The 57,671-nt window shown below is 71.9% G+C and carries 48 protein-coding genes (1 of these 48 only partly in view); 25 read left to right on the top strand and 23 right to left on the bottom strand.

Annotated features, from left to right (window positions below; translation table 11 throughout):
* The 3 genes from ACZ38L_RS00635 to ACZ38L_RS00625 form a co-directional block, all read left to right on the top strand.
* Positions 1-328: the 3' portion of a M56 family metallopeptidase gene (locus ACZ38L_RS00635; protein WP_465687816.1), read on the top strand. The gene continues 659 nt to the left of window position 1, outside the view; only the last 328 of its 987 coding nucleotides appear in the window; the start codon falls outside the window, past its left edge; the stop codon is at positions 326-328.
* 27 nt (positions 329-355) lie between these two features.
* On the top strand, positions 356-1,303 hold the full coding sequence (locus tag ACZ38L_RS00630) for a carbohydrate kinase family protein (RefSeq protein WP_465687815.1): 948 nt from the start codon (positions 356-358) through the stop codon (positions 1,301-1,303).
* A 163-nt stretch (positions 1,304-1,466) separates the two neighbouring features.
* Entirely contained in the window at positions 1,467-2,921 is a 1,455-nt protein-coding gene (locus tag ACZ38L_RS00625) for a helix-turn-helix domain-containing protein (protein ID WP_465687813.1), read from the top strand.
* A 26-nt stretch (positions 2,922-2,947) separates the two neighbouring features.
* On the opposite strand, the gene ACZ38L_RS00620 is transcribed toward ACZ38L_RS00625, so the two are convergent.
* A complete protein-coding gene (locus ACZ38L_RS00620) occupies positions 2,948-3,484 on the bottom strand; it encodes an SsgA family sporulation/cell division regulator (RefSeq protein ID WP_465687811.1) in 537 nt (178 codons plus the stop codon).
* A gap of 561 nt (positions 3,485-4,045) precedes the next feature.
* Here ACZ38L_RS00620 and ACZ38L_RS00615 point away from each other — a divergent pair.
* The 3 genes from ACZ38L_RS00615 to ACZ38L_RS00605 all read left to right on the top strand — a co-directional run bounded on the left by ACZ38L_RS00615 (position 4,046) and on the right by ACZ38L_RS00605 (position 8,118).
* On the top strand, positions 4,046-5,113 hold the full coding sequence (locus ACZ38L_RS00615) for a hypothetical protein (RefSeq protein ID WP_465687809.1): 1,068 nt from the start codon (positions 4,046-4,048) through the stop codon (positions 5,111-5,113).
* A 120-nt stretch (positions 5,114-5,233) separates the two neighbouring features.
* Positions 5,234-6,349, top strand: coding sequence for a TerD family protein (locus ACZ38L_RS00610; protein ID WP_465688017.1), 1,116 nt, complete (start codon positions 5,234-5,236; stop codon positions 6,347-6,349).
* Positions 6,350-6,504: 155 nt separating this feature from the next.
* Entirely contained in the window at positions 6,505-8,118 is a 1,614-nt protein-coding gene (locus ACZ38L_RS00605; protein WP_465687807.1) for a peptide chain release factor 3, read from the top strand.
* A gap of 13 nt (positions 8,119-8,131) precedes the next feature.
* Here the strand turns inward: ACZ38L_RS00605 and ACZ38L_RS00600 are convergent, their stop codons facing one another.
* The 4 genes from ACZ38L_RS00600 to pruA all read right to left on the bottom strand — a co-directional run bounded on the left by ACZ38L_RS00600 (position 8,132) and on the right by pruA (position 14,115).
* A complete protein-coding gene (locus ACZ38L_RS00600; protein ID WP_465687805.1) occupies positions 8,132-9,475 on the bottom strand; it encodes an ABC transporter ATP-binding protein in 1,344 nt (447 codons plus the stop codon).
* Between the two features lie 27 nt (positions 9,476-9,502).
* Positions 9,503-11,242 carry an ABC transporter permease gene (locus ACZ38L_RS00595; RefSeq protein WP_465687803.1) on the bottom strand — a complete coding sequence of 580 codons (1,740 nt, stop codon included), beginning with the start codon at positions 11,240-11,242 and terminating at the stop codon, positions 9,503-9,505.
* Positions 11,243-11,417: 175 nt separating this feature from the next.
* On the bottom strand, positions 11,418-12,347 hold the full coding sequence (locus ACZ38L_RS00590; protein WP_396560175.1) for a proline dehydrogenase family protein: 930 nt from the start codon (positions 12,345-12,347) through the stop codon (positions 11,418-11,420).
* Positions 12,348-12,486: 139 nt separating this feature from the next.
* Positions 12,487-14,115 (bottom strand): L-glutamate gamma-semialdehyde dehydrogenase, encoded by a 1,629-nt coding sequence (gene pruA / locus ACZ38L_RS00585; protein WP_465687800.1) that lies wholly within the window; start codon positions 14,113-14,115, stop codon positions 12,487-12,489.
* 180 nt (positions 14,116-14,295) lie between these two features.
* Here pruA and ACZ38L_RS00580 point away from each other — a divergent pair, with 180 nt between their 5' ends.
* Positions 14,296-15,909: a PucR family transcriptional regulator gene (locus tag ACZ38L_RS00580; RefSeq protein ID WP_465687798.1), complete on the top strand. Its 1,614-nt coding sequence runs from the start codon at positions 14,296-14,298 to the stop codon at positions 15,907-15,909.
* A gap of 15 nt (positions 15,910-15,924) precedes the next feature.
* Here the strand turns inward: ACZ38L_RS00580 and ACZ38L_RS00575 are convergent, their stop codons facing one another.
* The gene (locus tag ACZ38L_RS00575) at positions 15,925-17,118 is read right to left on the bottom strand and encodes a hypothetical protein (RefSeq protein ID WP_465687796.1); all 1,194 of its coding nucleotides are present in this window, start codon (positions 17,116-17,118) and stop codon (positions 15,925-15,927) included.
* A gap of 175 nt (positions 17,119-17,293) precedes the next feature.
* On the opposite strand from ACZ38L_RS00575, the gene ACZ38L_RS00570 reads away from it, so the two are divergent.
* Positions 17,294-17,737, top strand: a complete 444-nt coding sequence (locus tag ACZ38L_RS00570; RefSeq protein ID WP_396560167.1) for a VOC family protein — start codon at positions 17,294-17,296, stop codon at positions 17,735-17,737.
* 31 nt (positions 17,738-17,768) lie between these two features.
* Here ACZ38L_RS00570 and ACZ38L_RS00565 read toward each other — a convergent pair whose 3' ends face one another.
* A complete protein-coding gene (locus ACZ38L_RS00565; RefSeq protein ID WP_465687794.1) occupies positions 17,769-19,400 on the bottom strand; it encodes a hypothetical protein in 1,632 nt (543 codons plus the stop codon).
* Between the two features lie 310 nt (positions 19,401-19,710).
* Between ACZ38L_RS00565 and ACZ38L_RS00560 the strand changes: the two genes are divergently transcribed.
* The gene (locus tag ACZ38L_RS00560) at positions 19,711-21,033 is read left to right on the top strand and encodes an MFS transporter (RefSeq protein WP_465687792.1); all 1,323 of its coding nucleotides are present in this window, start codon (positions 19,711-19,713) and stop codon (positions 21,031-21,033) included.
* Between the two features lie 6 nt (positions 21,034-21,039).
* On the opposite strand, the gene ACZ38L_RS00555 is transcribed toward ACZ38L_RS00560, so the two are convergent.
* From ACZ38L_RS00555 to ACZ38L_RS00540, 4 genes are all read right to left on the bottom strand, one after another.
* Positions 21,040-21,699, bottom strand: a complete 660-nt coding sequence (locus ACZ38L_RS00555) for a Uma2 family endonuclease (protein WP_465687790.1) — start codon at positions 21,697-21,699, stop codon at positions 21,040-21,042.
* A 182-nt stretch (positions 21,700-21,881) separates the two neighbouring features.
* Positions 21,882-22,541 (bottom strand): Uma2 family endonuclease, encoded by a 660-nt coding sequence (locus ACZ38L_RS00550; RefSeq protein WP_465687788.1) that lies wholly within the window; start codon positions 22,539-22,541, stop codon positions 21,882-21,884.
* A 140-nt stretch (positions 22,542-22,681) separates the two neighbouring features.
* Positions 22,682-22,978, bottom strand: a complete 297-nt coding sequence (locus tag ACZ38L_RS00545) for a hypothetical protein (RefSeq protein WP_465687786.1) — start codon at positions 22,976-22,978, stop codon at positions 22,682-22,684.
* The gene (locus tag ACZ38L_RS00540) at positions 22,975-23,427 is read right to left on the bottom strand and encodes an ATP-binding protein (protein ID WP_465687784.1); all 453 of its coding nucleotides are present in this window, start codon (positions 23,425-23,427) and stop codon (positions 22,975-22,977) included. Before ACZ38L_RS00540 ends, ACZ38L_RS00545 begins: the two co-directional genes overlap by 4 nt.
* Positions 23,428-23,621: 194 nt before the next feature.
* Between ACZ38L_RS00540 and ACZ38L_RS00535 the strand changes: the two genes are divergently transcribed.
* The gene (locus ACZ38L_RS00535) at positions 23,622-24,482 is read left to right on the top strand and encodes a helix-turn-helix domain-containing protein (protein WP_465687782.1); all 861 of its coding nucleotides are present in this window, start codon (positions 23,622-23,624) and stop codon (positions 24,480-24,482) included.
* A gap of 3 nt (positions 24,483-24,485) precedes the next feature.
* Positions 24,486-24,713, top strand: a complete 228-nt coding sequence (locus ACZ38L_RS00530) for a DUF397 domain-containing protein (RefSeq protein WP_465687780.1) — start codon at positions 24,486-24,488, stop codon at positions 24,711-24,713.
* Between the two features lie 210 nt (positions 24,714-24,923).
* On the opposite strand, the gene ACZ38L_RS00525 is transcribed toward ACZ38L_RS00530, so the two are convergent.
* Positions 24,924-25,469, bottom strand: coding sequence for a hypothetical protein (locus ACZ38L_RS00525; RefSeq protein WP_465687778.1), 546 nt, complete (start codon positions 25,467-25,469; stop codon positions 24,924-24,926).
* 358 nt (positions 25,470-25,827) lie between these two features.
* On the opposite strand from ACZ38L_RS00525, the gene ACZ38L_RS00520 reads away from it, so the two are divergent.
* The 6 genes from ACZ38L_RS00520 (at position 25,828) to ACZ38L_RS00495 (ending at position 37,773) form a co-directional block, all read left to right on the top strand.
* Positions 25,828-35,598: a LamG-like jellyroll fold domain-containing protein gene (locus ACZ38L_RS00520; RefSeq protein WP_465687776.1), complete on the top strand. Its 9,771-nt coding sequence runs from the start codon at positions 25,828-25,830 to the stop codon at positions 35,596-35,598.
* Between the two features lie 9 nt (positions 35,599-35,607).
* Positions 35,608-35,961, top strand: coding sequence for a hypothetical protein (locus tag ACZ38L_RS00515; RefSeq protein WP_465687774.1), 354 nt, complete (start codon positions 35,608-35,610; stop codon positions 35,959-35,961).
* Positions 35,962-36,551: 590 nt separating this feature from the next.
* Positions 36,552-36,680, top strand: a complete 129-nt coding sequence (locus ACZ38L_RS00510; RefSeq protein ID WP_465687772.1) for a hypothetical protein — start codon at positions 36,552-36,554, stop codon at positions 36,678-36,680.
* Positions 36,681-36,839: 159 nt separating this feature from the next.
* Entirely contained in the window at positions 36,840-37,100 is a 261-nt protein-coding gene (locus tag ACZ38L_RS00505; RefSeq protein WP_465687770.1) for a hypothetical protein, read from the top strand.
* Positions 37,100-37,369 (top strand): MafI family immunity protein, encoded by a 270-nt coding sequence (locus ACZ38L_RS00500; RefSeq protein ID WP_465687768.1) that lies wholly within the window; start codon positions 37,100-37,102, stop codon positions 37,367-37,369. Before ACZ38L_RS00505 ends, ACZ38L_RS00500 begins: the two co-directional genes overlap by 1 nt.
* Positions 37,370-37,515: 146 nt before the next feature.
* Positions 37,516-37,773 carry a hypothetical protein gene (locus tag ACZ38L_RS00495; protein WP_465687766.1) on the top strand — a complete coding sequence of 86 codons (258 nt, stop codon included), beginning with the start codon at positions 37,516-37,518 and terminating at the stop codon, positions 37,771-37,773.
* Between the two features lie 97 nt (positions 37,774-37,870).
* Here ACZ38L_RS00495 and ACZ38L_RS00490 read toward each other — a convergent pair whose 3' ends face one another.
* From ACZ38L_RS00490 to ACZ38L_RS00455, 8 genes are read right to left on the bottom strand one after another with little or no spacing between them, the layout of a single operon-like run.
* Positions 37,871-38,260 carry a metal-sulfur cluster assembly factor gene (locus tag ACZ38L_RS00490; RefSeq protein ID WP_465687764.1) on the bottom strand — a complete coding sequence of 130 codons (390 nt, stop codon included), beginning with the start codon at positions 38,258-38,260 and terminating at the stop codon, positions 37,871-37,873.
* A gap of 37 nt (positions 38,261-38,297) precedes the next feature.
* Complete coding sequence (sufU, locus tag ACZ38L_RS00485) at positions 38,298-38,750, bottom strand: Fe-S cluster assembly sulfur transfer protein SufU (protein WP_465687762.1); 453 nt, start codon at positions 38,748-38,750, stop codon at positions 38,298-38,300.
* Between the two features lie 14 nt (positions 38,751-38,764).
* Positions 38,765-40,018 (bottom strand): cysteine desulfurase, encoded by a 1,254-nt coding sequence (locus ACZ38L_RS00480; protein ID WP_465688015.1) that lies wholly within the window; start codon positions 40,016-40,018, stop codon positions 38,765-38,767.
* Positions 40,019-40,056: 38 nt separating this feature from the next.
* On the bottom strand, positions 40,057-40,821 hold the full coding sequence (sufC, locus tag ACZ38L_RS00475; protein ID WP_396560141.1) for a Fe-S cluster assembly ATPase SufC: 765 nt from the start codon (positions 40,819-40,821) through the stop codon (positions 40,057-40,059).
* A 5-nt stretch (positions 40,822-40,826) separates the two neighbouring features.
* Positions 40,827-41,144 carry a non-heme iron oxygenase ferredoxin subunit gene (locus ACZ38L_RS00470; RefSeq protein ID WP_396560139.1) on the bottom strand — a complete coding sequence of 106 codons (318 nt, stop codon included), beginning with the start codon at positions 41,142-41,144 and terminating at the stop codon, positions 40,827-40,829.
* The gene (sufD, locus tag ACZ38L_RS00465) at positions 41,141-42,391 is read right to left on the bottom strand and encodes a Fe-S cluster assembly protein SufD (RefSeq protein ID WP_465687759.1); all 1,251 of its coding nucleotides are present in this window, start codon (positions 42,389-42,391) and stop codon (positions 41,141-41,143) included. Before sufD ends, ACZ38L_RS00470 begins: the two co-directional genes overlap by 4 nt.
* Positions 42,392-42,448: 57 nt before the next feature.
* Positions 42,449-43,864, bottom strand: coding sequence for a Fe-S cluster assembly protein SufB (gene sufB / locus ACZ38L_RS00460; protein ID WP_396560135.1), 1,416 nt, complete (start codon positions 43,862-43,864; stop codon positions 42,449-42,451).
* A complete protein-coding gene (locus tag ACZ38L_RS00455) occupies positions 43,857-44,720 on the bottom strand; it encodes a helix-turn-helix transcriptional regulator (RefSeq protein ID WP_465687757.1) in 864 nt (287 codons plus the stop codon). Before ACZ38L_RS00455 ends, sufB begins: the two co-directional genes overlap by 8 nt.
* 164 nt (positions 44,721-44,884) lie before the next feature.
* Between ACZ38L_RS00455 and ACZ38L_RS00450 the strand changes: the two genes are divergently transcribed.
* A complete protein-coding gene (locus tag ACZ38L_RS00450; protein WP_465687755.1) occupies positions 44,885-45,814 on the top strand; it encodes an ABC transporter ATP-binding protein in 930 nt (309 codons plus the stop codon).
* A complete protein-coding gene (locus ACZ38L_RS00445) occupies positions 45,811-46,584 on the top strand; it encodes an ABC transporter permease (RefSeq protein ID WP_465687753.1) in 774 nt (257 codons plus the stop codon). The genes ACZ38L_RS00450 and ACZ38L_RS00445 overlap by 4 nt, the downstream gene beginning before the upstream one ends.
* 98 nt (positions 46,585-46,682) lie before the next feature.
* Here ACZ38L_RS00445 and ACZ38L_RS00440 read toward each other — a convergent pair whose 3' ends face one another.
* Complete coding sequence (locus tag ACZ38L_RS00440; protein WP_465687751.1) at positions 46,683-47,369, bottom strand: hypothetical protein; 687 nt, start codon at positions 47,367-47,369, stop codon at positions 46,683-46,685.
* A 356-nt stretch (positions 47,370-47,725) separates the two neighbouring features.
* Between ACZ38L_RS00440 and ACZ38L_RS00435 the strand changes: the two genes are divergently transcribed.
* A complete protein-coding gene (locus tag ACZ38L_RS00435; RefSeq protein ID WP_465687749.1) occupies positions 47,726-48,697 on the top strand; it encodes a COX15/CtaA family protein in 972 nt (323 codons plus the stop codon).
* A 108-nt stretch (positions 48,698-48,805) separates the two neighbouring features.
* On the opposite strand, the gene ACZ38L_RS00430 is transcribed toward ACZ38L_RS00435, so the two are convergent.
* Entirely contained in the window at positions 48,806-49,144 is a 339-nt protein-coding gene (locus tag ACZ38L_RS00430) for a hypothetical protein (RefSeq protein WP_465687747.1), read from the bottom strand.
* A 188-nt stretch (positions 49,145-49,332) separates the two neighbouring features.
* Complete coding sequence (locus tag ACZ38L_RS00425; protein ID WP_396560121.1) at positions 49,333-50,280, bottom strand: heme o synthase; 948 nt, start codon at positions 50,278-50,280, stop codon at positions 49,333-49,335.
* Positions 50,281-50,732: 452 nt separating this feature from the next.
* Between ACZ38L_RS00425 and tkt the strand changes: the two genes are divergently transcribed.
* The 5 genes from tkt (at position 50,733) to pgl (ending at position 57,573) form a co-directional block, all read left to right on the top strand.
* Positions 50,733-52,832 (top strand): transketolase, encoded by a 2,100-nt coding sequence (tkt, locus tag ACZ38L_RS00420; RefSeq protein WP_465687744.1) that lies wholly within the window; start codon positions 50,733-50,735, stop codon positions 52,830-52,832.
* Positions 52,833-52,926: 94 nt separating this feature from the next.
* Positions 52,927-54,072 carry a transaldolase gene (tal, locus tag ACZ38L_RS00415; RefSeq protein WP_465687742.1) on the top strand — a complete coding sequence of 382 codons (1,146 nt, stop codon included), beginning with the start codon at positions 52,927-52,929 and terminating at the stop codon, positions 54,070-54,072.
* Between the two features lie 95 nt (positions 54,073-54,167).
* A complete protein-coding gene (gene zwf, locus ACZ38L_RS00410; RefSeq protein ID WP_396560699.1) occupies positions 54,168-55,691 on the top strand; it encodes a glucose-6-phosphate dehydrogenase in 1,524 nt (507 codons plus the stop codon).
* Positions 55,688-56,797 (top strand): glucose-6-phosphate dehydrogenase assembly protein OpcA, encoded by a 1,110-nt coding sequence (gene opcA / locus ACZ38L_RS00405; protein ID WP_465687740.1) that lies wholly within the window; start codon positions 55,688-55,690, stop codon positions 56,795-56,797. Before zwf ends, opcA begins: the two co-directional genes overlap by 4 nt.
* Entirely contained in the window at positions 56,794-57,573 is a 780-nt protein-coding gene (gene pgl / locus ACZ38L_RS00400; RefSeq protein ID WP_396560114.1) for a 6-phosphogluconolactonase, read from the top strand. The genes opcA and pgl overlap by 4 nt, the downstream gene beginning before the upstream one ends.
* The last annotated feature ends 98 nt before the right edge of the window (positions 57,574-57,671 follow it).

Genomic DNA, 57,671 nt, shown 5'->3' with positions numbered 1-57,671 from the left:
GTACCACCTGGAGCGCTGGGCCGACGAGGTCGCCGCCCACGCGGTCGGCGACCGGGCGGTGACCGCGCGCGCGGTCGGCCGGGCCGCCCTCGCCGCCGCTCGCACCCCGCGCCCGGCCCGGCCGCTGCTGACCCCGGCGGTGGCCGCCGGTCCGGTGCCGCGCCGGGTCGCCGCGCTGCTCGCCCCGCGCCCGCGGGGCCGGTGGCGGACGGCGGCCGCGCTGGCCCTGGCCGGCTGCCTGGCGATCAGCACGGCCGCTACCGTGGAGGCCACCAGCGACCTGCACCAGACCGTGGAGACCGCGCAGGCCGGCGTCGAGCACCGCTAGCCGCGCGCGACCGAGGGGGCCAGCGAGATGAGCGTCACCGTCCTCGGCGAGTGCGTCGCCGACGCCTTCGTCCTGCCACGGACCCAGCGCGCCCCCGGCGGCGCGCTCGCGCTGGAGGTGCACCCCGGCGGCGGCCCGGCCAACACGGCCACCGCGCTGGCCCGGCTCGGCACCCCGACCCGGTTCCTCGGCCGGCTGGCCGCCGACCCCTTCGGCGCGCTCTTCCGTGACCGGCTCGCCGAGGCCGGCGTCGACCTCACCGACTGCGTGGCCGCCGCCGAGCCCAGCACCCTGGCGATCGCCGCGCTGGACGAGCGGGGCCAGGCCGGCTACTCCTTCCACGCCGAGGGCACCGCCGACTGGCAGTGGCGCCCCGAGGAGCTCGCCACCGTCGATCTCACCGGCACGCAGGCCGTGCACACCGGCTCACTCGCCCTGGTACGCGCCCCCGGCGGTCAGGTGATCGAGGACTTCCTGGCCCGCGCCGGAGCGCGGGCCACCATCTCGATCGACCCCAACCTCCGCCCGCTGCTGGTCGCGCCGGAGCACTACCGGCAGCGCATCGCGCGCTGGTGCGCGCTCGCCGACCTGCTGCGCCTCTCCTCGGACGACCTCGCTCTGCTGAGCCCCGAGCACACCCCCGAGCAGGCCTGCGACCACTGGCACGAGCTGGGCGTCCCGGTGGTCGTGCTGACCCTCGGCGACCGGGGCGCCCTGGTCTCGCTCAACGGCACCCGCCTGAGCGTACCGGCCGTTCGCACCCGAGTCGTCGACACCGTGGGCGCCGGCGACGCCTTCACCGGCGGGCTGCTGCACGCGCTGGCCGGCCGGCGGCTGCTCGGCGGCCGGCTGTCCACCCTGACCCTCGAACAACTCGCCGACGGCTGCCGGTTCGCGGCCGAAGTCGCCGCCCTGACCTGCGCCGTCGCCGGCGCCAACCCGCCCCGCGCCGAACAGCTGCGGCACCCGGCCTGATCCACCGTCCGCTGCCGCCGCGTCAGTCCACGGGCCCCGGCTCCTTCCCTCGTACGAGGATCTCTCGACCGCCGCGCCGGAAGCCCCCGTACGCTGTGGGCGACAGGGCCGCGCGGCCCTGCCCCGGCCGAGCGGGACCGGACTGCGGGCGAGGGGAGCCATCATGCGGGACACCGCACACCTGGACCGGACCGGTGAGGTCTCCAACCGGGCCAGGGCCGAACTGGCCAGGACCCACGAGCAGGCCGTCACCGGGGAGATCCCCCGGCAGGCGCCGCGGCCCGAGATCGGTGACTCCTGGGAACGGGTGCGCAGACTCGGTCTCGACCCCGAGCGCGGCCGCACCCCCGAACACCTGAGCGCCGCCGAGGTCGAGCACCGGCGCCGGGCCAGCGGGCTGGACGCCGTGCTGCCCACCCTGCGCGGCACCCTGCTCGACCCCACCAACGACCTGCCGCTGATCCTCGCCGTCGCCGACTCCCAGGGCGACGTGCTCTGGCACGAGGGCCCGCGCCAACTGCGCCGCAGCGCGGACCTGATCGGCTTCATGACCGGCGGCCACTGGGGCGAGGAGTCGGTCGGCACCAACGGCATCGGTACCGCCCTGCGCACCGGCAAGCCGCTGCGGGTGCACTCCGCCGAGCACTACCTGCGCAACCAGCACAACTGGACCTGCGTCTCGGCACCGGTCCGCGATCCGCGCACCGGCCGGGTGACCGGCGTGGTGGACCTCAGCGGCCCGGCTCGCGGCGTCCATCCGCAGCTGCTGGCGCTCGCCATGACCGCCGCCAGGCTGGCCGAGACCGAGCTGCGGGCCGCCCAGCTGGAGGCGCTGCACCGGCTGCGCACGGTCGCCGCGCCGCTGCTCGCCCAGACCTCCACCCCCGCGCTGGTGGTCGACCGGGACGGCTGGACGGCCGCCACCTCCGGTCTGCCCCCGGTCAGCCGGCTGCGGCTGCCCGCCGACGGCTGGGGCTCGGCGGCGGTGCACTGGCTGCCCTCGCTCGGCGAGTGCGCGGTCGAGCCGCTGGCCGACGGCTGGCTGGTCCGGCCGCTCACCGGGTCCCCGCAGGCGGTGAGCGAGCAGTCCGAGGGCGCCCGGGTGGTGCTCGACCTCAGCCGGGCCGACCGACCCGAGGTCCTCGTCACGGGCGGGGTGGGCAGCTGGTCGCACGCGCTGAGCCCGCGCCACGCCGAGCTGCTCCTGCTGCTGGCCACCCACCGGCCCGGGCGGACCGCCGCCGAGCTGGCCGACGGGCTCTTCGGCGACCCCGCGCGGACCGTGACGGTCCGGGCCGAACTCTCCCGGCTGCGCCGCTACCTGGGCGGGCTGCTGGAGCACCGGCCGTACCGCTTCGCGGAGACCGTGCAGGTCGAGGTGGTCGGGCCGGACGATCCGTACCAGCTACTGCCGTCCTCCTCGGCCCCGGGCGTGCGGCGGCTGCGCGCGCTGCTGGACGGCGGCGCCCAGTTGCTGCCCGGTTGCCGGGTGATGGGGGCGGCCACCGGCCGGTCGAGAGGCGCGGCGGACCAGCACATCCCGAGCCCGAGACAGCGCGGCGGCGAGCAACCGACCGCCGGGGTGGCGGCGCCGGCGGCGGCCTCCCGACGGTCCTAGGTCCCGCCCCGGCCGCTCCAGCCGGCTCAGCCGTCGCCGAGCAGGAACTCCGAGAGCTGGGCGTCGGTCGGCCCGCAGTCCGGCTCGGCCCCCTCGGGCACCTCGGCGTAGGTGCGATCCAGCCAGTCCCGGACCCGCGGCGCCGAGGCCTCCAGCAGCGCGCTGCCGTACGGCGACTCCAGCGCGAGGTGCAGGGTGGCGCCGTGGCACGGGCAGTGCGCCGGCCAGAGCCGGACGTCGCCGTGGCCGGTCAGGCCGCGCAGGCCGTCCCGGAGCAGCTCACGGGAGAAGACCCAGTCCACCTCGTCCGGACGGCCGAGGTGGAAGGTGACCAGGACCTCGTAGGGACGCTCGGGCTCGTAGCGGAACCGGGTCGGCACGGTGCCGACCTTGTCGCGGCCGAGGGCGATGCGCAGGGTCAGCACCTCCTCCACCGGCAGGGCCGGCGGGAACGGCAGCTGGGGCCGGGTGGCGGGCACGGCCGGGAGCGAGGTGGCGGCGCTGCCGGCCGGGACGGTGGAGCTGATCGACGTGGCGGTACTGAACAGTGGATCGCGCGGCATGGCTGTTTCTCCGGGGCGAGACGGGACCAGGCTTGGGTCCTGTCCGGTCGACCTGGGTGGCCGCGACACCAGTGGCCGCCACCGTAGGGCGCGCGGCGTCGAGTCCCCCGAGCCCTGGTCGGGCAGACGTCGCGGCGCCCGGCAAGATCGGCCGGACTGGGCCCAGCCTGCTCTGTTGCCGCCACGGGCCGCAAAGGTTGCAGGGGGTTGCAACTGCTCGGCGCAGCTGCGTTGCCCCTCCGGGCAACCCTCGCGGGCAACCGCGCGCCCGCGCACGGGTCGCGTGCCACGCCGGCGCGACGCCCCGCCCGCGCAGTCGATCGCTTCCTCCGACGGTACGTCAATTACGGCCCGGAGGTGGCCGGTCGGCGTTATTGATCTGCCGCCACCGGGCCGGTCACTTCCCGTCGTCGCGCTGGTACTCTCGTGCCTCTGCCGCTGCGGGTGAGCGCGGTGGGAGTGCGCCGGCTCATCGGAGCGGCGCACGCGTGGGAGCAGCGCGCGGGCGCGTCCGGCGGGGAGGAGAGGAGTCCGGTGGTCCACCGGGAAGGCACCCCTGGGGTGGCGCGACGCACGGACGGGCCGGCGTCCGCGGCGCACGGTCGGCACGGGCGGCCCAAGCCGTTCGGCGGGCACTTCCGGCTGCCCGCGATCAAGGTCTCCGGTGCCGCGATGGCGATGTCGACGGTGGTCGGGATCAGCATCGCCACCACCTGGCTGGTCAGCGCCCAGCAGCGGATCGGCATCGGGACGCGGATGTCCACGGTCGGTGCCACGCCGCCGATGCCCACCCCGACACCGCTCGCCGCCTCGTCACCCACCGCCCGGCCGCTCACCGTCACACCGATGCCCGACGCCGGCGGACCGGTCGGGCCGGCGGCGGTCGCGGCGCCCGCCGACCGGGCACGGTCCGACCGGGCGCCCGCCGGGCCGGCGCCCGCCTCCCCCGCGTCCCCTGCGCCGACCGCGCAGGCGTCCGGGCCGAGTGTGCCCGCCACCACGGCCGCGCCCACTCCCGCGGCGTCGACCGGTCCGACGTCCAGCGCCGAGCAGCCGGCCGCGTCCGCCCCGACCGCGTCCACCCCGACCAGCGCCGCGCAGACCCCGCCCCAGCCGCACCCGAGCGTCACACCGGGCGTGCTGCCCGGCACTCCCGGCGGCCCGCCCGTCCAGAGCGCTCCGCCGAGCCCCGGCGACACCTCCGACAACGCCCCCGACTCGGCCCTCAGCGGCACGGGCAGCAGCAGCTCACCGCTCGGCGCCGGCCGGCTGCGGACCCTCACCCTCACGGTCGGCGAACCGCTCGCCGCCGTCGAGGTCGAGCTGCGCCTGGACCGCGCCGACGCCGCCGGCGCGATGGCCTGGAGCTCCCTGCCCGACGCCGGGGTGACCGTCCACCAGGACGGCCCCGCGGTGGTCTACCGCTTCGCTCCGGTCCCCGGCGAGGACGTCGCACCGGGCCGCTACACCTTCACCGTCCAGGCCGCCGCCGACCTCACCGGCGCCCCCGCCCGCTGCCGCGGCACCTGGTCCGCCTCCGGCTTCGCCCTCCGGCACCCCCGCGCGGTCGCCACCCACGGCACCTTCCGGCGCCACCGCGCGGTCCCGCTCCCCTCGCTCCTCGGCTGACCCTCCCCGGGGGCGGTCCCGGGCACGATCGGGGGCGGGAAACCGTCTCACCGTCAGGGCCTATGGTTGGCCTCGCACATCTGTGCCATCCCAGCCGAGGAGGACACCGTGAGCACGGCCCTGACCCAGGGTGGCAACGCCCCGCTGACCGCTTCCCGGGTGACCGTGGAGGTGACCGCGCCCAAGCGGCTGGACGTCTCCGCCCTGCTGCTCGGCGCCAACGGCAAGGTGCGCTCGGACGCCGACCTCGTCTTCTTCAACGCCCCGCAGGGCCCCGGCGTCAGCCACCGCCCCGCCACCGGCGCGCTGCCCGACGCGATCACCGTCGACACCTGGGCGGTCCCCGCGGACGTCGCCCGGGTGGTGATCACCGCCAGCCTGGCCGACCCGGCCGGAACCTTCGCGGGCACCGAGCCCACCGCCACCGTCCGGGACGCCGCCACCGGCGACGTCCTGATCACCTTCACCCCGCAGCGGCTCGGCCGGGAGACCGCCCTGGTGGTGGTCGAGGTGTACCGGCGCGGCACGGAGTGGAAGCTGCGCGCGGTCGGCCAGGGCTACGCCGACGGGCTGGCCGGCGTCGCCGGCGACTTCGGCGTGACGATCGACCGCCCCGCCCCGCAGACCCCGTCCGTCCCGCCGGCACCCGCCACCCCGCCCCGGGTCACCCTGGACAAGGGCCGGGTCAGCCTGGTCAAGGGCGGCTCGGTCTCGCTGGTCAAGGACGGCCGACCGCTGCTCACCTCGGTCCGGATGGCCCTCGGCTGGGAGCCCGCCCGGCGCGGGCGCAACATCGACCTGGACGCCTCCTGCATCGCCTTCGACGCCCGGCGCGAGCGCCTGGAGACCGTCTGGTTCATGAAGCTCAACGTCTTCAACGGCGCCATCCAGCACACCGGCGACAACCTCACCGGCGCGGGCAGCGGCGACGACGAGGCGATCGACGTCCACCTGGACGGCCTGCCGCCCGAGGTCTGCGGCCTGGTCTTCGTGGTCAACTCCTTCTCCGGCCAGAAGTTCACCGAGATCGCCAACGCCTACTGCCGCCTGGTCGACTCCCGCACCGGCGACGAGCTGGTCCGCTTCGACCTGACCAACGCCGAGCCGCACACCGGCGTGGTGATGTGCAAGCTGGTCCGCCAGTACGCCGGCGAGTGGGTGATGACCGCGCTCGGCGAGTACGTGGACGCCAAGACCGCCCGCGGCATGGTCCAGCCCTCCGCCGCCCTGCTCTGACCGGAGCGGAGGCCCGTTCCGCGCGCCGGGCACGTACAATTCCTCCTTGTGCCTGCGGCGAACGCGCGTGGGTCTGGCGGGCGCGTGGCGGCATCGTCGGCCTGGTGCCGACCGGCAGTCGCAGCCGCAGTCGCCCGAGGGAACAAGGGATCCACGTGAGCAACGAACTGTCCGCCAGCACCGTCCAGGTCCTCGACGAGGCGGGTCGCCGCCGGACCTTCGCCGTGATCAGCCACCCGGACGCCGGCAAGTCCACGCTGACCGAGGCGCTCGCCCTGCACGCCCGGGCGATCACCTCGGCCGGCGCGGTGCACGGCAAGGGCGGCCGCCGCGGTGTCACCAGTGACTGGATGGAGCTGGAGCGCGACCGCGGCATCTCGGTCACCTCCGCGGCCCTCCAGTTCGGCCACCGCGACCACGTGATGAACCTGGTCGACACCCCCGGCCACGCCGACTTCTCCGAGGACACCTACCGCGTCCTGGCCGCCGTCGACTGCGCGATCATGCTGGTGGACGCCGCCAAGGGCCTGGAGGAGCAGACCCGCAAGCTCTTCGCGGTCTGCCGGCACCGCGGCGTCCCGGTGATCACCTTCATCAACAAGTGGGACCGCCGCGGTCGCGAGGCGCTCGCCCTGCTCGACGACATCGAGACCCACCTGGGCATCACCCCGGTGCCGGTGGTCTGGCCGGTCGGCAACGCCGGCAACCTGCGCGGCCTGGTCCAGGCCGCGGACACCGACCACATGCTCCGCTTCACCAAGGTGCCGGCCGGCACGCACGCCGCCCTCGAGGAGACGCTGACCTCCGAGCAGGCCACCGAGCAGGAGGGCGAGGCCTGGCTGAACGCGCTGGAGGAGCTGGAGCTGGTGCTCTCCTCCGGCCCCGGCTACGACCAGCAGGCGTTCGAGGAGGGCAAGATCAGCCCGGTCTTCTTCGGCGCCGCGCTGACCAACATCGGCGTGAAGCTGCTGCTGGACGCGGTGGTCGACCTGGCCCCCGCGCCGAGCCCGCGCCCGCTGGCCAAGGGCGGCGCCCGCGAGGTCGGCGAGGACTTCTCCGGCCTGGTGTTCAAGATCCAGGCCAACATGGACCCGGCGCACCGCGACCGGATCGCCTTCGTCCGGGTCTGCTCCGGCGTCTTCGAGCGCGGCATGAACGTCACCCGCGCGGCCAGCGGCCGCTCCTTCGCCACCAAGTACGCGCACACCGTCTTCGGCGCCGAGCGCACCGTGGTCGACACCGCCTACCCGGGCGACGTGGTCGGCCTGATCAACGCGAGCGCGCTGCGGGTCGGCGACACCCTCTACGCCGGCAAGAAGGCCGAGTTCCCGCCGCTGCCCGCGTTCGCGCCCGAGTACTTCGCGGTCGCCCGGCCGAAGGACATCAGCCGGTCCAAGCAGTTCCGCAAGGGTGTCTCGCAGCTGGACGAGGAGGGCGTGGTCCAGGTGCTGGTCTCCGACCGGCGCGGCGACCAGGCGCCGGTGATGGCCGCGGTCGGCCCGATGCAGTTCGACGTCGTGCTGCACCGGATGGAGCACGAGTTCTCCTCCCCGATCACCCTGGACCACCTCTCCTACCGGCTGGCCCGGGTCACCGACGCGGACGGCGCCACCGAGATCGGCAAGGCCCGGCTCACCGACGCCGAGGTGCTGACCCGCCGCTCGGACGAGGTGCTGCTGGCCCTGTTCGCCGACAAGTGGCACCTCAACGCCTTCCAGCGGGCCAAGCCGGACATCCGGCTGGAGCCGCTGATCGCCACCGCGGACTGACGGTGGCCGGGCGTCAGAGGTTCTTCTGCGCGCCCGGTTCGAGGGTGAGCACGCCGTCGTCGGCGTCGTAGTCGAACAGCTCGGCGTACCGTCCCCAGTCAATCGCGGTGTCCAGTTGCCGGCGCGCCTCCACCGCGTCGAAGCCCCGGCGCAGCACGTCCAGGAAGAAGCCCTCGCGCAGCCGCTGGTCGTCGGTGCTGCTCAGGGCCTGGACGATGGCCCGGACCAGCGGCGCGCGGGTGGCGGCGTGGCGGGCGAAGAGCTGCTTGCTGGTGAGGATGTCGGCGGCGGCGAACTCCCGTCCCGCTGCGGTGAGGCGGATCCGCGGGCCGTCGGTGGCGGCGAGCCCGAGCAGCACGGCGGCGTCGACCAGCGGCAGCAGGTCGTCCACCTCGAAGTTGAGCTCGTCGGCGAGCTCGGCCAGGCCGTCCTCGCCGCCCCGGGCGACCAGGATCTCCAGCAGACCGGCCAGCCCGCCCACGCTGACCTCCGGCAGCGGCGCGCTGACCGGGGTCGGCGCCGGCCGGGTGGGTGCGCCGGGAGCGGTCACCGCGGCCGCCACCGCCGCCTCCCGGCCGGTGAGGATGCCGTAGACGGTGTCGACCAGCGCCTCGAAGCGCGGGTCCTGGCGGTTGCGCGGCCGGGGCAGGGCGACCCGCAGTTCGGCCTGGATCCGGCCCGGGTTGGCGGAGAGCACCAGGATCCGGTCGGCCAGCAGCACCGCCTCCTCGATGTTGTGGGTAACGATCAGGATCGACTTCACCGGGGCCTCGTGCCCCTCCCAGAGGCCCACCAGCTCGGTGCGCAGGTTCTCGGCGGTCAGCACGTCGAGCGCCGAGAACGGCTCGTCCATCAGCAGCGCGTCCGGCTCGACCACGATCGCCCGGGCGAAGCCGACCCGCTGGCGCATGCCGCCGGACAGCTCCTTGGGGTAGGCGGACTCGAAGCCGTCCAGACCGATCAGGTCGATCGCCTTGAGCGCCCGCTCCCGCCGCTCGTCCTCCGGCACGCCGCGCGCGGTCAGGCCCAGTTCGACGTTCTGCTGGACGGTCAGCCAGGGCAGCAGCGCGAAGGACTGGAACACCATCGACACGCCGGGGCTGGCGCCGGTCAGCGGGGTGCCGCGGTAGTCGACGGTGCCGGCCGAGGGGGCGATCAGGCCGGCCAGGCAGCGCAGCAGGGTGGACTTGCCCGAGCCGGACTTGCCGAGCAGTGCGACGATCTCGCCCTCGACCAGTTGGCAACCGATGTCCTCCAGCACCGGCAGCGCCCGGCCGTCCGGTGTGGTGAAGGTCTTGGTCACCTGGTCGGCACGGATGATCACCGCACTGGTCGGCCTGGGGTCGCTCCTGGTCACGGTCCTGCCTCCACGGGATTGCGGTGCTCACAGGGCATAGCGGGTCTCGGCCAGCGCGTACAGCCGGCGCCAGAAGAGCCGGTTGGCGGCGACCACGTAGATCGCCATCACCACGATGCCGACCAGGATCTCCGGGAAGTCCCCGACCGCCGTCGCCTTGGTGATGTACGCGCCCAGGCCGGTGGCCGTCAGGTGGTGCGGGCCGTAGCCGACCACCTCGGCGACGATCGCGGCGTTCCACGCCCCGCCCGCCGCGGTGATGCCGCCGGTGACGTACGAGGGGAAGACGGCGGGCAGGATGAACGCCCGCCACCGGAGCCGTCCGCCCACCCGCATCGAGGTCATCGCCTCACGCAGGTCGGTGGGGATCGCGGAGGCCCCGGCGATCACGTTGAACAGGATGTACCACTGGGCGCCCAGCGCCATCAGCAGGATCGAGCCGTAGTCCAGCGAGATGCCGAGCGCGACGAAGGCGGCGGTGGCGAAGGGGAAGAGGAAGTTCGCCGGGAAGCTGGCCAGCACCTGGACGACCGGCTGGGCGTACCGGGTGACCTTCGGGTTCATCCCGATCCACACCCCGATCGGCACCCACACCACGGTGGCCGCCACCAGCAGCACCACCACCCGCGCGAAGGTCGCCGCCCCGAGCGCGAAGGCGTACCCGAACTCGCCGAGCCCGACCGTGGCCCTGACGTAGTCGATCGCCTTCCAGGCGCCCCAGATCACCAGCACGCTCACCGCGCCGGCGAAGAACACGTCCCCGGTCCGCTCCCGGATCACCGGGCGGCCGATCGCGTGCTCGGCCAGCCCGAACGGCCGGGTGAGCCGGTCCAGCGCGCCGCCCACCGGGCGCAGCGGGCGGCCCAGCAGCTCGGGCACGCTGGAGCGGCGCAGCAGGTCGAGCACCACGCTGCGCGGGCGCTCGGCCGCCCCCGACTCCTCCACCCGGAACCGCTCCGACCAGGCCACCATCGGCCGCCAGAACAGCACGTTCACGCCGACCACCAGCACGATCATCACGGCGATCGCGATGCCGACCCCGCCCAGGTCGCCCTTGGCGATCGCCGCGGCGGCGTACGAGCCCATGCCGGGCAGCGCGTACTGGTGGCCGAGCACGCTGATCGACTCGGAGGCGGCCAGGAAGAACCAGGCGCCGCCGAAGCTCATCATCCCGTTCCAGACCAGCGGGATCATCCCGCTGGGGACGTCCAGCCGCCAGAACCGCTGCCACTTGGTCAGCCGCATCACCCGGGCCGCCTCGTCCAGCTCGCGCGGCTGGGAGACCAGCGAGTAGTAGAAGGCGAAGGTCATGTTCCAGGCCATCGCGGTGAAGATGGCGAAGATCGACGCGCACTCCAGGCCCAGCAGCGAGCCCGGGAAGAGGTTGATGAACGCGGTGACGGTGACCGAGAGGAAGCCCAGCACCGGGACGGACTGCAGGATGTCGAGCACCGGCAGCAGGACCTTGTCCAGCCGTCGCACCCGGGCCGCCGCGGTCGCGTAGCCGAAGGTGAAGACCACCGAGGCGACCAGCGCGACGAACATCCGCAGCAGCGAGCGCACCGCGTAGTACGGCAGGTTCGACGGGTCGGTGGACACGCTCGTGGGCGCGGTCCTCGGCAGGAACGGCGCGTTCAGCGCCGGCGCCAGCCGCAGCAGCCCGTAGAGCAGCCCGACCAGCGCCGCCACCACCAGGACGTCCACCCAGCGCAACGCCGGCCGCCGCCACACCCCCCGTGCGGGGAAACCGCCCTGCCCACCCGCCATCCCGCCGCCTCCGCACGCTCCCGGCCTGCCGCCTGGGCCAGGAAACCACGCGCGGGAATCCCAGCACCCCCGCAACCTGGGCCGACACGCGAACACTCACCGGACGGGGAGTGGAAGCGGACCGGCCCGCACCCCCTCCGCAGGGGTGCGGGCCGGTGGCCGTGGTGGCGGACCGTCAGTCGCGGGTCGCCATCGCGCGCAGGAAGAAGGTCAGGTTGGCCGGGCGCTCCGCCAGGCGGCGCATGAAGTAGCCGTACCACTCCTGGCCGTACGGCAGGTAGACGCGCATGGTGTTGCCCTCGTCGACCAGGCGCAGCTGCTCCTCGGGCCGGATGCCGTAGAGCATCTGGTACTCGAAGCTGTCCCGGGCCCGGCCGTTCCACTCGGCCAGCTGGCCGGCGATCTTGATCATGTTGGGGTCGTGCGAGGCGATCATCGGGTAGCCCTCGCCGCCCATCAGGACCTTGAGGCAGCGCACGTAGGAGAGGTCCACCTCGTGCTTGCCCTGGAAGGCCACCGACTCGGGCTCCTTATAGGCGCCCTTGCAGAGCCGGACCCGCGAGCCCGGGCCGGCGAACTCCTTGCAGTCCGCCTCGGTGCGCCGCAGGTAGGCCTGCAGCACGACGCCCAGCCAGGGGAAGTCGGTGCGCAGCTCACGGGCGATCGACAGGGTGGAGTCGGTGGTGGTGTGGTCCTCCATGTCCAGGGTGACCGTGGTGCCGGCGTCCGCCGCCGCCTCGCAGATCCGCCGGGCGTTCTCCAGCGCGATCTTCTCGCCGTCCACCGGGAGGAACTGGCCGACCGCGGAGAGCTTGACCGAGACCTCCGCGTTGGCGGCCAGGCCGGTCTCCTTGAGCGCGGTGAGCAGGTGCTCGTAGGCCTCGGCGGTGCCGGCGGCCTGGGCGGCGTCCTTGGTGTCCTCGCCGAGGTGGTCGAGGGTGACCCGGCGGCCGGAGGCGACCAGGTCGTCGCAGGTCGTCACGGCGTCATCGAGCAGCTCGCCGGCGACGAAGCGCTCGACTATCGCGTGGGTCGGCGGGAACTTCTCGACGACGGTGCGCACCTGCGGGGAGCGCGAGGCGGCGAGGAGGGCGGAACGGAGCATCGGTACTCCTGGAGCGGGTCATGTGTGGGGGAAGGTGCGGGGCAGGAAGAGGGGGAGGCGGCTGAGGGTTTGGCCGCCTCCCCCGGGAAGGGCGGCCGTCGACCCGGGCAGGGGGTCGGCGGCCACCGGTGAGCCGTGATCAGCCCATGTGCGGGTAGCGGTAGTCGGTCGGCGGGACGAAGGTCTCCTTGATCGACCGGGTCGAGGTCCAGCGGGCCAGGTTCTGCTTGGCGCCGGCCTTGTCGTTGGTCCCCGAGGCCCGGCCGCCGCCGAACGGCTGCTGGCCGACCACCGCACCGGTGGGCTTGTCGTTGATGTAGAAGTTGCCGGCCGCGAAGCGCAGCTTGTGCATCGCGTCCTGCGCGGCGGCCCGGTCCTGGGCGATGATCGAGCCGGTCAGGCCGTACGGGGAGACCGACTCCATCTGCGCGAGCGTCTCCTCGTACTGGTCGTCCTGGTAGACGTACACGGCGAGGATCGGGCCGAAGTACTCGTCGCGGAAGTACTCGCTGGCCGGGTCGGAGCAGACCAGCACGGTCGGGCGGACGAAGTAGCCGACCGAGTCGTCGTACGTGCCGCCGGCCAGCACCTCGACGGTCGGGTCGGCCTGGGCGCGGTCGATCGCGGCCTTGTTCTTGGCGAAGGCGCGGTCGTCGATCACGGCGCTCATGAAGTTGGCCAGGTCGGTGACGTCGCCCATGGTCAGGCCCTCGACCTCGGCCCGGAACTCGTCCTTGAGGCCGGCCCAGAGCGAGGCCGGGACGTAGGCGCGGGAGAGCGCCGAGCACTTCTGGCCCTGGAACTCGAAGGCGCCGCGGGTCAGCGCGGTCTTCAGCACGGCCGGGTCGGCGGACGGGTGGGCGACCAGGAAGTCCTTGCCGCCGGTCTCGCCGACGATCCGCGGGTAGCTGCGGTAGCCGGCGATGTTGTTGCCGACCTCGCGCCACAGGTGCTGGAAGGTCGCGGTGGAGCCGGTGAAGTGGATGCCGGCCAGCGCCGGGTGCTTGAGCGCCACCTCGGAGACCGCCTTGCCGTCACCGGTCACCATGTTGATGACGCCCTTGGGCAGGCCGGCCTCCTCCAGCAGCCGCATCAGCAGGTGCGCGGAGAACTGCTGGGTCGGCGACGGCTTCCAGAGCACCACGTTGCCCATCAGCGCCGGGGCGGTGGGCAGGTTGCCCGCGATGGCGGTGAAGTTGAACGGGGTGATCGCGTAGACGAAGCCCTCCAGCGGGCGGTGGTCGCTGCGGTTCCACACGCCGTCCGAGGAGATCGGCTGTTCGGCGATGATCTGCCGGGCGAAGTGGACGTTGAAGCGCAGGAAGTCGACCAGCTCGCAGGGGGTGTCGATCTCGGCCTGCTGCGCGGTCTTCGACTGGCCGAGCATGGTGGCGGCGGCCAGCGTCTCACGCCAGGGGCCGGCCAGCAGGTCGGCGGCCTTGAGGAAGATCGCGGCGCGCGAGTCGAAGGAGAGCGCCTGCCAGGCCGGGGCAGCGGCCAGCGCGGCGTCGATGGCGTCGCGGGCGTCGTCCTGGGTGGCGTTGCGCAGGGTGCCGAGCCGGGCCGCGTGGTTGTGCGGCTGGACGACGTGGATCTCCTCGCCGCCACCCATCCGGCGCTCGCCGTTGATCGTCATGGTGAGCTGGACCGGCTCCTGGCCTCCCAGCTCCTTCAGCTTCGCCTCCAGCCGGGCCCGTTCCGGGCTGCCGGGGGCGTAGCTGTGGACCGGCTCGTTGACCGGCGCGGGGACCTGGGTCACAGCGTCCATGGGCGCGCACTCCTTCGTGGGGGTGGGGGACGGCCTGGGGTCCCCCCGGCCGAAAGCTGGGGAGGCGGGTCACACGCAGGCCATGGGGACAAACTAAGCCGTGCACCGGGCCCGCGGGCTTGGCCGAGCGGCTAAAGTCATCCCAACGGAGTTGTCCATGTGCACGAAGCAGGTTTCCCAGTGCCCGAGCCGTCTCCCACGGGTCTCTCGCTGCGACAGTTGTTGATGTCGCTCGGCGAACCGCTGGTCGAGTTGCAGGCCGCCCCGGCCGGGCTGGACGTCCCGGTCCTGGACGTCGCCATCCTCGACCCCGAGGACCCGGCCACCGCGGCCCCCGGCGAGCTGGTGCTGGCCATCGGTGCGCGCGGCCGGGCCGCGCTGCCCGCCCTGCGGGCCGCCGGACGGGCCGGCGCGGCGGCCGTCGCCGTCAAGCTGGACGGCCCCGGCCAGGCGGACGCGCTGCGCGAGGCGGCCACCGAGGCGGGTGTGGCGCTGCTGTCGGTGCGCCGGGAGACCCGCTGGGAGCAGCTGGACGGGCTGGCCAGGGCCGTCCTCGGCGGTCCGGACGCTCCGGACACCGCCGACCACAACGTCGGCGACCTCTTCTCGCTGGCCCAGACCACCGCCGTGCTGACCGGCGGGATCGTCTCCATCGAGGACACCTCCAGCCGGGTGCTGGCCTACTCCCGCTCCTCGGACACCGACGAGGTGGACGACCTGCGGCGGCTCTCCATCCTCGGCTGGCAGGGCCCCGAGCCCTACCTCTCCAAGCTCCGCGAGTGGGGCATCTTCCAGCACCTGCGCAGCTCGGACCGGGTGATCGCGGTCGAGCCGCACCCCGAGCTGGGCCTGCGCCGACGGCTGGCGATCGGGATCCGGGCGGGCGCGCAGCCGCTCGGCACGATCTGGGTGCAGGAGGGCGCGCAGCCGCTCACCGAACGGGCCGAGCAGGCACTGGTCGGCGCGGCCCGGGTGGCCGCCGGCCAGCTGGTGCGCCGGCGGCGGGAGCTGTCGGCGGACGTCCGGCTCACCCGCACCCTGCTGACCGGGTTGCTGGAGGGCAGCACGGGGCCGCAGTCGCTGGCCACCCATCTCGGCCTCGACCCGCACCGGGCGGCCACCGTGCTGGCGTACTCGGCCGAGGGGCCGGACGCCACCCGGGCCGACGTGACCGGCCTGGTCTCGGTGCACGCCGCCGCCCGGCACCGCGGCGCGCTGCTCGCCCCGATCGAGTCGCGGATCTACGTGCTGCTGCCCGAACTGCCCGCCGCCCTGCCGCTGGCCACCGTGCGCGGCTGGGCGCAGGAGGCGGTGGACGCTGCCCGGGACCACCTGGGCGTGCCGCTGCGCGCGGCGATCGGCAGCACGGTCGGCGGGCTCGCGGCGGTGCCGGCCTCGCGGGCGCAGGCCGACCGGATCCTGGACGCGATGGGGCGCGGCGGGGTGGCCACCGAGGTCGCCGCGCTGATCGACGTGCAGGCGGAGGTGCTGGTCAGCGAGGTGCTGGCGCTGCTGCAGGAGCGGCCGGCGCTGCGCGACCCGCGGCTGTCCGCGCTGACCTCCTACGACGCGCGGCACGGAACCCGGCTCGCCGAGTCGGTGCTGGCCTGGTTGGACGCGCTGGGCGAGGTACGGGTGGCCGCGCAGGCGCTGCACATCCACCCCAACACGCTGCGCTACCGGGTACGGCGGGCCGAGCAGCTCACCGGTGTCGACCTGGCGCAGCCGCAGCAGCGCCTGCTGGCGATGCTGCAACTGCGGCTGCCGGCCGAGGAGCCGGAGCTCCACCCGTAGTCGCCCACGGAGGGCTCAGCCGCGGGCGCGCTCCCGGCGCCACTGCTCCCAGGCGGCGAGCCAGGCCTGCTCGGCGGTCCACCGCCGCTCCTCCGCGTCCGCCACGCTCCGCGGGCCCGCGGTCAGCAGCTCCCAGGCCTGCTGCGCGGGCAGGCTCGGCACGTGGCTGGCGAAGGCGGTGTAGCGGACCACCTCCTCCAGCGCCGCCCGGCCGTCCGCGGTGTCCTGCGCCCAGTCGGTCTGCTCGGCCAGCCTGGTCAGGTGGTCGACCATCGCCGCCACCGCCGCGTCCGCCTCCTCCCGGCTCTCCGAGGCGAGCCGCATCTGCTGGCGGACCGCCGCCTCCCAGCGCTCCGCCTGGTCCGCGCCGCGCAGCCGGCGCGGCAGCCGGGACGGCCGGCAGCCGCTCTGCTGGGTCTGCAGGGCCAGCGCGTGCGCCACGGTGTACTCGATGATCGCCCGGTGCGCGTCCAGACCGGTGACGTTGACCGGCTGCCGCTCGGCGGCCAGCGCGGCCCGGGCCCTCCGGGCGGCCAGTGTCTGGAGCAGCGCGGTGCGGCCGCGGACGAAGCGGTCGGTGTCGAGCACCCGGGCCAGCTCGACCCGGCCCGGGGCGATGCCACGGCCGCAGATCGTGACGGTGCTGCCGGCCACCCGCAGCCGGCCGGCCCAGACCGCCCGCGGGTCCTCGCCCGGATAGGCGTCGGCGCGGCGCTCCTCGTGCAGCTGCACCGCGGTCGGCTCACCCTCCACGGTGATCCACTCGCGCAGCGCGCGGACCCGGGCCGGGACCTCCTCCTCATCCACGCCGAGCTGGTGGTAGACCCGGTCGCGCTCGTCCTCGACCACGTCCTCCAGCTCGGGCAGCGGGTGGCTGCGCTCGGCGCCGGGCCGGTAGGTGCGCACCGTGACGTACGGACCGTCCAGCGAGCTCCAGTCGCCGGAGCGCAGTTCGACCCAGCTGAGCTCGCCGTTGTGGGTCTCGAAGGCACTCAGCGCGTCGCTGTCCACCGGGTCGTGGCCCGCGCTCTCCAGGGGGCGCGAGTACTCCTCGTCGCGCGCCGGGGCGATGCCTCGGACGCCGTGTCCCGAACGGTCGACCCCGAAGATCGGGAAGTCCGCCTCGCCGATCACCTGACGACAGCGGCTCTCCTGGTCGTCGAAGAACTCCTCCGGCTGCGCGGGCCGGCCCCCGCTGCTGAATCCCATCGCCTGCCGCACCCCCGGGTCTCGCCGTACCGTTCCGTGACCGGCGGGTCGGGCGGGGTCGCCCGAGCCGATCCGCGTGGCCATACGATACGTCGGCCGCCCGGACCGGGCCATCGGCTTCCCCCTCTCCGGCGGGGCGGCCTGCGGTGTCGGTGGCACTGCCTACCCTGACGCCATGACCACGAGCAACGCCGTACCCGCCCGGATCAGCATCGTCACCCTCGGGGTGGCCGACCTCGACCGCAGCAGCGCCTTCTACTCCGCCCTCGGCTGGGAGCGGTCGAGCGCCTCCAGCCCGGAGATCGTCTGGTTCCGCACCGCCGACTCGGCGCTCGGCCTCTTCCCCGTCGACGAGCTGGCGGCCGACGCGGGCGTGCCGGCGGGCGGCGAGCCGGCCTTCCGCGGGGTGACCCTGGCGATCAACCTGGAGTCACCGCAGGCCGTGGACGCCGCGCTGGCCGTCGCGGTGGCGGCCGGCGCGACGGTGGTCAAGCCGCCGGCCGCCACCGACTGGGGCGGCTACTCGGGCTACTTCGAGGACCCGGACGGCCATCTGTGGGAGCTGGCGCACAACCCGGGCTTCCCCTTCACCCCCTCGGGCCAGCTCGACCTGCCGTAGCCGGCCTCCGCCCGCCGGCGCCGGTCCCCGGTCAGCCCCGGGAGCGGGCCTTGAAGGCCGCCTTGCGGGCCTCCTTCGCCACCCCACGGTCGACGTGCAGCTCTCCCACGGCCTCCAGCACCTCCGCCGTGAACGGGTGCTCGACCCGCCACAGCTCGCCGAAGAAGCTCGCCGGGTTGTCGGTCACCGGCAGCCCCGCGATCAGCTCGCGCAACACCGCCGCGTCGCCCTCGTTCTCCAGCAACTGGCCGGCGAAGGTGTCCACCATCGTCCAGAGCACCATCGCGCGCTCCGGTGCGGGCACATCCGTGACACCGCGCGACACCAGCCAGGCCCGCGCGCCGCCGCCCAACTCCGGATCCTCCAGCACCTCACGGGCGGCCGGCTCGGCCGCCCCGCCCAGCTCGTTCAGCGCCAGCTGGCAGAGCATCCGGCGCAGCGGGGCGATCCGGTCAGCCCCCCGGGACGCCGCCAGCAGCTCCCGGGCGGCGGGCAGCGGCTCGCGCTCGGCCAGCCAGGCCCGGATCTCCTGCTCGGGCAGCACGTTCCCGGCCTCGGCCACGCCCTGCAACAGGGCCGCCGCGTCACCGGTCGCGTACTCGCCGACCAGCGGGGCGTCGAAGCCGTCCTCCAGCAGCCACTGCCGGATCCCGTACTGGCCGAGCGGGGTGAGCCGGACCAGGCCGAACCGCGCCGCCTCCGCCTCGTCCAGCGGCGCGCCCGCCTCGGCGGGCTCCCGGACAGCGCCCTCCCCTTCCTCCTCCTCGTCGAAGAGCTCCGGGTCGATCGGCTGGTACTCGACCAGGCCGATCTCGGCCAGATCGGCGAGCATCGGATCCAGTGCGACCATCACATCGGTGATGTCGCCGAGCATCTCCTCGTCCGGCTCCTCGCCCTCGGGCACCACCAGCAGCGCGGCCAGCACGCCCAGCGGCATGGTCTCCTGCCCGGGCTCGGTGAAGGCGGTGGCCTCGTAGAGCACCTGCAGCGCCTCGTCCAGCAGCTCGGAGGCCTCCTCCTGGACCTCCTCGAACCGCGCGACCAGCTCCTCGGCGCGCTCCTCGTCGGCGTCCCCGCCGGTCTCCGGCTCGTCGTCCAGCGGCTCGATCTCCACCGCCACCTCGGCGACGATGTCGGCGGCGGTCAGCCAGAGCTCCAGCACCGCCTCCGGGTCGCCCTTCTCGACCGGGGCCAGCTCGTCGCTCGGCGCGGCCACCCGGCGGCCGTCCTCGGCGGTCAGCAGCAGCACCAGCTCCAGGTCACCGGCGAGCGACCAGGCCCGCATGGCCTCCAGCACGGCCTCCTCGGCGACCTCGCCCTCGGCCGGGGCCAGCCCGAGGAACCGGGCCGCCGCCTCCCGGTCCGGCTCCAGCAGGTCGCCGAGCTCGTCGACCGGACGCTCCGGGGTGGCCCAGCGGGCCAGCCGGACCGCCCGCGCCAGCAGTGGCACCTCCAGCGCGGCGGCGGCCAGCTCGGCCTCCGGCAGCAGCCTGACCGGGGGCACCAGGACGGCCGCGTCGTCGAGGTCCTCGTCGTCCTCCGAGCCGTGGGCGCCGTAGAGGTCGGCCAGGTCGAAGTCGGCAGGCAGCAGACCCTCGGCCGGCGACCCGGCCGGCCCGGTCGCCGACGGGTTGTCAGTGGTCTTGCGGCGTCGTCCGGCCATGGTCGCGCGATCTCCTCAGGGGGGTCAGGCTGCACTGCGATCAGCGTATCGGCCAGGGGCCCGGCTGCGCCCGTCCTGTGGGGGGCGCGCGCCACCCTGGCACGCCCTTTGCACACCACCCCTTATCCTTCCCTCTGACCTCGTGCACACCCCGCGCGTGGTCAACCCCGGGCAACGATGTCCGGCTCACCTCGCACACCTGCCCCACCACGGAAATCCCCGCACCCCGGCCACCCCACGGCAGACCCGGGCGGGTGGCTCGGCCGATCCCGCCGACCGAGGTGGTGCCCAGCCACAGGAGACCCCTGCCATGGCGGACCTCTCCCCCGCCGGCTCCGGCCTGCCCACCGCGCAGCTGCCCGGTAGCCGACTCTCGGAGGCCCTGCACACCCTGGAGCTCGCTCCGCGGACCCAGCTCCAGCTCGCCGCCGTCAGCCGTTGGAACGCGCTGCGCGGCATACGCGTCGGTCTCTGTGCCGCCGCACTGCTCCTGCTCCTGATCGGGGCCAACCTCGCCACCCCGGTCTACGCCCTGCTCCAGCAGCGGCTCGGGCTGACCGCCTTCGACACCACGCTGCTCTTCACGGTCTACGTCTTCGCGCTGGTCCCGGTGCTGGCCGCGGTCGGGCACTGGTCGGACCTGGTCGGCCGGCGGGCGCTGATCCTGCCCGCGGTCTGCCTCGCGGCCGGCGGGGACGCGCTCTTCGCCACCGCCAACAGCTTCGGCCAGCTCGCCGCCGGACGGGCCGTCCAGGGCGTCGCGGTCGCCCTGGCCACCGGCGCGGCCGGCGCCGCCCTGGGCGACCTGCTGCCGGACCGGCCCACCCTGGCCGCCAAGCTCACCCTGGCCTGCTCGGCCGGCGGGGTCGCGCTCGGCCCGGTGGTCGGCGCCTCGCTGGCCGGCGGCAGCCACCCGCTGCTCACCCCGTTCCTGGTGCACGCGGTGGCCCTGCTGGTGCTCTGCGTCCCGCTCGCCCTGGTGCACCCGCGGATGCCCGGCGCCACCCGCCCGGCCAGCGCGGCGCCGCGCGTCACCAGCCCGACCCACCTGCGGCCGCGCCGGCTGGCGCTGCCGGTCCAGGGCCGGCGCACCTTCCTGCTCGCCGCCGGGGCCGGTTTCGTCTCGTACGCGGTCTTCGGCGTCTACCTGAGCCTCGCCCCGGCCTTCTCGGCCGGCCTGCTGCACACCCACTCCCGGATGGTCGGCGCGGTGGTCGCCGCCCTGCTGCTGGGCTCCTCGGCCACCGCGCAGCTGCTGATCCCGCCCACCACCAACCGCCGGGTGATCGCCCTCGGCATGACCGGCCTGGCCCTCGGCCTGGCCCTGGTGGTCACCTCGGAGTACGCCCACCAGCCGGCGCTGCTCTTCATCGGCAGCGTCCTCGGCGGCGCCTGCCAGGGCGTGGCCTTCCGGTCCCTCTTCACCACCGCCACCACCGCGATGGACCCGTCCCGCCGGGCCAGCGAGATGTCCACCCTGTGGATCATCGTCTACCTCGGCAGCTCGCTCCCGATCGTCGCCGTCGGCGCCCTCTCCCAGCACTACGGCCTGCTCACCGCCGTCAGTGGCTTCGCGGTGATCGCCGCGGCGGCCTGCCTGGGGCTGGCGGGCGCGGTGCTGCGGAAGGACTAGCCGGGCCTAGTCGGACCAGGGGCGCCAGAGCTCGGTGGGGATCTCCACCCCGAAGGGCTCCGGCAGCCGGACGACGTCGCCGAACTTCCAGGTCGTGGCCGTCCGGTAGGTGCTGGAGCTGCGGTCGGGCTCACCGAACAGGGTGACGCCCGGCCGCTGCGGGTCCCGGTCGACCAGCAGGTAGTACGGGACCCCTTCGCGGGCGTAACCGCTCCACTTGGTCGCCCTCATCCGCAGCCCGAGGACCGGCTCCCGGTCGTCCTGGGCGTTGGAGTGCGACGTGACCTCCACCGCCAGCCCGAGCTGTTCGGGGGCCAAGTGCAACACCTCGGCCGCCCGGCTCTTGACGTCGGTGTCCGCATCCACGACGACGAGATCGGGGATGTAGCCGTCACCCACTCCGAGCAGGTCGAGATTGACGCCCTGCGCGGCCCGCCACGGGAAGGCGGGATCCGCGAAGCGGGCATAGCCGACGGCATTCTGGATGTCGGTGAGGATCCCGGCATGCGGATACACCGGCGCAGGCGACACTACGATCTCTCCCCCGACGACCTCGACCCGCGTGCCGTCCTTCGGCAGGTGCAGGAAGTCGAACAACTCGTCCCGGACCCACATCTCGTACGGCGTGTCCGGCAACATCAGGTGCGCGATCGCAGCGACGGACATCTCGGCACTCCCTCCACGGTCGCGGGCCCAGCATCGCCCAGCGTAGGCAGACACCGCGCCGCCGCAGGAGACATTCCCTCGAAGGAGTGTTCCACGCGGCGGTGAACTGACAGCCCCGGACATTCGAGTCCGGCGTCCGCAGCGGCGCGCCCGGGGCTGGCCGGGACGGTGCCGCACCGGGATCAGTCGGACCAGGGCCGCCAGCGCTCGGTGGAGAACTCGAAGCCCAGCGGCTCGGGCAGCTTCACCGGGGCGCCGAACAACCAGCTGCTGTGCTCGCGGTAGCGGCCGGTCCCCTGGTCGGGATCCGCGTACAGGGTGACGCCCGGGTTGCGCGGATCCCGGTCGACGAGGAGGTAGAACGGCACGCCGGACCGGGCGTAGCCGCTCCACTTGGTCTCACGGCGCCCGCGCCCGAACGCCGGCTCGCGGTCCCCGGCGGCGTTCGACGGCGACGTAACCTCGACCACGAGCATGAGCTGGTGCGGATAGAGATGCTGGGCCCGGGCCGCACCCGCCCTCGCCAGGACCTCGTGGTTCAGCACCATCAGGTCGGGGATGTAGCCGTCGCTCACCTCGACGAGGTCGAGCTCCGTCGTCTGGACGGCCCGGAGGGGAAATTCGTCGTCGCGCAGTTCGGCCGCGACGACACCCCTGTTGATGTCGGACACGATGATGTTGTGGTCCACCGCAGGCGCAGGCGACACAACGAATTCCCCTCCGACCACCTCGACCCGGGTGCCGTCCTCCGGAATCCGCAGGAACTCGGCGAGTTCGCCACGGACCCACAGGGCGTACGGCGAGTCGGGCATGGTCCACTGACCGAACGCGACGACGGACATCTCGGCACTCCCTCCAGAGCCGTGGACCCAGCTTCGCCCAGCGTAGGCAGGTACAGCACCGCCGCATGGAACATTCCCTCGAAGGAGTGTTCCACGCGGCGGTGACGTGACGGTCCCCGCCGGACCTCACGGGCGTCGCGTCACACCAGCCCCTCGCACCCGGCGGACCGCATCATCATCACGTGCGAGCGGTCCGCGAGCGTGAACGGCAGCTCCAGGCTCCGGCCGCTCCGCAGCGTCTCCTCCGTGCGGGGCACCGCGTCCTCCCCCACCAGCATCTCCCGGAACCAGTTGAGCTGAAGGCTGCCGAGCGGCAGGACGCGCACCGACTCCCAGAGTGCCGCCAGCGCGTCCGGCACCCGCGCGAACGTCGCGGGGTGGGTGATCCCGGTCAGCTCCACCGTCACCGGGCCGACCACCGTGTCCTCACCGCTCACCGTTCGCCGTTCCGCTCGCTCCGGCGGCCCGGTGGGACCACCGACCACACCACCTTGCCGATGCCCTGGTCGCCACGTGAACGCCAACCCCAGCTATGGGAAAGCGAGTTGACCAGCAGCAAACCGCGCCCGGTCTCCTCGTCCGCGCGCACCTCGCGCATCTCGGGGAGAGCGCTGCCGGCGTCGTGCACCTCGATCCGCAACCGGTCCGGGTCCACGGCCAGGCGCACCCGGATCAGGTACCCCCGCGGACTGCCGTGCGTGACCGCGTTGGCGGTCAGTTCCGAGAGGACGATCAGCCCGGCGTCCGCGAACCGCTCGCCGCCCTTGACCCGCGCCAGCAGGTTCGTCAGCAACTGCCGTGCGAGCGTAGGGGATCTGACGCTACGCGGCAACCAGCACTCGTCCTTGGCCGCCAACTCCGGCGGTCGGTTCAGCATTTCGGGCATGACAAGGCCACCTTCCGGACGTGGCGGGAGATGCATCCAGGGCGCTGCCGACTGCGCGACAGCGACGGAGGCGGGCAAAGGAATGCCCGGCAGTCGACAGCCGACATGATCACGCACCGTCGAGAACCGCTAAAGATTGTTGGCGTCGCCCGAGGGAGGCAGACTTACGAGCCACAGCAGAGGGGAGGTCCGACGTGCCCGTGAACAGGAACCCGACCGTCCGTCAGCGGCGGCTCGCCCGAACGCTCAAGGAGCTGCGGACGGCCAAGCGGCTGACTCTTGCCCAGGCGGCACATCAACTGGCGTGCGCGGAGAGCAAGATCAGTCGGATCGAGGCGGCTCAGTCGGGCGTCCGGCTGGTTGATCTCCGATTGCTGCTCGACCTGTATGAGGTCCGCGATCCCGCCGTGAGAGCCGACCTGGAGGGGCTCTCACGTGAAGGCCGACTCCGTGGCTGGTGGGACCGCTACTCGGACACGCTGACGCCGCTCTACGCCGACTACATCGCACTGGAAGCCGATGCGTCGGACATGTACAGCATCCAAACCCTTCTGGTACCTGGTCTCTTGCAGACAGAGGACTACACCCGGGCGGTGGTCCGGGCACAGATAGAGGATGCGACCCCGGAACAAGTCGAGACGCTCACGAAGGTCCGCCAGGAGCGCCGGTCGGTACTCGCGCGAGACATTCCGCTGCGCATGTGGGTCGTGCTGTCGGAGTCCGTTCTCAAGCACGAGATCGGCGGCAGGGCGGTCATGCGCGAGCAGCTCGACTTCCTCGTCACGGTAGCCGGGAATCCGAACATCAACATCCAGGTTCTTCCGGAGAGTTCGGACGTCCATGCCGCGCTGTTCGGCCCGGTGGCCATTCTCAGCTTCCCGGAGACAACCGAAACCGACGTGGCATACGTGGACAGCCTGCTCAGCACGCTCTACATCGAGGAGCCGGCCGAGGTGTTCAAGTACGCCCACCTGTTCCGCCGAGCTCTGGCGGAATCGCTGCCCCGCACGGAATCCATCGCGCTGATCGAGCGCATCGCGAAGGGAATGATCTAGATCATGGCGAGCACCTCACTGCCGTCCGCCTCCAGTGCCCGGCTCACCTGGCGCAAGTCCTCGTTCTCGGGTGCCCAGAGCGACTGCATCGAGGTCGCCGATGGCATCCCCGGCGTCATCCCCGTCCGCGACTCGAAGGACCCGGACGGCCCGACCCTGGTCTTCCCCGCCGCCTCCTGGCAGGCGTTCGTGGCCGGCGTTCGCGCCGGGGAGTTCCGCGCCGAGAACTGACAGCCTCCGACACGCCACACGCCCCGCCTCACGGCTCGGGGACACACTGACGGCAGTGGCCACCGCACCCTCCCGGAGTTCCGATCCAACTCCGAGAGTCTTGCGGTGGCCACCGACATGTCCGGCGAACCGCCCCATGCCAGGCCGCACGGCCCCGACAGCGAAAGGCGAAGCCGGGGCCCGATCAGGCAGGCGCCGCGCCCCGATCCGTCAGCCCGCGGCGCTCTGTGCCACCGCCTGCCGCACCCGGTCCGCGAGCCCGTCGCCCGCCGCCACCATCCGCACGTTCGCCCCCGCGCCCGCGGCGCCTTCCGCCCCCACCAGCAGGAAGCGCTGCTCGGGGTGCGCCTGCGCGAAGCCGGCCACCACCGAGTCGAACTGATCGCCCGCCGACTGGTCCCCCGCTGCGACGACCAGCGTGCAGCGCTTGAGCAGCAGGCCACCCAGCGTGCCGGGCAGGCTCGCCGGCGCCGCGGTGACGTAGCTCGCCCGGGCGTGCATCGGCCCGGCCGCCGCCTGGGTGCCGGACCAGGCCTGGGCGCCGACCGCGTCCGGCGCGAGGCCGGCCGGGCCGGTGACCAGGCAGGCATTGAAGGCGACGAAGGGCTGGGTGGGCGCCGGCGTCGGCGCCGGGGCGGCACGGTGCGTCGTACAGCCGCCGAGCAGCCCGGCGGCGACGGCAGCACCGAGCAGTGCGCCCCCGGTCCGGACCGTCCTTCGCACCATGACCGCCGCCACCGAAACCGTTGATGACACCGCTGCCGCTCCCTCGCACTCGCTCTGGCTGCCCACGGTCACGTCCCCGTGGGCCAAGCAGAGCCTAGAGCACGAGGAACTCCACAACTCCTCCCCGAAATCCACACCAACTCAACTTATCTCAAAATCCTCTGAGAAAAACATCTTCTGACTTCCAGTCATATTTAAGAAACCCCACAGCCCTGGCGCCGCAGGTGCGGTTCGTATCCGCTCACACAGTGGACCGGCCAACAGGCGCGCTGGTAGAACTCTCCGGCTCTTATCTGATCTTTACTCAGCAGGAGGGATAGTGCGCCCACCTTTCGGGACGCCCCCAGTCGCCCGCAGGCGACGACAACTACTGCGCTGGACAGCGTCATTGACCACGCTCACGGTCGGCTTCACGCTGGCGGCCGGCGCCGCCGAGGCGATACCGCAGCCGACCGCCAAGGCTGTGGCGGCGGGCAAGCGGGTGGACACCACGAAGGTGTCCACGCCCCAGCAGCAGTCCGGCTCGGCGGCCGGCAAGTCGCACCTGGTCTCCGCCGACACCACCCGCGGCACCGGCACCGGTCCGTTGCCGGGTCACGGCCCGGGCACCGCTCCCGGCCAGCTCGCGCCGTTCACGCCGAAGGACCGGGTCGCCGACCCGTTCCTGGTGGACCGCTCGGGCAACGTGCGGACCGCGCCCGGCAGTGAGCCCGGCAAGTCCGGGCTCACCGGCTTCGACGCCGGCAAGAGCGTCGAGGACACCGGCAAGCGCGACGACCACGAGAAGGTCTTCAACAACCCGGACGGCACCCAGACCGTGCGGACCTACGCCGGCCGGGTCTCGTACCCCAACCCGGACGGCACCTGGTCGGACATCGACCCGACGCTGGTCCCGTCCACCAAGCCGGTCGCCACCCCCACCCCGCGCCCCACCCAGGCCGCCGCACCACACGCGTTCGCCCTGGCCGCGCGCCCGGCCAGCGACGTGAGCCCCGCTCCCGGCGACCGCACCGGCAGCCCCAAGCTGACCAAGAAGGCCGACTCCCAGGACGTCGAGCTCGCCACCACCGCGAACGACCCACAGCTGATGTCGATCAGCGGCGACGGCACCGACCGCGTCTCCTTCGGCCTGGACGACGCCACCGCGGCCACCGGCCAGGTAGCCGGCAACGAGGTCGTCTTCCCCGGCGCCCGCCCGGGCGCGGACCTGGACCTGAAGACCGTGGACGAGGGCTTCAAGGAGACCATCGTCCTGCACGGCACGGACGCGCCCACGGTCTGGACCTTCCCGATCACCGCTCCCGGCCTGACCCCGAAGATCGCCGCCAACGGCGACGCGGTCTTCGTGGACGCCTCCGGCGCCGTCAAGGTGACCGTCCCCGCCGGCACCATGACGGACGCGAACATCGACCCGCGTTCGGGCGAGGGCGCGTTCTCGGACGGCGTGCACTACGCGATCGTCGACGACCACGGCGGCAAGGCGCTCCAGGTCAGCGTCGACTCGGCCTGGCTGCACGACCCGGCCCGGGTGTTCCCGGTCAAGGTCGACCCGTCCTCGGCGAACACCACGGCCGACACCACCGCGTTCTTCGAGAAGAACCTGGTCAACGGCCAGACCAACATCGCGAGCAGCTCCAGCAACTCGGACCTCAAGGTCGGCGACTACGACGGCTCGCACGCCTCGGCCTCCTTCGTCCGCTTCCCGGTGCAGACCTCGATCGCGAACGCCTCGGTGATCGGCGGCGGGGTCAACCTGTACACCACCTGGTCCGGCTACTGCGCCACGGCCGCCGAGGTGGACGTCAAGGCCATCACCAGCGGCTGGAACCTGGGCACCTCGCAGAACTGGCCCGGTGTCGGCTACCCGGCCGCCCAGTCCGGCTCGGCGTCGTTCACCGGCGGCACCGGTACCGGCTGCGGCGGTTCGCAGTGGGAGCGCATCCCGCTGAACTCCACCGGCCTCGGCCAGGTGACGTCCTGGACCCACGGCGGCGCCAACAACGGCTTCCTGCTGTACGGTTCGGCGAACGACGTCTACCACTGGAAGCGCTTCAACTCGACCGCCTCCGGCTCGAACCCCCCGTTCCTGGACGTCACGTACGCCCCGGACGACGCGAGCTTCAACTTCGCGTCCAGCTGGGACTTCGCGCCCTCGCACATCCAGCAGGGCCAGATCGCCGTCACGGTCACCAACACCTCGTCCAACACCTGGGCGTCCGGCACCGGCAACGGCTCCTACGCGCTCGGCTCGCGCACCTACCGCGCCGACGGCTCGCTGGTCGGCTGGGGTTCGAGCGTCTCGTTGCCGAACACCGTCGGCCCGAACCAGTCGGTGAAGCTGGAGGCGATCAGCCCCGCGCTGCCGCCCGGCACCTACACGCTCTGCTGGGAGATGGAGAAGCGCGGCTTCTACGCGTTCAGCGACGTCGGCGGGCACAACGCCTGCTGGTCGTACACCATCAACAACATCCCGCCGCAGGTCGACACCTCGTACCCGCCGAACAACGCGACCGAGCCCACGCTGACCCCGACGCTGTTCGCCACCGGCCACGACCCGGACAACTGGCCGGGCACCGGGCTGACCTACAAGTTCGGCGTCTGCGGCGGCACCCAGGCCGCGCCGGTGAACTGCTTCGACTCCGGCGGCTTCACCAGCGCCACCAACTGGCAGGTCCCGACCGGCAAACTCGCCTGGGGCCAGAGCTACTTCTGGCAGGTCTGGATATCCGACGGCAACGCCACCGCGGGCCCGTTCGTGCAGGGCTTCTTCACCACCCAGGTCGGCCAGCCACCGATCACCTCGCACCTGACCGAGAACCCGGCCGGGCGCGGATTCGACCCGCAGAGCGGCAACTTCACCACCGAGGCCGCCGACTCCACCGTGGCCACCGCGGGCCCGGCGCTGGACGTGCACCGCACGTACAACAGCCTCGACCCGCGCGGCAACGGCATGTTCGGTGCCGGCTGGATCTCCCCGCTGGACATGCGGGCGGTGATCGACGACGATGGCTCGAGCAACGTCGTGATCACCGACGTGGACGGCCGGCAGATCCGGTTCGGCTGCAACCCGAGCACCACGCCGAGCACCGGTCCGCCGTGTGCCTCCTACGCGCCGCCACTGGGCACCTACGCCACGCTGACCGCGCAGACCGGCGCTAACAACGCGGTCACCGCGTTCACGCTGACCGAGAAGGGCGGCACCGCCTACACCTTCACGGTCACGGCCGCGAACCCCGCCGCCTTCCAACTCGGCCAGGTCAAGGACTCCGACGGCCGGGCCAACACCTTCTCCTACGACGGCAACGGCCTGCTCAGCAGCGTCACCAGCGCGACCAGCGGCCGCGCGCTGCACTTCAACTGGTCCACGCCGGCCGGCGCGAGCTTCCCGCACGTCTCGCGGGTCTTCACCGACCCGGTGTCCGGCACCGACCAGAACACCGACCTGACCTACCTGTACACCTACACCGGTGACCAGCTGACCTCGGTCTGCCCGCCGACCTCCGGCACGGCCTGCACCACGTACGCCTACACCAGCGGCTCGCACTACAGGACCGCGGTGCTGGACGCCGGACCGCAGTCCTACTGGCGGCTCAACGAGGCCGCCGGCACCACCGCCGCGAGCAGCGTCACGCTCAACGAGGGCAACGACAACGCCACGTACGGCAACGTGACGCTCGGCCAGGGCGGCCCGATCGCCGGCTCGCCGGCCACCGCGGCCTCCTTCAACGGCACCAACTCCTCGGTCCGGCTGCCGGACAACCTGCTGTCGTCCAGCTCGAACCTGGCCGTCGAGCTCTGGTTCAGGACGACCACCGCGGGCGGCCCGCTGCTCTCCTACCAGAACACCACGCTCGGCACCCCCGCGACCAGCTGGACCCCGGCCCTGTACCTGGGCACGGACGGCAAGCTGCGCGGTGAGTTCTGGCAGGGTGCGGCCACGCCGATCACCTCGGCGAACCCGGTCAACGACGGCAACTGGCACCACGTGCTGCTCTCCGGCGCCGGCAACACGCAGACGCTGTACCTGGACGGCGGTCAGGTCGGCACGTTGGCCGGCACCATCGCCAACTCCGCCCAGCCGATCACCTACGTCGGCGCCGGCTTCTCCAGCGCCGACTGGCTCGGCGCGGGTCAGGGCTCCGGCGACCGGTACTTCAACGGTCAGATCTCCGACGTCGCGTTCTACAACCACCCGGTGGGCGGGGCGACCGCGGCCGCGCACAACCAGACCGGCCGCACCGCCGCGAACGCGCTGCTGACCAAGGTCACCGAGCCGTCCGGCGCGGTGCACGCCCAGATCTCGTACGACACCGCGGCGGACCGGGTCACCCAGACCACGGACGCCAACGGCGGGACCTGGAAGCTCAACACGCCGACGGTGACCGGCTCCTCCGGTGTCTACCGGTCGGCCGTGATGGGCTCGGCGCCGCAGGGCTACTGGCGGCTGGCCGACTCCGCGGGAGCGGACGCGGCCAACCAGCTGGGCACCGCGTACGGCAACTACAACAAGGTGACGCTGGGCACCCCGGGCCCGTACGCGGCGAGCGACATCACCGCCGCCTCGTTCGACGGCGCGTCCTCGTGGACGGCGCTGCCGAGCGGCCTGGTGCCGAACAGCGGCCCGTCCGCGCTGGAGCTGTGGTTCAACACCACGACCCCCGGCGGTGTGCTCTTCTCCTACCAGGCACAGCTGGTCACCGACCCGAACGGTCCGCAGTACTCCTACACCCCCGCGCTCTACGTGGGCGGTGACGGCAAGCTGCAGGGCGAGTTCTGGGACGGCAGCGGCAACGCGATGAGCTCCCCGAGCTCGGTGGCGGACGGCAGGTGGCACCACGTCGTGCTCTCCACCGACGCGACCGGCGCCGGCCAGGCGCTCTACCTGGACGGCACCCAGGTCGGCTCGAAGACCGGCACGGTCAGCCAGACCGGATGGGGGATGACCAACGTCTACCTCGGCGCCGGCCTGATCGCCGGCGGCTGGCCCGACCAGCCGAGCGACCACGCCGGTCACTTCAAGGGCGCGATCAGCGAGTTCGCCTTCTACAACCACCAGTTGACCGCCACCGACGTGGCCAACCACTTCCAGGCGTACGCCTCGGGCAAGCTGGCGCCGCTGACCACCGCGACCGTGACCGACCCGAGCGGGAAGACCGTCTCCTCGGCCTACGACCCGAACAACGGCGGGCGGATGATCTCGTCCACCGACGCGCTGGGGGCGACCACGACCTACGGGTACGACACCGGCGGCTTCCAGGCCACCGTCACCGACCCGAACGGCAACACCAGGATCGAGGGGCACGACGCCCGCGGCAACGTGGTCAGCGAGACCACCTGCCAGGACCGCGCGCACCAGATCTGCTCGACCAGCTACCACAGTTACTACCTGAACACCGCGAACCCGGTCGATCCCCGCAACGACGCGGTGACCGACACCCGGGACGGCCGGTCCGCCTCGGCGAGCGACAACACCTACTGGACGCACAACGACCTGGACGCCGCGGGGCGGGTGATCGCCACGACCACGCCGCCGTACACCAACGGCACCGGTCGGGTGGCCACCACCACCTACACCACGGGCACCGAGGCGGCCGTCGACTCCGGCACCGTCCCGCCCGGCCTGCTCGCGAGCAAGACCACCGCGGGCGGTGCGAAGGCGACCTACGGCTACTTCCACAACGGCGACCTCGCGCAGGTCACCGACCCGGCCGGCCTGGTCACCAAGTACAGCTACGACCAGCTGGGCCGGATGACCAGCCACACCGTCTACGACGCGGTCAGCGCCCCGAACGGCCTGACCACCTCGGTGACCTACGACGGTGACGGCAAGTTCCTCACCGAGACCGAGCCGGCCACCACCGACCGGGTCACCGGCGTGGTGCACACCGAGCAGACCGCGTACACCTACGACCCGGACGAGAACCTGCTCACCGAGGTCAAGTCCGACCTGACCGGCAAGGACCCCTCCCGGACCGAGACGTACGCGTACAACGCGCTCGGCCAGCTGGCCACCGAGACCGACGCGGACGGGCACAGCGAGTCCTACGGCTACGACGCCTACGGCAACCGGTCCTCCAAGACCGACGCCAACGGCACCACCATCGCCTACGCCTACTCCCCCCGCGGCGAGCTGCTGACCAGCACGCTCAAGGGCTGGACCGGCGATCCGACCGCGCCCTCCCCGGCCGTCGACCTGGTGCTGGACTCCAAGGCGTACGACCCGGCGGGGCGCCTCGCCTCGGACACCGACGCGATGGGCCGAACCAACTCCTACACCTACTACGACGACAACGCGACCAAGACCGAGCAGCGCACCGACGGCACCCACACCCTCCAGCTGCACGCCTTCACCTACGACGGCGCCGACGACCGGGTCAGCGACCTCACCGACGGCGAGACGCTCACCAACTACACGGTCGACGCCGCCCACCGGGTCACCAACGAGGCGACCAAAGTCGGCCTGGACACCAACAACCAGCCGATCTGGCGCACGACGGCGACCAGCTACGACGCGGACGACCACGAGACCTCCGTGGTGCGGACCGACTCGACCGGCGCGCTCACCGCCCAGACCGACTACACCTACGACCCGATGGGCCGCGAGCTCACCGAGACCGTGCACAACGGCGCGAACAACCTGGTCACCACCTGGACCCGCGACCAGCGCGGCCTCACCACCGCGGAGAAGGACCCCGCCGGGAACGAGACCGACTACCAGTACGACAGCGCCGGCCGCCAGGCCTACGTCACCGAGCCGTCCCGTCCGGTCGAGGCGGTGGGCGGCACCGCCGTCACGGCCACGCCGTTCGAGACCTTCGGTTACGACACCTTCGGCGACCAGACCTCGCACTCCGACGAGAACGGCAACACCACCTACGCCAGCTACGACGCGGTGGGCAAGGTGACCGGCACGATCGAGCCGAACTACACGGCGCCGGGCAGCACCACCCCGATCACCGCCACGACCAGCGACAGCTACGACAAACTCGACCAACTGATATCCCACACCGACCAGTTGGGCAACACCACCAGCTCGGTCTACGACCAGCTCGGCCGCGACGTCACCAAGACCGACCCGGCCGTGGGCGGCGCGACCACCGGCGGCGTGTGGCACTACGGCTACGACGCCGTGGGCGAGCAGCTCTCGCAGACCGACCCGACCGGCGCGGTCCAGCAGGCCACCTACGACTTCCTCGGTCGCAAGGTGACGGAGACCCAGCTGGAGCGCTCCCCGGTGGCCGCCGCGTACACCACCGCGCTGGCGTACAACGCGACCGACGACCTGGTCTCGGAGACCTCCCCGACCGGGGTGGTCACCGGCTACGGCTACGACCTCGACCACGAGAAGACCAGCCAGACCGACGCCTACGGCAACACCACCGGCTTCGCCTACGACGCCCTCGGGCGCGACGTGAAGACCACCGACCCGTCCGGCACCGGTCAGAGCACCGTCTACGACCCGGCCGGCCGGATCACCGCGGTCAACGACCTGGACAACACCGGCAAGGTCCTGCGCACCCACAGCCTGGCCTACGACCCGGCGGGCAACGTCACGTCGGCGACCTCGGCCCTGGGTGCCACCACCACCTACACCTACGACTCCGACCACCACCCGCTGACCGAGACCGAGACCACCGCGCCCGGCTCGACCATCACCACCTCCTTCGGCTACGACGCGGTCGGCAACCGCACCCGTTACACCGACGGCCGCGGCAACAACTTCCTTACCACCTACAACAGTTGGAACCTGCCCGAGTCCCAGGTCGAACCGGCCACCACGGCCTACCCGAACGCGGCCGACCGCACCTACACCACGAGCTACGACGCGGCCGGACAGGCCGTCAGCCTCGCGGAGCCCGGCGGCGTCACCCGCACCCGCACCTACGACCAGCTCGGACGCCTCACCAAGGAGACCGGCTACGGCGCTGAGGCGGCAACCCGCGACCACGCCTTCGGCTACGACCTGATGGGTCGGATCACCTCCACCGGCGCGGTCACCACGGACGACCAGTTCACCTACAACGACCGCGGTCAGCTGCTGTCGGCGAGCGGCCCCTCGGGCAACTCCTCCTTCGCCTACGACGGCGACGGGCGGATGACCACCCGCACCGACGCCTCCGGCACCTCCGCCTACACCTACGACCAGGCCGGACGCCTGGCCACCATGGCCGACGCCGCCGCGGGGGCGACCACCGCGGTCGGTTACGACAAGGACGCCCAGGTCGTCAGCATCGGTTACGGGACCGGCAACGACACCCGGACCTTCGGCTACGACCCGCTGCACCGGCTCACCACCGACAGCGTCACCACCGCGTCCGGGGCCACGGTCGCCTCGATCGCCTACGGCTACAACCTCGACGACCAACTGACCAGCAAGACCACCACCGGATTCGCCGGAGCCGCCACCAACACCTACACCTACGACCAGGCCGGGCGCCTCACCTCGTGGAACAACGGGAGCACCACCGTCCCGTACGCCTACGACGCCTCCGGCAACCGCACGCAGATCGGCGCCCAGACGCTGACCTACGACGCCCGCAACCGCCTCCTCTCGGACGGCAAGGCCGCGTACACCTACACCGCGCGCGGCACCATGTCGGGCAAGACGCCGAACGGGTCGACGACCACCGAGGCGATGCAGTTCGACGCCTTCGACCGGATGCGCGCCGACGGCAACCAGAACTACGACTACGACTCCCTGGACCGTCTGCTCACCACCGGTACGACCGGCGGCCCCACCACCACGCTGGCCTACTCCGGCACCGGCGACGAGGTCGCGTCCGACGGCACCGTCAGCTACTCCCGGGACCCCAACGGCGTGATCACCGGGATCACCGGGGGCGGCGTCAACGCCGTCGCCCTCACCGACCAACACGACGATCTGGTCGGTGACTTCGCCGCCGGCGCCGGCACGCTGACCGACTCCGCGGCGTACGACCCGATCGGCAACACCATCGCCACCTCGGGCACCCGGCACTCGCTCGGTTTCCAGTCGGACTTCACGGATCCGACCACCGGCAAGGTCGACATGCTGTCCCGCTGGTACGACCCGTCGACCAGCAACTTCGTCTCCCGGGACAGCTACAGCCCCGACCACGCCGTCTCGGACCTGCCGGACCGCTACGCGGTCGAGGGCATGGACCCGTGGTGGTCGGACCCCAACCCGAGCATCGCGCAGGACCGCTACGCCTACGGCGACGGCGACCCGCTGGCCTTCACCGACCCGGACGGCCACTGGGGCATCCCGGGCTGGGCGAAGAAGGCCGGACGCTTCGTCGAGCACACCGCGTCGAGCGTCGTCCACAACCCGGTGGGCGCGCTGAAGACCGGGGCGAACTTCGTCTACCAGGTCTCCGGCGCCGCCGACGTCGTCAACTGCGCCACCCACCCGGGCTGGGGCAGCTGCGCACAGGCGGCACTCGCGGTCGCCTCGTACATCCCGGCAGTCGGCGAGGGCGCGATCGCCCTGCGGGCCGCCTCGGTGGCCTCCAAGGGCGCCCGGGTGGCCGGAGCGATCGGCCGCGGCGCCCGCGCGATCAACACCGGCATCTACGCCTACCGCACGGGCAACGAGCTCTACCACGGCCACTACAAGCAGGCGTTCAAGGACGTCGCCACCGCCTACGTGCTCGGCAAGGTGGCCAAGCACGTACCGGGAGCCGCCCGAAGGCTGGGCAGCCGGCTGAGGTCGGCCAGCACCCGGGCACGGACAGCGGCCACCGGCCGGGTCGGCGCGCTCATGAAGGGAGCCACCCGCAACGGCCGCCGGAGCACGCCGGCCGAGCCGCACCATCCACTCGGCCCGTACCGGGATAACGGCAAGAGCGGCATCGACCTGCGGCGTTCGGCCGCCACGCCGGACGGTGAACGGTGGAACTTCAACACCGGTCACGGCTTCTACCGGGCACACAAGCCGAAAACTCCGCAGGAGAATTTCCTGCAACGCGACACGAACCTGACCCCCGACGAGATCGAGCAGGCCATCGTGAACCACGTCCACGCCTTCCGGGGCAAGGGTGGGGTGCTTCCGGCTCTGGACCGCGGCGAGAAGGAACTCACGCACGAGGTGGAGGTCCGGGGCTACAAGGTGGGATACCGCGTCGGCTACACGGCACGCGACGGTGAGGTCCGCGTGGGAACCTACTGGCACAACAAGTAAGGATGAACCATGTCTACATCTATCGTTCTGGCCAGAGAGATGATCGAGGCGATCTCCGCCGGTGACCAGGAGGCCATCAGGCTCGCCGAGCGGTACTTCATCGAACACGTCACGTTCGCGGACGCCGACGAGCTCTTGGCGATGCTGCACACGGTGATAGCCGATGACTGGATGGCGCTGCCCCCGTGGGCTCGCAACCTGTGCTATCGGCTGGCCTGCCTGCAGCGTCCCGACGACCCGGCGCTGCTGCGGGAGGCGGGCGTCGACCTCTACAACTTCGGCCCCGACTGGGACGAGTTCGCCGAAGCCCTCGAAGCGCGGGCCACGGAGCTGGAGGGCGAGGACCGACCCGCCGACCAGTAATGCGCAGCTGACCAGCTGATCCACCCTGAGGGTGCCTGCCCGGACGAAGTTCCCCGGACAGGCACCCTCCTCGTCTCCTCCCCGAGCCGATCGGTTACCAGACCTTCAACGAGGGCAGCGAGCGCAAGCTCCGCGTCTACCACGGCCATTACAAGCGGGCGTTCATGGACGTAGCAACTGGATACGTACTGAACAAGATCGCCAAGCATGGCGGCGCGCTGGGCCGGCGAGCCGGGACAGCCCTACGACGCGGCGAGTCGAGGGCCGGCAGGGCACACGTGGAAGCGCCACGCTCGACCGCGACCGCCAAGTGCCCGCCGAAGCGCTGCGTGCGGGGACGGCCCGACCGGTTTCCGGCCGGCCCGTCCCTGCCTCTCATGTGCCGCAGGAGACGAAACACGGCAGACGACGAAGCAAGGCACCGGACACATGACAGTTCCCTCGGGCGAAGCTCGCCCGCTCCAGTGGTTCACCGGCCCCCCGGCGGCGCTCGACCTGCTCAGGCAGGCTGCCACTCGCGCCAAGGTGGCTCTCTCTCCCGACATTCCCCCCCCACAGCCGACGAGGCATGGGACCTGGCCTCCGCCCTCATGACGCTCCTGATGAAGATCGGCCTTGAGGACGACCGCCCGAACGCGATCGGCCACCTCATCGAATCACTGATCGACAGCCTTGCGGTGTACTACGACACCGACGACGAGGAGGATGAGGGCGAGTGAGCTGACGACTCGCCCGCCCAGCACATGGAGGCCCCGGACGCCGGAACCCGAGATCGGTCCGGGGCCTTTCGCACTGGTGGGCAGCGGACGGTTTCAAAGCGCTGGCACAGGTGAGCGCCTGACCGCCCGAGGACCGAAAACGGTTGCAGCGATGGCCACATGTTCCCGGGAAACCCGACCGAGACGGTCTTCCCCCAGTCGTGGCCCGCAGGCGACACAATGGAATCCATCTCCGACATCGCCACGGATCCCACTGGCCGCCGCGAGGGTGGCGGCCCCGGTGGGTCCGACCTGACGAGAAGGAGGAACCTCGACACGTCCAAGGTCTACGGTGTGCGAAACGGCATCTGCATCCGCGTCGCGCTGGAACCGGCCCGCCGCGGTATCGTCAGTGGCTTCCCTGACCCAGGAGCCTGTTGATGCTGGTTGAGAACAAACTGCGTAAGCTGGCCACCACACTCGCCACGCACGTTCCCGCGCATGCGGTGCAGGATTACCTCACCTATGTGGAGGCGGACGAGGCCGAGCTGGGACTAGGCGTCCTCTGCGACTTCCTCTCTGATGAGGAGGAACCGCTCACCCCACCAGAAGTGGGCCTGATCCTCGAACTCATCCAGGCTCTCGGGCTACCGGCCAGGTACACCCAATGCGTCGAGGAGCGCACGGTCGTGTCCCGCCGAGTGGTGTAGCCGATCTTGCCTCAAAGCTTCACAGGTGCGCAGCTGCCGGGAGACCGGACGGCGCCCTCGGACTGAAGCCCACAGGCTGACGCCTTGTCAGCCCAGACTGCGTTCCCGAAGCCGGGATTCCGGTCCTGAACTGCGCTTTTGCCGCCTTGATCGGCTACACCACTCGGTGGGACACCATCCGAGCTTGCGCCCGGCTGCCTGACCAACGCGGTGTCCAACGCTCCTGGCGGATTCCGCTCCTGCCACACCGGCTCGCCTGCCTACAGCACCCCGACGACCCGCAGCTGCTGCAGGAAGCGGACGCCGACCTCTACAACTTGGGCCCCGCCTGGGACGACATCGCCGAGGCCCTCGAAGCACGGGCCGCGCGGCTGGACGGACTCTCCGGGCGGGCACCCTCCTGACCACGGCGCGCCGGCCATCGCCCCCGGGCAGCACAGAAGCGGGTGTCCCGACCGGCTGACGCCGTTCGGGGCACCCGCTTCCGTCGGAACACCGCGCTCAGACGTTGAAGCCCAGCGCCCGCAGCTGCTCGCGACCGTCGTCGGTGATCTTGTCCGGGCCCCACGGGGGCATCCAGACCCAGTTGATCCGGAGGTCCTTGACCAGGCCGTCGGTGGCGGTCTTGGCCTGGTCCTCGATGACGTCGGTCAGCGGGCAGGCCGCCGAGGTGAGCGTCATGTCGATGGTGGCCACGTCGGCCTCGTCGATGTGGATGCCGTAGATCAGGCCCAGGTTGACGACGTCGATGCCCAGCTCGGGGTCGACGACGTCCATCAGGGCCTCGGTCAGGTCCTCGACGGACACCGTACCGGCGGTGGTGCCGACGATGCCGACGGGACCCTCGGCCTCCGTGGCCGCGGCGGGGGTGCCGGGGTCGGTCTCGCTCATGGAATGTTCCTCTTCAACTTCGAGACTTCGAGAGTGGTCACTCGGTGACGGCGGGCTGCTGGGCGAGCGCCTTGGCGGTGGCGTCCTTCCAGGCCATCCAGCTCAGCAGGGCGCACTTGACCCGGGCGGGGTACTTGGAGACGCCGGCGAAGGCGACCGCGTCCTCCAGCAGGTCCTCGTCACCGTCGCTCTGGCCCTTGCTCTGCATCAGCTCCAGGAACGCCTCCTGGACGGCCCGCGCGTCGCCGACCGTCTTGCCGACCACCAGGTCGTTCAGCACCGAGGCGCTGGCCTGGCTGATCGAGCAGCCCTGCGACTCGTAGCTGATGTCCGCGACCACCGGGCCGTCCAGCCGCACCCGCAGGGTGATCTCGTCACCACAGGTCGGGTTGACGTGGTGCACTTCGGCGTCACCGTCCCGCAGCCCCTTGCCGTGCGGGTTGCGGTAGTGGTCCAGGATGATCTCCTGGTACATGGAGTCGAGCTTCATGTCACCGTCACCCTTCAGCCGAAGAAGTTGCGGACGTGGTGCAGGCCGTCGATGAGCTGGTCCACCTCGGCCGGCGTCGAGTACAGGTAGAACGACGCCCGGGTGGTCGCCGGAATTCCGTACCGCAGGCAGACCGGCCGCGCGCAGTGGTGGCCGACCCGGACCGCGATGCCCTGCTCGTCCAGGACCTGGCCGACGTCGTGCGGGTGGATGTCGCCGAGCACGAACGAGATCGCCGCGCCGCGGTCCACCGCCGTACGCGGGCCGATGATCCGCAGGTCCGGGATCTCCTGGAGGCGCCCGATGGCGTACTCGGTGATCACGTGCTCGTGCGCCGCGACCTTGTCCATGCCGACCGCGCTGAGGTAGTCGATCGCCGCGCCGAGCCCGACCGCCTGGGCGATCGGCGGCGTGCCGGCCTCGAACTTGTGCGGCGCCGGGGCGTAGGTGGACGAGCCCATGGTGACGGTCTCGATCATCTCGCCGCCGCCCAGGAACGGCGGGAGGTCCTCCAGCAGCTCCTGACGGCCCCAGAGCACGCCGATGCCGGTCGGGCCGAGCATCTTGTGCCCGGTGAAGGCGACGAAGTCGGCGCCCAGCGCCTGCACGTCCAGCACCATGTGCGGGGCGGCCTGCGAGGCGTCGATCAGCACCAGCGCGCCGACGTCCTGGGCCCGCCGGACGATCTCCTCGACCGGGTTGACGGTGCCCATCAGGTTGGAGACCAGCGTGAACGAGACGACCTTGGTCTTCTCGGTGATCAGCTGCTCGATGTCGGAGAGGTCGAGCCGGCCCTCGTCGGTGAGCCCGAACCACTTCAGCTTCGCGCCGGTCCGCTGCGCCAGCAGCTGCCACGGCACGATGTTGGAGTGGTGCTCCATCTCGGTGATCACGATCTCCGAGTCGGCGTCCACCCGGTACGGCTCGTCCGCCCAGCCCAGCATGTTGGCAACGAGGTTGAGAGACTCCGAGGCGTTCTTGGTGAAGATCACCTCGTCCCGGCTCGGCGCGTTGACGAACGCCGCGACCTTGTCCCGGGCGCCCTCGTACAGCGCCGTGGCCTCCTCGGCCAGCACGTGCACGCCACGGTGCACGTTGGCGTTGTGCTGCTCGTAGTACGCGTTGAGCGCGTCCAGCACCTGCCGGGGCTTCTGCGAGGTCGCCGCGTTGTCCAGGTAGACCAGCGGCTTGCCGTCGTGCAGCACCCGCTGCAGCACCGGGAAGTCCTTGCGAATCGCGTCGCCGAACTCCTGGGCCGCGCTGAGCAGGCCGGCCGACACCGTGTGCGCCGAGCCAGGATGGATTGTCACTCGGAAGCGCCGCCCTTCACATATGCCTCGTAGCCCTCGTTCTCCAGCTTGTCGGCCAGCTCGGCACCGCCGGACTCGACGATCCGGCCGGCCGCGAAGACGTGAACGTGGTCGGGCTTGATGTACCGCAGGATGCGGGTGTAGTGGGTGACCAGCAGGGTGCCGACCTCGCCGGTCGAACGGACCCGGTTGATGCCCTCGGAGACGATCCGCAGCGCGTCGACGTCCAGGCCGGAGTCGGTCTCGTCGAGGATCGCGATCTTCGGCTTGAGCAGCTCCAGCTGGAGGATCTCGTGCCGCTTCTTCTCACCGCCGGAGAAGCCCTCGTTGACGTTGCGCTCGGCGAAGGCCGGGTCCATCTGGAGCGCCGCCATGGCCTCCTTGACCTCCTTCACCCAGGTGCGCAGCTTGGGGGCCTCGCCCCGGACCGCGGTGGCCGCGGTGCGCAGGAAGTTGGAGACCGAGACGCCGGGGACCTCGACCGGGTACTGCATCGCCAGGAAGACACCGGCCCGGGCCCGCTCGTCGACCGACATCGCGAGCACGTCCTCGCCGTCCAGCAGCACCTCACCCTTGGTGACGGTGTACTTGGGGTGGCCGGCCAGCGAGTACGCCAGGGTGGACTTGCCCGAGCCGTTGGGGCCCATGATGGCGTGGGTCTCGCCCTGCTTCACGGTCAGGTCGACGCCGCGCAGGATCTCGCGGGGGCCGCCCTCGGCTTCGACGGAGACGTGCAGGTCACGGATTTCAAGCGTTGCCATGGGGCTCAGGACTCCTGGGTGACGGAGACGAGCACTTCGTCCCCTTCGATCTTTACGGGGTAAACGGGAACCGGCCTGGTGGCGGGCAGCCCGGACGGCTTGCCGGTGCGCAGGTCGAAGGTGGACCCGTGCAGCCAGCACTCGATCCGGCAGTCCTCGACCTCGCCCTCGGAGAGCGAGACGTTGGCGTGCGAGCAGATGTCGTGGATCGCGAACACCTCACCCTCGGTGAGGACGATCGACACCGGGACGCCGTTCAGCTCCACGCGCTTGGGGGTGTCCTCCGCCAAGTCGCTCATCGCACACGCGCGGACGTAGCTCATGCGACGTTCGCTTCCAGCTCGGCCTCGATCTTCTCCATCAGCTGGTCGTGGATCTCGGCCACGCCGATCTGCTGGACCAGCTCGGCGAAGAAGCCGCGGACCACCAGGCGGCGGGCCTCCTCCTCCGGGATGCCACGGGCCTGCAGGTAGAAGAGCTGCTCGTCGTCGAAGCGGCCGGTCGCCGAGGCGTGGCCGGCGCCGACGATCTCGCCGGTCTCGATCTCCAGGTTGGGGATCGAGTCGACCCGGGCACCGTCGGTGAGCACCAGGTTGCGGTTGTGCTCGTAGGTGTCGGTGCCCTCGGCGGCGGCGCGGATCAGCACGTCGCCGACCCAGACCGCGTGCGCCTCGCTGCCCTGCAGCGCGCCCTTGTAGACCACGTTGGACCGGCAGTGCGGGGTGTCGTGGTCGATCTGCAGGCGGTGCTCCAGGTGCTGGCCGGCGTCCGCGAAGTAGAGGCCGAACAGCTCGGCCTCGCCACCGGTGGCCGCGTAGGTGACCCGCGGGTGGATCCGGACCAGGTCGCCGCCGAAGGTGACCACCACGGACTTGAAGGAGGCGTCCCGGCCGACCAGCGCGGTCTGCTGGGCGACGTGCACCGCGTCCCGCTCCCAGTCCTGCACCGAGACGAAGGTGAGCTTGGCGCCGTCGCCGACCAGCAGCTCGACGTTGGCGGCCCGGGTACCGGAGCCGGTGTGGTTGAGCACCACGACGGCCTCGGCGAACGGCTTGACGTCGATCACCACGTGCGCGAAGCGGGTGCCGCCGGCGGCCTGCACGTCGATCCGGACCGGCTCGGTGAGCACGGTCTCCTTGGGCACGGTCACCACCAGGGCCTGCTCGAAGGCGCTGTAGGCCTGGGCGGCGACCCGGTCGACCGGCTTGCCGGCCCGGCCGAGGCGCTCGTCGTCGCGGCCGACCGTCTCGGCGGTGACCCCGTCCGGCAGGCTCAGCTCGACCTTGTCCTCGCCGGTCGCGGCCGCGGCGGCGGTGCCGTCGTGCAGGCCGGCCAGGCGGTGCAGCGGGGTGAACCGCCAGTCCTCCTCGCGGCCGGTCGGCACCGGGAAGTCGGCGACGTCGTACGACGGCTTGACCGCGACCCGGGCGTCGATCGGCTGCCGGACGGCGGCCCGGCCGGTGCCGGGACCGGCCAGCTGCGCGCCGGCGCCGGCCGTCCCGACCTCGATCGAACCCGCGGTGGTGGAGCCGGGGGTGGTGCTTCCTGCGATGTTGCTGGCGTCAGCCATGGCTGTCGTGGTGCTCTCTTCCTCAAAGTTGGACGGTGGACTGCGTGCGGCCTGGCGTCAGCCGACGGAGCCCTCCATCTGCAGCTCGATCAGCCGGTTGAGCTCCAGCGCGTACTCCATCGGCAGCTCCCGGGCGATCGGCTCGACGAAGCCGCGGACGATCATCGCCATCGCCTCGAACTCGGTCATGCCGCGGCTCATCAGGTAGAAGAGCTGGTCCTCGCTGACCTTGGAGACGGTCGCCTCGTGGCCCATCGACACGTCGTCCTCGCGGACGTCCACGTACGGGTAGGTGTCCGAGCGGGAGATCGTGTCGACCAGCAGCGCGTCGCAGAGCACGTTGGACTTGGCGCCCTTGGAGCCCTCGCCGATCTCGATCAGACCGCGGTAGCTGGTCCGGCCGCCGCCGCGCGCCACCGACTTGGAGACGATGTTGGAGGAGGTGTTCGGCGCCATGTGCACCATCTTGGCGCCGGCGTCCTGGTGCTGGCCCTCGCCCGCGAAGGCGATCGACAGGGTCTCGCCCTTGGCGTGCTCACCCATCAGGTAGACGGCCGGGTACTTCATGGTGACCTTGGAGCCGATGTTGCCGTCGACCCACTCCATGGTCGCGCCCTCGTACGCCACGGCCCGCTTGGTGACCAGGTTGTAGACGTTGTTCGACCAGTTCTGGATCGTCGTGTAGCGGCAGCGGCCGCCCTTCTTGACGATGATCTCGACCACGGCGCTGTGCAGCGAGTCCGAGGAGTAGATCGGCGCGGTGCAGCCCTCGACGTAGTGGACGTAGGCGTCCTCGTCGACGATGATCAGCGTCCGCTCGAACTGGCCCATGTTCTCGGTGTTGATCCGGAAGTAGGCCTGCAGCGGGATGTCCACGTGCACGCCCTTCGGCACGTAGATGAACGAGCCGCCGGACCAGACCGCCGTGTTCAGCGAGGCGAACTTGTTGTCGCCGGGCGGGATCACGGTGCCGAAGTACTCGTGGAAGAGCTCCGGGTGCTCCTTGAGCGCGGTGTCCGTGTCGAGGAAGATCACGCCCTGCTGCTCCAGGTCCTCGCGGATCTGGTGGTAGACGACCTCGGACTCGTACTGCGCGGCGACACCAGCGACCAGACGCTGCTTCTCCGCCTCCGGGATACCGAGCTTGTCGTACGTCGCCTTGATGTCGGCGGGCAGGTCCTCCCAGGACTCGGCCTGCTTCTCGGTGGAGCGCACGAAGTACTTGATGTTGTCGAAGTCGATGCCGGAGAGGTCGGAACCCCAGGTCGGCATGGGCTTCTTCTCGAACAGCTTCAGGCCCTTGAGCCGCAGGTTGAGCATCCACTCCGACTCGGACTTCTTGGCCGAGATGTCGCGGACGACCTCCTCGCTCAGGCCGCGTCGAGCCACCGAGCCGGCCGCGTCGGGGTCCGACCAGCCGTACTCGTAGGTGCCCAGACCTTCGAGCTCCGGGTGGGAAACGGTGTCAGTCATGCGGGTTCCTCCGCGCGGACGCAGTCGGTTCTTCGGTGGTCGTACCGGCAGTCGGCGCTGCACCGGAGTCCGCTTCGGGCGCGGGCGACGGTGCGGCACCGGGTGCCGGCACATAAGTGGTGCAGACCCCGTCGCCGTGGGCGATGGTGGCCAGCCGTTGCACATGGGTGCCCAGGAGCTGGGAGAAGACCTCGGTCTCCGCCTCGCAGAGCTGGGGGAACTGCTCGGCGATGTGCGCGACCGGGCAGTGGTGCTGGCAGAGCTGGGCGCCGGCGGGGGAGCTTGGGCCCGCCTTCCCGGACGCCGACGGGACACGCCGCACCGTGGCAGCGTACCCGTCGGCACTCAGGGCCTGCGCGAGCGCCTCGGTGCGCTGGCCGGCCGCGGCCCGCTCCAGCACGCTGAGGTAGCGCTCGCCCTGCCGGCCGAAGCGGGCCCGGGCGAAGGCGGCCACCGCCTCCTCCCCCGCCTTGCCGCCGCCGGCCGCCTCGGCGATCCAGCGCAGCGCGTCGGCGGCGAGCTGGTCGTACGCCTGGTAGAAGGCGTCCCGGCCGCACTCGGTGAGCGCGAAGACCTTGGCCGGACGGCCCCGGCCACGACTGCCGTAGACCCGCTGCTCGCGGGACTCGACCAGGCCGGCCGCGGCAAGCCCGTCCAGATGGCGGCGGACCGCGGCGGCGGTGAGGCCGAGCCGGCTGGCCAGATCGGCGGCGGAGGAGGGGCCGTGGTCCAGGATCGACCGGGCGACCCGGTCCCGGGTGGCCCGGTGCCCGTCCAGCAGCACCTCCGCCGAGGTCGCGGGCACCGGAAAATCGGGGGCCGCCTCGGCCTCCGTCTCCCGCTGGCGCTCGCGCATGTTTTTCACAACACCATTGTTGCGTAATTACTTCCGGTCCAACAAGCCGTGATCCACGCCTCAACCGTGGGCTCCATCACGCAGGTAAGGCTTACCTGCGTGATGGAACGGATCATTCGGGGCACCCTCCGGAGCGGGCACGGCGGCCTCTTACACTCGCCGATATGCACACACAACCCGCGGTCGAAGTGGCCGGGCTGGTCAAGCGCTACGGCACGAAGACCGCGGTGGACGGCCTCGACCTGACCATCGCGCGCGGCACCGTCACCGCCGTGCTCGGCCCGAACGGCGCCGGCAAGACCACCACCATCGAGACCTGCGAGGGCTACCGCCGCCCGGACGCCGGCACGGTCCGGGTGCTCGGCCTCGACCCGGTCGCGGACGCCGCCCGGCTGCGCCCCCGGATCGGCGTGATGCTCCAGGCGGGCGGCGTGTACCCGGGGGCGCGCGCCGTCGAGATGCTCCGGCACACCGCCAGGCTGCACGCCCACCCGCTGGACGTGGACGCCCTGGTCGAACGGCTCGGCCTCGGCTCCTGCGACCGGACCACCTACCGCCGGCTCTCCGGCGGCCAGCAGCAGCGGCTCGCCCTGGCGATGGCCGTGGTCGGCCGCCCCGAGCTGGCCTTCCTGGACGAGCCGACCGCGGGCCTCGACCCGCAGGCCCGCCGCGCCACCTGGGAGCTGATCGCCGACCTGCGCCGGGACGGGGTGACCGTGGTGGTCACCACCCACTACCTGGACGAGGCCGAACAGATCTGCGACGTGGTCAACATCGTCGACCACGGCCGGGTGATCGCCACCGGCAGCCCGGAGGAGCTCTGCCGGGGCGGCGCCGAGAGCAGCCTGCACTTCGACGGCCCACCCGGACTCGACCTCGGCTCGCTCACCAAGGTGCTGCCGGACGGCGCGGCCGCGGTGGAGCTGGCCCCCGGCTCGTACCGGGTACAGGCGACCCCGATGGACCCCAAGCTGGTCGCCCTGGTGACCGGCTGGTGCGCCGAGTCCGGCGTGCTGCCCGAGAAGCTGACGGTGCAGCGCCGCAGCCTCGAAGACGTCTTCCTCGAACTGACCGGACGGGAGCTGCGCTCGTGACCACTCCAGGGACCTACACCCCCGAGCCCGGGGCGGCCCCGGTCGGGCGGATGCTGCTGGCGCAGACCGGCTTCGAGACCCGGATGCTGCTGCGCAACGGCGAACAGCTGCTGCTCACCGTGGTGATCCCGACCGTGCTGCTGGTGCTGTTCAGCTCGGTCGACGTGGTCGCGGTGACCGGACCGGGCAGCCGGGTGGACTTCCTGGCCCCCGGGCTGCTGGCACTCGCCGTGATGTCCACCGCCTTCACCGGCCAGGCGATCGCCACCGGCTTCGAGCGCCGCTACGGCGTGCTCAAGCGGCTCGGCGCCAGCCCGCTGCCGCGCTGGGCACTGCTCACCGCGAAGACCGGCTGCGTGCTGGTGACCGAGGCGCTGCAGGTCACCCTGCTCTCGCTGATCGCGCTGGCGCTCGGCTGGTCCCCGCACGGCAACCCGCTCACCGTCGTGGCCCTGTTGGTGCTCGGCACCGCCGCCTTCTCCGGCCTCGGGCTGCTGATGGCCGGCACCCTGCGCGCCGAGGCCACCCTGGCCGCCGCCAACCTGGTCTTCATCCTGCTGCTGCTGGCCGGCGGGGTGATCGTGCCGCTCTCCAAGTTCCCCTCGGCGGTGCGGAGCGCCCTCGAGCTGCTGCCGATCAGCGCCCTCTCGGACGGCCTGCGCTCGGTGCTGCAGACCGGCGCCGGGGTGCCCTGGTCCGACCTGGGCACGCTGGCCGTCTGGGCCGTGCTGGGCCTGGCCGCGGCGGCCCGCTTCTTCCGCTGGGAGTAGGCCCACCGATACGCGGAAGGCGGGGGGGGGGGGGGGGGGGCCCCCCCCCCCCCCCCCCCCGCCTTCCTGTCGTCTACCTCAGTTCACTCCCCGACGGCTCAGTGCCGACCGGCCGCCCGGCGACGACGGCTCATGAAGACCAGCCCACCGCCGACGACGATCACGGCGGCACCCACGCCACCGATCAGGCCCGCGTCACCGCCACCACCGGTGAACGCCAGCGACGGCGAGGTGCTGCTCGGCGAGGGCACCGGCGCGGCCGTGGTCGGCGCGACCGAGGCCGGAGCCGACGGGCTCGGGGTCGGCGAGCTCGGCGGGGTCGTGGAGGCGCTCGGCGACGGAGCCGGGGCCGACTGCGACGGGGACGGCGGAGGCGGGGTCGGCGAGGACGGCGGCGTGGGCGAGGACGGCGGGGTCGGCGTCTGGCAGACGTCGATGTTCGCGCTCTTCGTCACGGTCCAGCCCTTGCTCCCGGTCGGGTCGTCCCCGGCCTTCACGGAGAGGACGGCCGTCTCGGCCTGGGTGTGCGCCGCCACCGGGTAGGTCTGGTGGACAGCGGTCTTGAACGACTGGTTGTCCACCACCGTCTGCCCATCGATGGTGAGCGAGAACGTGTTCGTCGCACTGGCGTCGTAGTAGTTGAGGTCAATCGTGACCACGCTGCAGGTCGCGCTGATCGCAGCCGTGTGCGCCGACGCCGTACCGGCCATCAGCCCCGTGCCGGCCACCGCAGCCACCGCGGCAGCCGCGAGCCCTCGGCGGGATACCCACCCCTGTCGTGCCATACCCATGATCCTTCCGAACGAGCCTATGCGGCACCGGCGTTGACGGTCCGTCATGACCACCGGCGGCATCCGATTCCGGGGACTCTACCGGCACCCGCGCCGGCGCTCCCCCACCAGGAACGGCCGGATCAGGCCTGGCGGTTCATCTACGGACATGCTGGAACAGCCCATCACAACTCCCACCTCGGGCAACAGCAGTTCGTCAGAAAAAAGTCGCGTTCATCACAACTGTTCACATGATCAAGGGAATGGAGATCAAAAAGGATCACCAAGGGCTCAAATCCGGTCAGCCGGATGAACACCAGGACCTGTGCCCCCACCGCAAGATCGTGGACCTCGCAACCTAGGATGAATCCGTGCGTACCCCCTTCTCCCTGCTGGCCGAGCGCTGGCACCCGTCCGTCGAGGTGGTGCGGCGGGCCGCGCTCGCCGCGCTGGTGATGAGCGTCGTGATCGTGGTGACCGGTGGCGCGGTCCGGCTGACCGGATCGGGCCTCGGCTGCAAGACCTGGCCGACCTGTACCGGGGACAGCGTCACGCCGACGCCGGCCATGGGCTTCCACGGGATCATCGAGTTCACCAACCGGATGCTGACCTACGTGCTGTGCGCGGCGGTCGGCTGGGCCATCCTGGCGGCGCGCTGCGCGACGCCGTGGCGGCGGTCGCTGACCCGGCTGGGCTGGTGGCAGTTCTGGGTGGTGATGAGCAACGCCGTGCTCGGCGGGATCACCGTGCTGGTCAAGCTCAACCCGTACGTGGTCGCCGCGCACATGCTGTCGGCGCTGGCCCTGGTCTGGGTCGCGCTGCTGACCTGGGAGCGGGCCAAGGAGGGCGACGGGCCGCCCCGGCCGCTGGTCGCCCAACCCGTGCTCCGGCTGAGCCAGCTGCTGGTCGGCGTCACCGGCGCGCTGGTGGTCGCCGGCACGATGGTGACCGGCGCCGGGCACCACCCGGGCGACTCCAGCGACGTGCCGCGGGTCCCGGTCAGCTACGACCGGCTGGCCCAGCTGCACACCGACTTCGCCTGCCTCACGGTCGGCCTGTCACTCGCGGTGATCTTCGTGCTGGCCGCGGTCAAGGCCCCGCCGGCCGCCCGGGCCCGGGCCCGGGAGCTGTTCGTCGTGCTGCTCGCGCAGGCCGCGGTGGGCTTCGTGCAGTACTTCACCGACGCGCCCGAGCTGCTGGTCGGTATCCACATGCTGGGCGCCGCGCTGACCTGGATCGCCGTGCTGCGGATCCCGCTGGCGCTGCGCGCCCGGGAGGACGTCGAGGCTCCGGCCGCGCTGCCCGCGCAGGAGATCCCGGAAACCGCCGCCACCCCGGCCTGAGGCAACGGACGACGGCGGACCACCGACGACGGCGGACGAACGACGTACCAACGGACGACGGCCCTGACCCCACCGCACCTGGGGGTCAGGGCCGTCGGCGTACCGGCCTCAGCCGCCGAGCTGGATGCCCGCCATGCGCTTCCACTCGTACGGACCGGTCCGCACCTTCAGGGCGAGCTCGCCCTCGAAGGAGTCGTGCAGCGTCAGCCCGGCCAGCTCGGCGGCCCGCCGGCCGACGGCGTAGCTCGGGGCCACCTGGTCGCCCCAGACACCGTCCGCGCCGACCAGGACGATCCGGGTGCCCACCCGGCCGACGTACTCCACCACGCCGTCGGCGCCACCGCCGTGCTGCCGGGCGAAGGCGGTCAGGTGCTTGGCGATGCGCTGGGCGCGGCGCTCGGTGCGGGCGTCCGACGCGGCGGGGGCGGGGGTCTCTGCGCTGCTCATGCCCGCATGCTACCCACGAGTAGACGCCACGGCGACAGCTGGGCGATGTGCCCCCGGCCACAGCCCGCCGACGCCCCCGGAGACGGCGCCCCCGGGACGCGGGACGCCCCCGGACCCACCGCGGCCCCGGCGCTGCGGGAGCGCCGGGGCCGGGGGCGAACGGTCGAACGACCTACTTGCCGGACGACCTACTTGATGAACGGGTCCACCGCGATCGCCACCATCAGCAGCGTCAGGTAGGTGATCGACCAGTGGAAGAGCCGCATCTCCTTGAGCTTCGCGCCGACCACCCCGGCCTTGGCGCGCGCGTGCAGCCCGTGCGCCTCCTTCAGCCAGAACGCGCCGAGCAGCACCGCGGAGACCGGGTACAGCCAGCTGGTGTGCGCCAGCGGCCAGAGCAGCAGCGAGACGCCGACCATCACCCAGGAGTAGATGACGATCTGCCGGGCGACCGCCAGGTTGCCGGCGGTGACCGGGAGCATCGGCACCCCGGCCTTCTCGTAGTCCTCGCGGACCTTCATGGAGAGCGGCCAGTAGTGCGGCGGCGTCCAGAAGAAGATCACCAGGAAGAGGATGAACGGCGCCCAGCCCAGCGAGTCCTTGACCGCCGCCCAGCCGACCAGCACCGGCATGCAGCCCGCGATGCCGCCCCAGACGATGTTCTGCGCGGTCCGCCGCTTCAGCCCGAGGGTGTAGACGAAGACGTAGAAGAGCAGCCCCGCCAGGGCCAGCCCGGAGGCCAGCCAGTTGACGAAGTAGGCCAGCCAGGCGGTGGACAGCACGGCGAGGCTGATCCCGAAGACCACCGCCTCGCGCGGCGAGACCATCCCGGTGACCAGCGGCCGGCGCTCGGTGCGCGACATCACCGCGTCGATGTCCCGGTCGATGTACATGTTCAGCGCGTTGGCGCCACCGGCCGAGAGGTACCCGCCGATCACCACGGCGAGGACCAGCAACAGGTTCGGCACGCCGCGCTGCGCCAGGAACATCACCGGCACGGTGCTCATCAGCAGCAGCTCGATGATCCGAGGCTTGGTCAGTGCGACGAATGCCCCGACACGGGCCCCGAGCGGCCGGCGCGCGGGCGTCGTTCCGAGGACCCCGGCGGGGCGGGATTCGACGGCGGTCACGAACACCCCAACTGAAGATGAATCTTCGCAGGCGTCCACGGGTCGATTGCTCGTGAATCCGTTCACGCTGCGCGTACCACGCCACCTTAGACGGTGCATATCTCCCGCCCGGCCCCGGGGTCCGATGACGGGGCCAAGCCGCACACCCGTGGGTGAACTCCCCAGCTCACCAAGGAGCGGCCGGCGACAAATCGGGCGAAGGTGGTACGAGGGGCGGGCGGCGGCAGGCCTCGGCACGCCGTCGGCACCGCCTCCGACACGAACGGGAATCGCCGCGCGGGCCTCGCGGTTGCCCCGGCACGGGGGGGCGGGCCCCGGCCCGGGCGGTAGGCTCGCTCGGAGAAGCGGGATCAACCCTCCGTGACCGGCACCGCCCAAACGTCTGGTCCACAGCGACGTGGCCGACCCGGTCCCCTTCACGGGGTCACACTTCAGTAATGGAAGGAGCCCTGAGAAGGGTGAGCACGACGCCGACGAACGCTATCGAGTGGACCGAGCTGGACGAGCGGACGGTGGACACGGCCCGGGTCCTGGCCATGGACGCGGTCCAGAAGGTCGGCAACGGGCACCCGGGGACGGCCATGTCCCTCGCCCCCGCGGCCTACCTCATCTTCCAGCGCTTCCTGCGCCACGACCCGACCGACCCCAGCTGGGTGGGACGCGACCGCTTTGTCCTCTCCCCGGGCCACACCAGCCTGACCCTCTACACCCAGCTCTTCTTCTCCGGCTACGGCCTGGAGCTGGACGACCTCAAGTCGTTCCGGGTGCACGGCAGCCGCACCCCGGGCCACCCCGAGCACGGCCACACCGCGGGCGTGGAGACCACCACCGGCCCGCTCGGCCAGGGCATCGCCAACGCGGTGGGCATGGCGATGGCCGCCCGCTACGAGCGCGGCCTGTTCGACCCGGAGGCCGCCCCCGGCACCTCCCCGTTCGACCACACCATCTGGGCCATCGTCTCGGACGGTGACCTGGAGGAGGGCATCTCCGCCGAGGCCTCCTCGCTCGCCGGCCACCAGCGGCTCGGCAACCTGGTCGCGCTCTACGACGACAACCACATCTCGATCGAGGGCGACACCCAGACCGCCTTCTCCGAGGACGTGCTGGCCCGCTACGAGGCCTACGGCTGGCACGTCCAGCGGGTGGCCCCGAAGGACAACGGCGACATCGACGTCCAGGCGCTGGCCGACGCGCTGGCCGCCGCCAAGGCGGAGACCTCGCGGCCGTCCATGATCGCCATGCGGACGATCATCGCCTGGCCGGCCCCGGACGCCCAGAACACCGCCAAGGCCCACGGTTCGGCGCTGGGCGCGGCCGAGATCGCCGCGACCAAGAAGGTGCTCGGCTTCGACCCGGAGCGGACCTTCGAGGTCAGCGAGGAGGTGCTCGCGCACGCCCGCCAGGTGATCAAGCGTGGCAAGGCCGCCCACGCCGAGTGGGACGAGTCCTACCTGGCCTGGCGCGCCGCCAACGCCGAGCGGGCCGCCGAGTTCGACCGGATCGAGGCCGGCGAGCTGCCCGAGGGCTGGAAGAAGCAGCTCCCGGTCTTCCCGGCCGGCAAGGACGTGGCCACCCGCAAGGCCAGCGGCGAGTCGCTCAAGGCGCTCGGCGCGGTGATCCCGGAGCTGTGGGGCGGCTCGGCCGACCTCGCCGAGTCCAACCTCACCACGATCGACGAGGACAGCTCCTTCCTGCCCGAGGGCAACGCCCTGAAGTCGGCCAGCCCGTACGGCCGGACCATCCACTTCGGCATCCGCGAGCACGCCATGGGCTCGACCATGAACGGCATCGCGCTGCACGGCAAGACCCGGATCTACGGCGGCACCTTCCTGGTCTTCGCCGACTACATGCGCCCGGCGGTCCGGCTGGCCGCGCTGATGAAGCTGCCGGTCACCTACGTCTGGACGCACGACTCGATCGGCCTCGGCGAGGACGGCCCGACCCACCAGCCGGTGGAGCAGCTGGCCGCGCTGCGCGCCATCCCGGGTCTGTCGATGGTCCGCCCGGCCGACGCCAACGAGACCGCGGTCGCCTGGCGCACCATCCTGGAGCGCCACACCACCCACCCCGGCCCGGTCGGCCTGGCCCTCACCCGGCAGAACGTGCCGACCTACGACCGCGAGGTCTTCGGCTCCGCCGAGGGCACCGCGAAGGGCGGTTACGTGCTGGCCGAGGCGTCCAACGGGGTGCCGCAGGTGATCCTGATCGGCACCGGCTCCGAGGTGCAGCTCGCGGTCAAGGCCCGCGAGACCCTGGAGGCCGAGGGCATCGCCACCCGGGTGGTCTCGATGCCGTCGATCGAGTGGTTCAACGAGCAGGACCAGGCCTACCGCGACCACGTGCTGCCCCCGAGCGTCAAGGCCCGGGTCTCGGTCGAGGCCGGCATCGCCCAGGGCTGGCGCGAGCTGGTCGGCGACCACGGCGCGATCATCAGCCTGGAGCACTTCGGCGCCTCCGCCGACTACCAGGTGCTGTTCCAGGAGTTCGGCATCACCGCCGAGGCCGTCACGCACGCCGCGCACAAGTCGCTGCGTTCGCTGGAAGCCGTCAACCGCTGAACCCCCGGCCGCGCACCCGCCGGTCGGATCCCGGGTGCGCGGCCTGCCCGCCCCACAGACGCAAACCGATGTGAACAAAAGAGGACTGAGCACCATGACTGACGCACTGAAGCGCCTCAGCGACGAAGGCGTGGCGATCTGGCTGGACGACCTGAGCCGCGCCCGGCTGAACTCCGGCAACCTGGCCGAGCTGGTGCAGAGCAAGCACGTGGTGGGTGTGACCACCAACCCGACCATCTTCCAGAAGGCGATCGCCGGCAGCGGCGACACCTCCTACGACGGCCAGCTGCGCGACCTCGCGGTCCGCAAGGTCAGCACGGACGAGGCCGTCCGCATGATCACCACCTCGGACGTCCGGGACGCCGCCGACGTGCTGCGCCCGGTCTACGACGCCAGCAACGGCCGGGACGGCCGGGTCTCCATCGAGGTCGACCCGCGCCTCGCCCACCAGACCGCGCCGACCGTGGCCGAGGCCAAGCAGCTCTGGTGGCTGGTGGACCGCCCCAACGTGTTCATCAAGATCCCCGCCACCAAGGCCGGCCTGCCCGCCATCACCGAGGTGATCTCCAAGGGCATCAGCGTCAACGTCACGCTGATCTTCTCGCTGGACCGCTACAAGGCCGTCATCGACGCCTACCTGACCGGCCTGGAGCAGGCGAAGGCCAAGGGCATCGACCTCTCCTCGATCGAGTCGGTCGCCTCCTTCTTCGTCTCCCGGGTCGACACCGAGATCGACAAGCGCCTGGACGCGCTCGGCGGCAACACCAAGGAGCTGCGTTCCAAGGCCGCGCTGGCCAACGCCCGCCTGGCCTACCAGGCCTACGAGGAGGTCTTCGGCTCGGTGGACGGCAAGAAGCCGGCCGGCGAGCGCTGGAAGGCCCTGGAGGCGGCCGGTGCCAAGCCGCAGCGCCCGCTCTGGGCCTCCACCGGCGTCAAGGACCCGGCCCTGCCGGACACCCTGTACGTGACCGAGCTGGTCGCCCCCGGCACCGTCAACACCATGCCCGAGGCCACCCTGGACGCCACCGGCGACCACGGCGAGGTCATCGGCGACACCGTCACCGGCGGCTACGCCGAGGCGAAGGCCGTGCTGGACGCGCTGGCCGCGGCCGGCGTGGACTACGACGACGTGGTCCAGGTGCTGGAGGACGAGGGCGTGAGCAAGTTCGAGGTCTCCTGGCAGGAGCTGCTCGACACGGTCACCGCGTCGCTCGCCTCGTTCGCGGCCGAGAGCAACTGACCCCGGCTCACCTCACGCACTGAAAGCGGAGACCACCAGTGAGCAATCCACAGGAATTCCCCGACCTCATCGGGGCCTCGGAGGGGCAGGCCGACCTGCTGCCGCCGAACCCGCTGCGCGACCCGGCCGACCGCCGGCTGCCCCGGATCGCCGGACCGTCCGGTCTGGTGATCTTCGGGGTCACCGGCGACCTGTCGCGCAAGAAGCTGATGCCGGCCATCTACGACCTGGCCAACCGCGGTCTGCTGCCGCCGGGCTTCGCCCTGGTGGGCTTCGCCCGCCGGGAGTGGGAGGACGAGGACTTCGCGCAGGTCGTGCACGACGCCGTCAAGCAGCACGCCCGCACCCCCTTCCGCGAGGAGGTCTGGGAGCAGCTGGCCAAGGGCATGCGGTTCGTCCAGGGCACCTTCGACGACGACGAGGCCTTCGAGACCCTGCGCCGGACCATCGAGGACCTCGACAAGGCGCAGGGCACCAGCGGCAACTTCGCGTTCTACCTCTCGGTGCCGCCGAAGTTCTTCCCCAACGTGGTCCAGCAGCTCAAGAAGCACGGGCTGGCCGACCCGCCGCCGGGATCCTGGCGACGGGCCGTGATCGAGAAGCCGTTCGGACACGACCTGAAGAGCGCTCAGGAGCTCAACAAGGTCGTGCACGAGGTCTTCCCGCGCGACGAGGTCTTCCGGATCGACCACTACCTGGGCAAGGAGACCGTCCAGAACATCCTGGCGCTGCGGTTCGCCAACACCATGTTCGAGCCGATCTGGAACCGGTCCTACGTGGACCACGTGCAGATCACCATGGCCGAGGACATCGGGATCGGCGGCCGGGCCGGGTACTACGACGGCATCGGCTCGGCCCGGGACGTGATCCAGAACCACCTGCTCCAGCTGATGGCGCTCACCGCCATCGAGGAGCCGGCCTCGTTCCACCCGAAGGCCCTGGTCGCCGAGAAGCTCAAGGTGCTCAGCGCCGTGGAGCTGCCCAAGGACCTCGGCCTGCACACCGTGCGCGCCCAGTACTCGGCCGGCTGGCAGGGCGGCGAGGAGGTGGTCGGGTACCTGGACGAGGAGGGCATCAACCCCAGCTCCAAGACCGACACCTACGCGGCGATCAAGCTGGAGATCAACAACCGGCGCTGGGCGGGCGTGCCGTTCTACCTGCGCACGGGCAAGCGGCTGGGCCGCCGGGTCACCGAGATCGCGGTGGTCTTCCAGCGCGCGCCCTACCTGCCGTTCGACGCCTACGCCACCGAGGAGCTGGGGCAGAACGCCCTGGTCATCCGGGTGCAGCCGGACGAGGGCGTGACCGTCCGGTTCGGCTCCAAGGTGCCCGGCACCTCGATGGAGGTCCGCGACGTCACGATGGACTTCGCCTACGGCGAGTCCTTCACCGAGTCCAGCCCGGAGGCGTACGAGCGGCTCATCCTGGACGTGCTGCTGGGCGACGCCAACCTCTTCCCGCGGCACCAGGAGGTCGAGCTCTCCTGGCAGATCCTCGACCCGATCGAGAAGTACTGGGACTCCCACGGCCGGCCGGCGCAGTACTCCGCCGGCACCTGGGGCCCGACCGAGGCGGACGAGATGCTCGCACGAGACGGCAGGAGCTGGCGCCGGCCATGAAGATCGACCTGACGGACACCACGTCCAGCAAGATCAACAGTGCTCTGATGGACGCCCGGCGGGCCAGCGGCTCGACCGCCGCCGGGATGGTCCTCACCCTGGTCATCGTGGTCGACGAGGGCAGCGCGTACGACGCCCTGCGGTCGGCCAACGACGCCTCCCGTGAGCACCCCTCGCGGATCCTCGCGGTGATCAAGCGGGCCGGGCGCTCGCCGCGCGCCCGCGCCGGGACCCGGCTCGACGCCGAGATCCTGGTCGGTTCGGACACCGGCCCGGGCGAGACGGTGATCCTGCGGATGCACGGCGAGCTGGCCTCGCACGCGCAGTCCGTGGTGCTGCCGCTGCTGCTGCCGGACGCCCCGGTGGTGGTCTGGTGGCCCGAGAACGCCCCGGAGAAGGCCGCGCAGGACCCGCTCGGGGCGCTCGCCCAGCGCCGGATCACCGACGCGGTGACCGCCGAGTCCCCGGTGGACCAGCTGGCCCTGCTGGCCGCCGGCTACACCCCCGGCGACACCGACCTGGCCTGGACCCGGATCACCGGCTGGCGCTCGATGCTGGCCGCCGCGCTGGACCAGCGGCCTTCCAAGATCACCTCGGCGGTGGTCGAGGGCGAGTCGTACAACCCCAGCGTGGAACTGCTCGGGATGTGGTTGGCCAACCGGCTCTCCGTCCCGGTCGAGCGGGTGGTCACCAATGGCCCGGGCATCACCGCGGTGCGGCTGCGCAGCAAGGACGGCGAGTTCGTGCTCGACCGCAAGGACGGGCTGATGGGCACCCTGTCCATCCCCGGCGCGCCGGACCGGATCGTGGCGCTCAAGCGGCGGGAGACCGCCGAGCTGATCGCCGAGGAGCTGCGCCGGCTCGACCCGGACGACATCTACGCCTCGGCGGTGCGGACCGGCGTCGACCGGCTCAGCGAGCCCGGTGCGGACGCGCCCGAGGCCAAGGCCGCTCCGGCGGCCAAGAGCGCGACCGTGGTCGAGGCCGCGGTGGCCACCCCCCGGGTGACCGCCAAGGTGCCGGCCGCCGCGAAGAAGTCGGCCACCAAGAAGAGCGCCAAGGCCGTCACGAAGAAGGCCGCTCCCCGCAAGCGGAGCGCCGGATGAGCCCGGTACCGCAGCTGGTGGTGCACCGCGACAAGGAGCTGATGGCCCAGGCGGCCGCCGCCCGACTGATCACCAAGATCGTCGACGCGCAGTCCGCCCGGGGCTCGGCCTCCGTGGTGCTCACCGGCGGCCGCAACGGCAACGCGCTGCTCGCCGCCATCGCCGCCGCCCCGGCCCGGGACGCGGTGGACTGGTCGCGGCTGGACCTGTGGTGGGGCGACGAGCGCTTCGTGCCCGCCGCGGACCCGGAGCGCAACGCCGTCCAGGCCGCCGACGAGCTGCTCGACCGGGTCCCGCTCGACCCGGCCCGGGTGCACGCGATGCCCGCCTCGGACGGCGTGGACGGCACGGACGTGGAGGCCGCCGCCGCGCGGTACGCCGAGGAGCTGGCGAATGCCGCCGGTCCCGAGGACCACGCCCGGGTGCCGGCCTTCGACGTGCTGCTGCTCGGCGTCGGCCCGGACACCCACGTCGCCTCGCTCTTCCCCGAGCACCCCGGCGTGCGGGAGACCGCGCGCACGGTGGTCGGTGTGCGCGGGGCGCCGAAGCCGCCGCCCACCCGGATCTCGCTGACCCTCCCGGCCATCCGGGCGGCCCGCGAGGTCTGGCTGCTGGCGGCCGGCGAGGACAAGGCCGACGCGGTGGCGCTGGCCCTCTCCGGCCCGGGCGAGCTGCAGGCCCCGGCCTCCGGCGCGCGCGGCACCAGCCGCACGCTCTGGCTGCTGGACCGCGCGGCGGCGAGCAAGCTCCCGCCGCAGCTCCACCCGCAGTCCTAGCCCGTCGGGGGGGGGGGGGGGGGCCCCCCCCCCCCCCCCCCCCACGAGGGGGGAGTAAAGGCCCCGGGGGTGCGGGGGGAAAAAAGGGGACCAAAAAA

The organism is Kitasatospora sp. NPDC024654, from assembly GCF_055559155.1.
The sequence above is the reverse complement of the archived record's forward strand: the minus strand, read 5'-3'. Positions and strand labels throughout refer to the sequence as shown.

Coding starts and splice junctions, on each gene's coding strand:
- ACZ38L_RS00505 (WP_465687770.1), top strand. CDS start 36,840: ATGTTCCCGGGAAACCCGACCGAGACGGTCTTCCCCCAGTCGTGGCCC.
- ACZ38L_RS00555 (WP_465687790.1), bottom strand. CDS start 21,699: ATGTCCGTCGCTGCGATCGCGCACCTGATGTTGCCGGACACGCCGTAC.
- ACZ38L_RS00540 (WP_465687784.1), bottom strand. CDS start 23,427: ATGCCCGAAATGCTGAACCGACCGCCGGAGTTGGCGGCCAAGGACGAG.
- ACZ38L_RS00570 (WP_396560167.1), top strand. CDS start 17,294: ATGACCACGAGCAACGCCGTACCCGCCCGGATCAGCATCGTCACCCTC.
- sufU (WP_465687762.1), bottom strand. CDS start 38,750: ATGAAGCTCGACTCCATGTACCAGGAGATCATCCTGGACCACTACCGC.
- tal (WP_465687742.1), top strand. CDS start 52,927: ATGACTGACGCACTGAAGCGCCTCAGCGACGAAGGCGTGGCGATCTGG.
- ACZ38L_RS00515 (WP_465687774.1), top strand. CDS start 35,608: ATGTCTACATCTATCGTTCTGGCCAGAGAGATGATCGAGGCGATCTCC.
- ACZ38L_RS00440 (WP_465687751.1), bottom strand. CDS start 47,369: ATGGCACGACAGGGGTGGGTATCCCGCCGAGGGCTCGCGGCTGCCGCG.
- ACZ38L_RS00550 (WP_465687788.1), bottom strand. CDS start 22,541: ATGTCCGTCGTCGCGTTCGGTCAGTGGACCATGCCCGACTCGCCGTAC.
- sufD (WP_465687759.1), bottom strand. CDS start 42,391: ATGGCTGACGCCAGCAACATCGCAGGAAGCACCACCCCCGGCTCCACC.
- ACZ38L_RS00630 (WP_465687815.1), top strand. CDS start 356: ATGAGCGTCACCGTCCTCGGCGAGTGCGTCGCCGACGCCTTCGTCCTG.
- ACZ38L_RS00625 (WP_465687813.1), top strand. CDS start 1,467: ATGCGGGACACCGCACACCTGGACCGGACCGGTGAGGTCTCCAACCGG.
- ACZ38L_RS00450 (WP_465687755.1), top strand. CDS start 44,885: ATGCACACACAACCCGCGGTCGAAGTGGCCGGGCTGGTCAAGCGCTAC.
- ACZ38L_RS00455 (WP_465687757.1), bottom strand. CDS start 44,720: ATGCGCGAGCGCCAGCGGGAGACGGAGGCCGAGGCGGCCCCCGATTTT.
- ACZ38L_RS00470 (WP_396560139.1), bottom strand. CDS start 41,144: ATGAGCTACGTCCGCGCGTGTGCGATGAGCGACTTGGCGGAGGACACC.
- ACZ38L_RS00565 (WP_465687794.1), bottom strand. CDS start 19,400: ATGGCCGGACGACGCCGCAAGACCACTGACAACCCGTCGGCGACCGGG.
- ACZ38L_RS00490 (WP_465687764.1), bottom strand. CDS start 38,260: ATGAGCGAGACCGACCCCGGCACCCCCGCCGCGGCCACGGAGGCCGAG.
- ACZ38L_RS00560 (WP_465687792.1), top strand. CDS start 19,711: ATGGCGGACCTCTCCCCCGCCGGCTCCGGCCTGCCCACCGCGCAGCTG.
- sufB (WP_396560135.1), bottom strand. CDS start 43,864: ATGACTGACACCGTTTCCCACCCGGAGCTCGAAGGTCTGGGCACCTAC.
- ACZ38L_RS00430 (WP_465687747.1), bottom strand. CDS start 49,144: ATGAGCAGCGCAGAGACCCCCGCCCCCGCCGCGTCGGACGCCCGCACC.
- sufC (WP_396560141.1), bottom strand. CDS start 40,821: ATGGCAACGCTTGAAATCCGTGACCTGCACGTCTCCGTCGAAGCCGAG.
- pruA (WP_465687800.1), bottom strand. CDS start 14,115: ATGGACGCTGTGACCCAGGTCCCCGCGCCGGTCAACGAGCCGGTCCAC.
- ACZ38L_RS00590 (WP_396560175.1), bottom strand. CDS start 12,347: ATGCTCCGTTCCGCCCTCCTCGCCGCCTCGCGCTCCCCGCAGGTGCGC.
- ACZ38L_RS00595 (WP_465687803.1), bottom strand. CDS start 11,242: ATGGCGGGTGGGCAGGGCGGTTTCCCCGCACGGGGGGTGTGGCGGCGG.
- ACZ38L_RS00620 (WP_465687811.1), bottom strand. CDS start 3,484: ATGCCGCGCGATCCACTGTTCAGTACCGCCACGTCGATCAGCTCCACC.
- ACZ38L_RS00575 (WP_465687796.1), bottom strand. CDS start 17,118: ATGGGATTCAGCAGCGGGGGCCGGCCCGCGCAGCCGGAGGAGTTCTTC.
- opcA (WP_465687740.1), top strand. CDS start 55,688: ATGAAGATCGACCTGACGGACACCACGTCCAGCAAGATCAACAGTGCT.
- ACZ38L_RS00500 (WP_465687768.1), top strand. CDS start 37,100: ATGCTGGTTGAGAACAAACTGCGTAAGCTGGCCACCACACTCGCCACG.
- pgl (WP_396560114.1), top strand. CDS start 56,794: ATGAGCCCGGTACCGCAGCTGGTGGTGCACCGCGACAAGGAGCTGATG.
- ACZ38L_RS00530 (WP_465687780.1), top strand. CDS start 24,486: ATGGCGAGCACCTCACTGCCGTCCGCCTCCAGTGCCCGGCTCACCTGG.
- ACZ38L_RS00510 (WP_465687772.1), top strand. CDS start 36,552: ATGACGCTCCTGATGAAGATCGGCCTTGAGGACGACCGCCCGAACGCG.